16 protein-coding genes and 1 pseudogene are annotated in these 50,459 nt (G+C 71.0%); 16 read left to right on the forward strand and 1 reads right to left on the reverse strand.

Going from position 1 to position 50,459, the window contains the following annotated elements; genetic code table 11:
* From D7V80_RS15025 to D7V80_RS15100, 16 genes and pseudogenes are all read left to right on the forward strand, one after another.
* Positions 1-194, forward strand: a pseudogene (locus tag D7V80_RS15025) (hypothetical protein); the annotation flags it as partial.
* Between the two features lie 35 nt (positions 195-229).
* Positions 230-1,372: an acyl-CoA dehydrogenase gene (locus D7V80_RS15030; RefSeq protein ID WP_120588816.1), complete on the forward strand. Its 1,143-nt coding sequence runs from the start codon at positions 230-232 to the stop codon at positions 1,370-1,372.
* Between the two features lie 10 nt (positions 1,373-1,382).
* Positions 1,383-1,859 (forward strand): AgmX/PglI C-terminal domain-containing protein, encoded by a 477-nt coding sequence (locus tag D7V80_RS15035; RefSeq protein ID WP_120588817.1) that lies wholly within the window; start codon positions 1,383-1,385, stop codon positions 1,857-1,859.
* Between the two features lie 16 nt (positions 1,860-1,875).
* Positions 1,876-3,021 carry an acyl-CoA dehydrogenase family protein gene (locus tag D7V80_RS15040; protein ID WP_120588818.1) on the forward strand — a complete coding sequence of 382 codons (1,146 nt, stop codon included), beginning with the start codon at positions 1,876-1,878 and terminating at the stop codon, positions 3,019-3,021.
* 271 nt (positions 3,022-3,292) lie between these two features.
* A complete protein-coding gene (locus D7V80_RS15045; protein WP_120588828.1) occupies positions 3,293-4,999 on the forward strand; it encodes a 30S ribosomal protein S1 in 1,707 nt (568 codons plus the stop codon).
* 146 nt (positions 5,000-5,145) lie between these two features.
* Positions 5,146-6,327: an acetyl-CoA C-acetyltransferase gene (locus tag D7V80_RS15050; protein WP_120588819.1), complete on the forward strand. Its 1,182-nt coding sequence runs from the start codon at positions 5,146-5,148 to the stop codon at positions 6,325-6,327.
* A gap of 14 nt (positions 6,328-6,341) precedes the next feature.
* On the forward strand, positions 6,342-7,043 hold the full coding sequence (locus tag D7V80_RS15055; protein ID WP_120588820.1) for a CoA transferase subunit A: 702 nt from the start codon (positions 6,342-6,344) through the stop codon (positions 7,041-7,043).
* A 3-nt stretch (positions 7,044-7,046) separates the two neighbouring features.
* A complete protein-coding gene (locus D7V80_RS15060) occupies positions 7,047-7,709 on the forward strand; it encodes a CoA transferase subunit B (protein ID WP_120588821.1) in 663 nt (220 codons plus the stop codon).
* Between the two features lie 75 nt (positions 7,710-7,784).
* Entirely contained in the window at positions 7,785-8,177 is a 393-nt protein-coding gene (locus D7V80_RS15065; RefSeq protein WP_120563245.1) for a TIGR02266 family protein, read from the forward strand.
* 39 nt (positions 8,178-8,216) lie between these two features.
* On the forward strand, positions 8,217-9,512 hold the full coding sequence (locus D7V80_RS15070) for a class I SAM-dependent RNA methyltransferase (protein ID WP_120588822.1): 1,296 nt from the start codon (positions 8,217-8,219) through the stop codon (positions 9,510-9,512).
* A 6-nt stretch (positions 9,513-9,518) separates the two neighbouring features.
* Positions 9,519-10,916, forward strand: a complete 1,398-nt coding sequence (locus D7V80_RS15075; protein ID WP_120588823.1) for a VWA domain-containing protein — start codon at positions 9,519-9,521, stop codon at positions 10,914-10,916.
* 29 nt (positions 10,917-10,945) lie between these two features.
* Positions 10,946-11,461: a hypothetical protein gene (locus D7V80_RS15080; protein ID WP_120588824.1), complete on the forward strand. Its 516-nt coding sequence runs from the start codon at positions 10,946-10,948 to the stop codon at positions 11,459-11,461.
* 73 nt (positions 11,462-11,534) lie between these two features.
* Entirely contained in the window at positions 11,535-12,920 is a 1,386-nt protein-coding gene (gene miaB / locus D7V80_RS15085) for a tRNA (N6-isopentenyl adenosine(37)-C2)-methylthiotransferase MiaB (RefSeq protein WP_120588825.1), read from the forward strand.
* A 36-nt stretch (positions 12,921-12,956) separates the two neighbouring features.
* Positions 12,957-13,472, forward strand: a complete 516-nt coding sequence (locus D7V80_RS15090) for a gamma carbonic anhydrase family protein (RefSeq protein WP_014397011.1) — start codon at positions 12,957-12,959, stop codon at positions 13,470-13,472.
* A 32-nt stretch (positions 13,473-13,504) separates the two neighbouring features.
* Entirely contained in the window at positions 13,505-13,975 is a 471-nt protein-coding gene (locus tag D7V80_RS15095; protein WP_120588826.1) for a cyclic nucleotide-binding domain-containing protein, read from the forward strand.
* Positions 13,976-14,281: 306 nt separating this feature from the next.
* Complete coding sequence (locus D7V80_RS15100) at positions 14,282-15,076, forward strand: DedA family protein (protein ID WP_120588827.1); 795 nt, start codon at positions 14,282-14,284, stop codon at positions 15,074-15,076.
* A 66-nt stretch (positions 15,077-15,142) separates the two neighbouring features.
* Here the strand turns inward: D7V80_RS15100 and D7V80_RS15105 are convergent.
* The coding region (locus D7V80_RS15105) for a non-ribosomal peptide synthase/polyketide synthase (RefSeq protein WP_120588829.1) at positions 15,143-50,459 on the reverse strand (35,317 nt) is incomplete at its 5' end.

Raw genomic sequence — 50,459 nt, forward strand, 5'->3', positions numbered from 1 at the left:
GGGTGGGGCTCACCTACGATTTGATTGAAAGACACCGGGACACCCAACCCTGGACGGTGTCGGTGGTGGTGCGCAGGACGTGGACGGACGCGGGGGCTCGCACGGACGTGTCCTTCGACGTGACGGTGCCGCTGGCGATGTTCTTTGGGACCCGGATTCCTGCTCCCAGGGTGGGAGGGGCGTCTTCGGAGTAGCCCCCGGGCGGACCCCGTACTATGGGAGGTCCACCATGAACTTCGAGCTGACCGACATCCAGCGCGAGATCCAGCGGCTGTGCCGCGAGTTCGCCGCCAAGGAGCTCATCCCCAACGCCCGCAAGTGGGACGAACAGCACGCGTGGCCCACGGACGCGGTGAAGAAGCTGGCGGAGCTGTCCCTGCTGGGCATCGCGGTGCCGGAGGAGTGGGGCGGCGCGGGCCTGGACAACGTCTGCTACGCCATCGCCATGGAGGAGATTTCGCGCGGCTGCGCCTCCACCGGCGTGATCATGAGCGTGAACAACTCGCTCTACTGCGACCCGGTGTCCAAGTTCGGCACCCCCGAGCAGAAGGAGCAGTTCCTCAAGCCCTTCGCCAGCGGCCAGAAGATCGGCTGCTTCGGCCTGACGGAGCCGGAGGCCGGCAGCGACGCCGCCGCCCAGAAGACCATCGCCGTGAAGCGCGGCGACGAGTACGTCATCAACGGCTCCAAGAACTGGATCACCAACGGCCCCAAGGCCGACGCCATCGTCCTCATCACGATGACGAACAAGGAAGCGGGCAACAAGGGCATCACCGCCTTCCTCGTGCCCACCGACACGCCGGGATTCACCCGCGCGGAGCCGGACAAGAAGATGGGCATCAGCGCCGCCTGGTCCTGCTCCATGTTCTTCGAGGACATGCGCGTCCCGGAGAAGTACCGCCTGGGCAAGGAGGGCGAGGGCTTCAAGGTCGCCATGTCCACGCTGGACGGCGGCCGCATCGGCATCGCGTCCCAGGCGCTGGGCATCGCGCGCGCGGCCTTCGAGGAGGCCGTCCGCTACTCCGGTGAGCGCAAGACGTTCGGCAAGCCCATCCGCGACCACCAGGCCATCCAGTTCATGATCGCGGACATGGCCATGGAGATCGACGCGGCCCGCCTGCTCGTGTGGCGCGCGGCGCTGATGAAGGACAAGGGCGTGCGCCACAGCCCGGAGAGCGCCATGGCCAAGCTCTACGCCAGCGAGATGGCCAGCCGCGTGGCCAACAAGGCCCTGCAGATCCACGGCGGCATGGGCTACAGCAAGGAGATGGACGCCGAGCGCCACGTGCGCGACGCGCGCATCACCGAAATCTACGAGGGGACGAGCGAGATCCAGCGCATCGTCATCTCCGCCAACCTGCTGAAGGAGTAGTCACCCGGCCATGAAGCGCGCGCTCCTCCCCGTGCTGTTCCTGTCCCTGGGCCTGGCGTCTCCGCTGGCGCTCGCCCAGGGCACGTCGAAGAAGAAGGCCGCGGCCACGTCCGCCCCCAAGGCTCCGGAGTCGGCCACGACGCCCGCGCCCAAGAAGGACGACGGGCTGGACGTCAGCAGGCTGCCCTTCACCCCGGACTCCATCCGCCAGGTGATCGCCCACCACATGCCTCGGATTCAGGAGTGCTACGAGGACCACATGGTGGAGAAGGACAAGAAGGTGGAGGGCCTCCTGCGCACCACCTTCACCATCACCGCCGAAGGCACCGTGCGCAGCGCGAAGATCGACAAGCACGGCAGCACGCTGAAGGACGCGGGCCTCAACGACTGCGTGGTGGCGGTGCTGTCGTCCATGGACTTCCCCAAGCCCCCGGACGGCCGCGACCACCCCATCGAGTACCCGTTCAACCTCAAGGCCATCGAGTAGCAGGACACCCGCGCCCGTGAACTTCGACCTCAGCGAGACCCAGACGCTCATCCGTGACACCGCTCGCAAGTTCGCCCGCGAGCGCGTGGCCCCGCACGCCCGCGCCGCGGACCGCGAAGAGCGCTTCGACCCGGAAGTCTTCAAGGCCCTGGCCGAAGTGGGCCTCCTGGGCGTGAACCTGCCGGGCAAGTACGGCGGCGCGGAGGCCGGCGTGGTGTCCTACGCGCTGGCCATGATGGAGATGGCCGCCGCGGACGCCTCCGTGTCCGTGGCCATGGCCGTCACCAACATGTGCGCGGAGCTCATCCACGCGGTGGGCACCGACGCGCAGCGGGAGAAGTACGTCACGCGCATCACCTCCGGTGAGGCCATCGTCGGCGCGTTCGCCCTGAGCGAGCCGCACGCGGGCTCCGACCCGGGCGCCATGCGCACCACCGCCGTGAAGCGCGGCGACACGTACGTGCTCAACGGCAGCAAGCAGTGGATCACCTCCGGCGCCTACGCGGGCGTCATCGTCGTGTGGGCCCGCACGGGCCAGGCCGGCAACAAGGGCCTGTCCTGCTTCATCGTGGAGGGCGGCGCCAAGGGCCTCCACGTGGGCAAGCACGAGGACAAGATGGGCCTGCGCGCGTCCAACACCGTGGGGCTCACCTTCGAGGACTGCGAAGTGCCGGCGGAGAACCTCCTGGGCAAGGAGGGCGACGGGTTCCGCCTGGCCATGATGGCGCTGGACGGCGGGCGCATTGGCATCGCGGCGCAGGCGTGCGGCACCGGCCGCGCGGCGCTGGAAGCGGCCGTGTCCTACACCAAGGACCGCAAGGCCTTTGGCCAGGCCGTGGCGGACCTCCAGGGCCCGCGCTTCATGATGGCGGACATGCGCACCCAGCTGGACGCCGCCGAGCTGCTCACCCTGCGCGCCGCCGCCCTCAAGGAGGCCGGCCAGCCGTTCACCCGCGAGGCCTCCATGGCGAAGCTCTTCGCCAGCGAGATGAGCAACAAGGTCGCGGACAAGGCCGTGCAACTGCACGGTGGCTACGGCTACATCGACGAGTTCCCGGTCGAGCGTTACTTCCGGGACGCACGCGTGCAGACCATCTACGAGGGCACCAGCGAGGTGCAGCGGATGGTCATCGCCCGGGAAACATTCCGGCGCGAGGGGTAGCGCTCCGTTTGTCCCACATGGGGCGAGCGGGCAGGGGGCACCGGCCGGGTAGGACAGATGCGGACCCGGCCGGGCGTTCATAGAACACGGATCACCACTTGGCGCCGTGCCCCGCTTGACTCCTGGAAACCCAGGTGTCTAGGGTGCGCGGCTTCCAACCAGCCTTGCGTTCCCATCCAGGGGACACCCGCGGTTTCCCGTCGCTCCCCGCAGGCGGCCGCGCACCCATTCAAACAGGGGGCAGTTGTACCGTTCCAAGGACTTCCCATTCATGCAGCAGAACGTGAACCAGCAGATCGACGGCGGTGACGAAGACTTCGCGGCGATGTTCGAGGCCTCGCTCAAGGAGCGTGGCGGCGACGGAATCCTGAAGGAAGGCGAGATCGTCAAGGGCACGGTCGTGCAGGTGACGAAGGATTTCGCGATCGTGGACATCGGCTACAAGTCCGAGGGACAGGTCCCGATCTCCGAGTTCACCAATCCCCGCGGGGAAGTCACCGTGAAGTCCGGTGACCCCGTCGAGGTCCTCCTGGAGAGCCGCGAGAACGACACCGGCATGGTCGTCCTCTCCAAGGAGAAGGCCGACAAGATGCGCATCTGGGACGAGATCTCCGCCGCTTGCGAGCGTGATGAGATCGTCAAGGGCACCATCGTCGGTCGCGTGAAGGGTGGCCTCTCCGTCGACATCGGCGTGAAGGCGTTCCTGCCCGGCTCCCAGGTCGACATCCGCCCTGTGCGCAACCTTGACCAGTACATCTCGAAGGAATTCGAGTTCAAGGTCATCAAGTTCAACAAGAAGCGCGGCAACATCGTCCTCTCTCGCCGCGTGCTGCTGGAGAAGCAGCGCGAGGAGATGAAGAAGGAGACCCTCAAGAACCTCAAGGAGGGTGCGGTCCTCAAGGGCGTGGTCAAGAACCTCACCGACTACGGCGCCTTCATCGACCTCGGCGGCATCGACGGCCTGCTGCACATCACCGACATGTCCTGGGGCCGCATCGGTCACCCCAGCGAGATGTTCAACGTCGGTGACGAAGTGCGCGTCGTCGTCCTCAAGTTCGACCCCGCGCAGGAGCGCGTCAGCCTGGGCCTCAAGCAGATCCAGGAGGACCCGTGGCACCGCGCCGACGAGAAGTACCCCGTCGGGACCCGCGTCGCCGGCAAGGTCGTGTCCATCACGGACTACGGCGCGTTCATCGAGATCGAGCAGGGCGTGGAGGGCCTGGTGCACGTGTCCGAGATGTCCTGGACCAAGCGCCTCAAGCACCCGTCCAAGATCCTGGAGGTCGGCCAGACGGTGGAGGCCGTCGTCCTCGACATTGATCCGAAGGCCAAGCGCATCGCGCTGAGCATGAAGCAGATCGAGCAGAACCCCTGGACGCTGCTCGAGGACAAGTACCCGATCGGCTCCGTCATCAAGGGCCAGATCCGCAACGTCACCGACTTCGGCGTGTTCGTCGGCGTCGAGGAGGGCGTGGACGGCCTGGTGCACGTGTCCGACATCTCCTGGACCCAGCGCATCAAGCACCCGGGCGAGATGTTCAAGAAGGGCGACGAGGTCGAGGCGGTGGTCCTCAACATCGACGTCGAGAACGAGCGCTTCAGCCTGGGCATCAAGCAGCTCCAGCCGGACCCCTGGGAGACGCTGTCCGAGCGCCTGCCGGTGGGCAGCCGCGTGAAGGGCAAGGTCACCAAGGTCACCGACTTCGGCGCGTTCGTGGAGATCGAGCCGGGCATCGAGGGCCTCGTCCACGTCTCCGAGCTGAAGGAAGAGCGCGTGGAGAACCCCCGCGACGTGGTGCAGGAGGGCCAGGAGGTCGAGGTCAAGCTCATCGACATCAACACCCCGGACCGCAAGGTGGCGCTGTCCATCAAGGCGCTCATCGGCGAGGGCGAGGACTACCGCGAGTACCTGCGCAAGCAGGCCGAGGGTTCCAAGGCCCGTCTGGGCGACGTGATGGCGAGCAAGCTGAAGAAGTAATCAGCCCCACGTCTTGAAGTGGATGGCGGCCGGGTTCCCCAGGGGGAGCCCGGCCGTTTCCATTTGATTCGCCCGAAACCGCCCGTGATAAGTCGCATCCAATCTTTCCCTGCGGTTCCCGGTTCCCCTCTCAAGGAGACAGTTCCATGGCTCGTGAAGTCGTCATCGTGGGCGCGGCCCGTACCCCCATCGGCTCCTTCCAGGGAGCGCTGTCCAAGCTCACCGCCCCGCAGCTGGGCGCCATCGCCATCAAGGCGGCGCTGGAGCGCGCGGGCGTGAAGCCGGAGGCCGTGCAGGAAGTCATCATGGGCAACGTCCTCCAGGCCGGCGTGGGCCAGGCGCCTGCCCGTCAGGCGGCCATCTTCGCGGGCATCCCGGAGTCCGTGCCGGCCGTCACCCTCAACAAGGTCTGTGGCTCCGGCCTCAAGACGGTCATCGCCGCGGCGCAGTCCATCGCGCTGGGTGACGCGGACGTCGTCGTCGCGGGCGGCATGGAGTCCATGTCCAACGCGCCCTACCTCAGCCACACCATGCGCGGCGGCTCGCGCATGGGGAACGTGGAGTTCAAGGACGCGATGATCCACGACGGCCTCTGGGACGTGTACGACAACGTCCACATGGGCATCTGCGCGGAGGCCTGTGCCACCTCGCAGGGCATCAGCCGCGCGCAGCAGGACGAGTTCGCGCTGGAGTCCACGCGCCGCGCCATCCAGGCCCAGAAGGAAGGCCTGTTCACCGCGGAGATCGTCCCCGTGCAGATCCCCGGCAAGAAGCCGGATGAGTTCACCACCGTCTCCGAGGACGAGGGCCCCAAGAACGCCAAGCCGGACAAGATCCCGGGCCTGAAGCCGGTGTTCAAGAAGGACGGCACCGTCACGGCCGCCAACGCGTCCTCCATCAACGACGGCGCCGCGGCGCTGGTGCTGATGAGCGAGGAGAAGGCGAAGGCCGAAGGCCGCACCATCCTGGGCCGCATCAAGGGCTACGCGCAGGCCGCCCGCAAGCCGGTGGAGTTCACCATCGCGCCGGCGGACGCCATCAACACGCTGCTCAAGAAGCAGAACGTGACGGCCAAGGACGTGGACCTCTGGGAGATCAACGAGGCCTTCTCCGTGGTGTCCATCGCCAACAACAAGATCCTCGGCCTGGAGCCGTCCAAGGTGAACGTGCGCGGCGGCGCGGTGGTGCTGGGCCACCCGATTGGCGCGTCCGGTGCTCGCGTGCTCGTCACGTTGCTCCAGACGATGAAGGACCAGGACAAGAAGCGCGGCGTGGCGTCGCTCTGCATCGGCGGCGGCGAAGGCATCGCGCTGATGGTCGAGCGCTAAAGGACACCGCCCGCATGAACAAGGTCTACGCGAGCGCGGATGAGGCGGTCGCCGACATCCCGGACAACATCACTCTCATGAGTGGTGGGTTCGGGCTGTGCGGCAACCCCGAGAACCTCATCACGGCCCTGCACAAGAAGAACGTGAAGGGCCTCACCATCATCTCCAACAACTGCGGCACCACGGAGCTGGGGCTGGGCATCCTCCTGCAGAACAAGCAGGTGAAGAAGATGGTCGCCAGCTACGTGGGGGAGAACAAGGAGTTCGAGCGGCAGTTCCTCTCCGGTGAGCTGGAGGTGGAGCTCAACCCGCAGGGCACGCTCGCGGAGCGCATCCGCGCCGGGGGCTGCGGCATTGGCGGGTTCTTCACGCCGACGGGCGCGGGCACCCAGGTGGCGGAGGGCAAGGAGACGCGCATGATCGACGGGCGCCTCCACGTCCTGGAGACGCCGCTGAAGGCCGACTTCGCCATCGTCCACGCCTACAAGGCGGACACCTGGGGCAACCTGGTGTTCCACAAGACGGCGCGGAACTTCACCCCCATGATGTGCATGGCCGCCAAGGTCACCATCGTGGAGGCGGAGCACATCGTGCAGCCGGGGGAGCTGGACCCGGATCAGGTGCACATCCCGAGCATCTTCGTGCACCGCATCGTGCAGGCGCAGAACCTCCAGAAGTGGATCGAGCGGCGGACCGTCCGCAAGAAGGCGTCCTGAGCCATGCCCCTGACTCGTGAACAGATCGCGCAGCGCATCGCCCAGGAGCTGAAGGACGGCTTCTACGTGAACCTGGGCATCGGCATCCCCACGCTCGTGCCCAACTACATCCCGCCCGGGGTGGAGGTGGTGCTCCAGTCGGAGAACGGCCTGCTCGGCATCGGGCCGTATCCGGAGGAGGGGAGCGAGGATCCGGATCTCATCAACGCGGGCAAGGAGACGGTGACGGTGGTGAAGGGCTCCGCCTTCTTCGACTCCGCGCTGTCCTTCGGGATGATCCGCGGCGGCCACATCGACCTGGCCGTGCTGGGCGCCATGGAGGTCAGCGAAGAGGGTGACCTGGCCAACTGGATGATCCCCGGCAAGATGGTGAAGGGCATGGGCGGCGCCATGGACCTGGCCGTGGGTGCCAAGCGCATCTACGTGGCCATGGAGCACGCCAACAAGGACGGGCAGCCCAAGATCCTGAAGAAGTGCTCGCTGCCGCTGACGGGCCTCAAGTGCGTGCACCACATCGTCACGGACCACGCCTTCATCGACGTGACGCCGGAGGGCCTGATCCTCCGCGAGCTGGCACCCGGACTGACGGTGGAACGGGTGCAGCAGCTCACCGAGCCGAAGCTGAAGATCGCGCCCGACCTGCGCGAGATGAAGTTCCAGGCCTGAAGTAGGGTGCTAGGGTGCGCTTCCGTTTCCCAGTGTGGGACGGAAGCCACCTTTCCCCGGGGAACGGAGCACCGCATGGCTGACACCTCGGAGAAGCCTGTTCCCGCGCCTCGCGCGCACCGCATCGACCATGAGCTGCCCGTGGCGTACCGCACGGTGGCGGGCTTCGTGACGGACTGGGCGGTGAACCTGTCGCGCGGCGGGCTCTACATCAACACGCCGCAGCCGTTGCCGGTGGGCACGGTGGTGCGCCTGTTGGTGTCGCTGCCGGGCGCCAGCTTCCCGGTGGACCTGTCCGGGAAGGTGACCCGCACCAACCCCCAGGGGACGCCGGGTTCCGAGGTGCCGGGGATGGCGGTGGAGTTCCTGGACGTTGACGACGAGAAGCGGTCGCGCATTGAAGCGTTCGTGGAGCGCCTGCGGGAAGCCCTGCCGGCGGACGAGCGTGGCAGCGCGACCCGGAAGTAGGGCGGCCCCACCCAGGCGGCCCCCTCGAGTGCGCCTGCGATGACGACGCTGCCCGAATCCCCCATTGAACTGACGATTGAACGGCTGGGCCAGCTGGGCGAAGGCGTGGCCCAGTGGGAGGGCCGCACCGTCTTCGTGCCCGGCGCCTTCCCCGGCGACACCGTGCGCGTGCGCCTGGAGTCCCAGGGCAAGGTCCTGCGCGGCCTGCTGGGCCAGGTGCTGACGGATGGGGCGGAGCGCGTGCCGTCGCGCTGCGTGTACTCCGACGCGTGCGGCGGCTGTGACTGGCTGGAGCTGTCCGTCCCGGCGCAGCGGTCCGCGAAGCAGGAGATCGTCCTCTCCACGCTGGAGCACCTGGGCCGCTTGAAGCGCTCGGCCTTCACCGTGCGGCCGTTGATGGTGGCGCCCAGGGACTGGGGCTACCGCCGCCGCGCGGTGCTGCACGGGGCGGGGAAGGGGGCGCTCGGCTACTTCGGCCGGCGCACGCACGAGCGCATCCCCGTGGACGTCTGCCCCGCGCTCACGCCCGTGCTCACGGCGCTGCCCGGGAAGCTGGCCCCGCTGCTCAAGCCGCTGGCCAAGGACACCGAGGAGGTGCTGCTCCTCGCCGAGGGTGACAAGGCCGCGTTCGCGGTGAACATGAGCGGCCCGGTGACGGCGCGGCACCTGGAGGCGGCGGAGGCGGCGGTCCGGGCCCTGCGGTTGGAGGGCGCGGTGCTGGTGCCGAAGGAAGGCTCGGCGCGGCTCATCGGCCGGCCGGTGCTGCGCTCGCTGTCCCCGCTGCGTCCCGAGGTGCCGGTGTACCTGCGGCCGGATGCGTTCGCGCAGGCGCACGCGGAGGCCAACGTGGGGCTCGTCACGGCGGCCCTGTGCGAGCTGGGCGCGAAGGAGACGGACTCCGTGCTGGAGCTGTACTCCGGCAACGGCAACTTCACGTTCCCCCTGGCAGGCACGGCCGGGTCGGTGCTGGGCGTGGAGTCGTCCCCGGTGGGCGTGGAGCTGGCGCAGCGGAGTGCTCGCGAGGGTGGGGTGGCCAACGTGCGCTTCGTCCAGGGCGACGCGCGCAAGGTGTGCGACGGGCTGGTGGCGGAGGGGCGTTCGTTCGACCTGTGCCTCGCGGATCCGCCTCGCGCCGGGGCTCCGGGCCTGGCGAAGTGGATGCGTGCGCTGAACGTGCGCAGGGTCGTCTACGTGGCGTGCGACCCGGCCTCGCTGGCGCGCGACGCGGCGGGGTTGGTGGACGCCGGTTACAAGCCCGTGGCGCTCCAGGTGGTGGACATGTTCCCGCAGACGCACCACGTGGAAGCGGTGATGTCCTTCGAACGGGGAGCCTGACGCGCCATGGACGCCCGCATCGTCGAGTTCGCCGAAGTGCTCCGCCAGAACGGCGTGCGCGTCAGCACGTCCGAGGTGCAGGACGCCCTGCGCGCCACCGCGGAGGTGGGCGTCCAGGACCGGGCGCTGTTCCGCTCCGTGCTGCGCACCACGCTGGTGAAGCGCGAGCTGGACGTGGAGACGTTCCGCCGCGCGTTCGACTTCTTCTTCTCCGGCGCGGCCAGCACGTTCGAGGCCATCGACAAGTCGCTGGCCAAGCAGCTGGAGGAAGAGGGCTACCTGGAAGGCGACCTGCTGAAGATGGTCATCTACCAGATGAACCTGCTGGCGCCGGAGATGTCCCCGCTCGCGCAGGCCATCCTCGCGGGCGACCGCGCTCGGCTGGCGCAGATCTTCCGTCAGGCGTCGCTCCAGCTGGACCTGGGGCAGCTGGAGAGCCCGCTGCAGACGGGGTTCTTCACGCGGCGGATGCTCGCGGGCGCGGGCATGGAGCGGGCGAGGTCCGACCTCAAGTCGATGGAGGACGAGCTGAAGGCTCGCGGGCTCCATGCCGAGGGCGTGGAGATCGTCTCGCGCCACGTGGCCGCGGCGATGCGCAAGATTGAAGACGCCGCTCGCGCGGAGGTGAAGCGTCAGTCCGAGGCTCGCATCCGCCGCCGCACGGACACCGTCACGGAGAAGCCGCTGCACCTGCTCACGCAGGAGGAGGTGGACCAGATGGAGGCCGCCGTCCGCACGCTGGCGGAGAAGCTCAAGAGCCGGATGATCCGCAAGCAGCGCTCGCACCGGCGCGGGTCGCTCCACGCCCAGCGCACGCTGCGCCGGAACATGCCCTGGGACGGCATCCCCATGGTGCCCGTGTTCCGCACCCGCCGGCCGGAGCGCCCGGAGCTGGTGGTGCTCTGCGACGTGTCCGACTCCGTGCGCAACGCGTCCCGGATGATGCTGCTGTTCATGCACACGCTACAGTCCCTGTTCGTGCGCGTGCGCTCGTACGTCTTCGTGTCCGACGTGGGCGAGGTGACGCAGTTCTTCAAGGACCTGGACGTGAGCGAGGCCATCGACGCGGCGACCGCCGGGCGCACCGTGTCCATGAGCTCCAACTCCAACTACGGCCGTGCGCTGGCGGACTTCACGCGCGACCACCTGGGCAGCATCACGCGCCGCACCACCGTGATGATCATTGGCGACGGCCGCAACAACTACAACGCGAGCAACGCCTGGGCCCTCAAGGACCTGAAGCGCAAGGCGAAGCGCGTGCTGTGGATCTGCCCCGAGGACCGGGGCAACTGGGGCATCGGCGACAGCGAGATGCTCACCTACGAGAAGCACTGCACCCAGGCCGTGGTCGTCACCTCCGTGTCGGACCTGGCCCGCATCGCGGAACAGCTCGTCCCCGTCTGAAAACCCCTTAGCCCCCGAGGAGCGCCCCCATGGCCCCGTCCTTCTTCGACGACTACCAGGACGTCCCCAACGTGGAGACCGGTCCGGCCTTCGACGCCGCCGACGACCGCACGCTGCGCATGGCGTCCCGGCCGGTGGACAAGGCGCTGCTCGACCAGCTGGTCCGCTACCAGGAGACCTTCCTGTCGCACGTGGAGGCGGACACCAGCCCGGAGGCCATGGCCGGCGCGGCGAAGGCGGCGCTGGAGACGAGCGGCCTGGACGTGAAGGCCGCGGAGTGGGGGAGCGCCGTCCTCCGGGCCTTTGGCGGCCGGCGGTGGACCGTGCAGCGGCTGCGCTCGAAGCTGACGGAGCTGGAGTCCCGCTCCGGGCCGGAGGTGGACGAGGTGAAGAAGCGCGTCCAGGACGAGCTGGTGAAGCAGGAGCGGGAGACGGACGCCCTGGGCCGGCGGTACGGCGTGGAGACGGTGGCCCTGCTCCGGGAGCGCGAGGCGGAGCTGGTGGCCCTGCACACCCGGCTCACGAAGGTGCTCAGCCGGGGATGACCCCGCGTGCCCGCCCGGTTGCATTCCGCGTCCGGGCGTTCCATAACGGCCCGTTTTCCTTCAAGGCCTACCCATGAAGCGCTACTTCATCCACACCTTCGGCTGCCAGATGAACGTCAACGACTCGCTCCGCATGAGCGAGGCGTTGTCGAAGATGTCCTACGTCCCCACGCCCGAGGCGGACAACGCGGACCTCATCATCCTCAACACCTGCTCCATCCGGGAGAAGGCCGAGGACAAGATGCTGTCCGCGCTGGGGCGCTACCGCGCCGTGAAGGCCAGCCGGGGCGCCATCCTGGGCGTGGGCGGCTGCGTCGCCCAGCAGGAGAAGGACAAGCTGCTCAAGAAGGTCCCGTACCTGGACTTCGTCTTCGGCCCGGACAACATCGCGAAGCTGCCGGAAGTCATCGCCCGCGTGCAGGACGCCCGCGAGCGCGTGGTGGAGACGGCCTTCGTGGACTCCGAGGAGTACGTCTTCCCGCGCGCCGACGCGGAGACGTCCCGAGGCAAGGTGACCGAGTTCGTCACCGTGATGAAGGGCTGCGACAACGTCTGCTCGTTCTGCATCGTCCCGCACACCCGTGGCCGCGAGGTGAGCCGCAACTTCCCGGACGTGCTCACCGAGGTCGCGGACCTGGCGGGCGTGGGCCTGCGTGAGGTCACGCTCATTGGCCAGAACGTCAACTCGTACCAGGGCGGCATCAGCTTCGCGCAGCTGCTCCTGCGCACGGCGGAGGTGCCGGGCATCGAGCGCGTGCGCTTCACCACGAGCCACCCGCACGACCTGTCGGACGAGCTGATCGAAGCCTTCCGCGTGCAGCCCAAGATCGCCCCGCACTTCCACCTGCCCGTGCAGTGCGGCAGCGACCGCATCCTGAAGATGATGCGCCGCGACTACACCGTCGAGCAGTACATGGAGCGGCTGGAGAAGCTGCGCGCCGCGCGCCCTGGCATCGCCATCACCACGGACATCATCGTGGGCTTCCCCGGTGAGACCGAGGAAGAGTTCGAGATGACGATGCAGCTCACCGAACGGGTGAAGTACGACAACCAGTTCTCCTTCGTGTACAGCCCGCGCCCCAAGACGGGCGCCGCGCTGCGCGAGAAGGACTGGGGCCCCATCCCGCACGAGGTGAAGGTGGCTCGGCTGGAGCGGCTGCAGAAGCTGCAACGGCGCATCAGCGGCGAGTACACCCAGGCGCAGGTAGGCCTGGACGTGGAGGTGCTGGTGGAAGGGCGCTCGCGCTACGACGCCACCAAGCGCTTCGGCCGCACGCCGGAGAACCGCACGGTGAACTTCGAGGGCGACGCTCCCGCGGGCTCCATCGTGAAGGTGCACGTGGAGCGCGCCACGCCCAACCAGCTCGCGGGCAAGCAGGTGGCGGTGCTCCAGGCCCCCACCGTGGCGCCGCCGGCGGTGGAGCTGCCCGTGCCGTTGCATGTCCCGGCGGAGGCCTGACGCTTCCGCCGCAGTCACGCCGTCGGAGGTGCCACCATGCCGTTGAAGCCGTTTCGCGGGGTGTCCCCCCGCGTCCATCCGAGCTGCTTCATCGAGGACTCCGCCCAGGTGGTGGGCGATGTGGAGCTGGGCGAGGACTCGTCCATCTGGTTCAACTCCGTGCTGCGCGGGGACGTGAACTCCATCCGCATCGGCAAGCGCACCAACATCCAGGACCTCACCATGATCCACGTCACCAGCCAGGGTGACTCGACGACGGTGGGGGACGACTGCACGGTGGGCCACCGGGTCATCCTCCACGGGTGCGTCGTGGGCAACCGGGTGCTGGTGGGCATGGGCGCCATCCTGATGGACGGCGTGGAGGTGGGGGACGACTGCATCATCGGCGCGGGCACGCTGCTGACGCCCGGGACGAAGATTCCCCCGGGGTCGCTGGTGGTGGGCTCGCCCGGCAAGGTGAAGCGCCCCATCCACGACGGCGAACGCGAGTTCCTGGTGCAGTCCGCCCTCCACTACGTGCACACCGCCGCCGAACACCGCGCCAGCCGCTGACGCGGCCGCGTTGTGCGTGTTAGGAACACCCCATGGCGCTCGCCCCCGAGACGACCCTGAAGGCCTGTCCGCTCTTCAAGGGCTTCACCGACACCGGCATCTCCATCTTCGCGGCGGCGGCCGTGTCGCGCGCCTACCCGAAGGGGACGGCCCTGTTCACCGAGGGCAAGGCGGGGGACTCGCTGCTGATTGTCGGCGAAGGCACGGTGCGGCTGAGCGCCCGGAGCCCCTCGGGCGAGGACGTGCCCCTGGGCGAGGTGACCGTCGGTGAGCCCCTGGGCGAACTGGCGCTCGTGCAGAAGGGCGAGCGGCTGTGCTCGGCCACGGCGCAGACGGACGTGTTGGCGCTGGAGATTCGCGCGGCGGATTTCCAGAAGCTGCTGGCGCAGAAGCCGCAGGCCTGCATCAAGCTGTTGATGGGCATCGTCAGCCACTTCGGCGCCAAGGCCCGGGACAACCGGGACATGCTGCGCACGCTGGTGGCGCGGGCCCCGGGAAGCTGACCGGCTGTCGGACAGGTGGCGCCGGGCTCCTGCCGGGAGGCCGGAAAGACGAACGGTCCTGCCACCCGCACCCGGGGTGGTTACTGTGCTTGCCTGGAGTCCCCCCGGGCTCCCAGGCTGTCGCACACCGTAGGTGGGGGTAGACATACGGCCGCGGGCTTTCGTGATGTGGCGCGGGCGCTTGAGGTGGGAAGCTGAGCGGCCGGAGTTTTCAACTGCCGCACCCGGTTGATGGCTGGGTGATGGACGGGCCGGCCCGGGTGGTTGCCGAGCGGCCCTTCGGGAAGTGATTGGACGGAACGACGCGTGGAAGAACTGCTTACCAACCTGCTCGGTAGCTCCCAGGGCCTCTTCGCCTACCTCTCCGTGTTCGCCATCCTGGTGGCATGCGGGCTGGGCGTGCCTCTGCCGGAGGACATCTCGCTCATCCTTGGTGGGTTCCTGGCGCACAAGGGCGCGGCCAACCTCCCGGTGATGATGGCAGTGGGCTTCTTCGGCATCCTGGTGGGTGACAGCCTCATCTACCTGGCGGGGCGCCGGCTGGGCACGAAGCTGGGGCGCGACCCGGGGGCGAAGGGTGGGGGGTTCTTCTCCAAGATCGTCACGCCGGAGAAGCGGGCGAAGGTGGAGTCGCTCTTCGTCACGCACGGTCAGAAGATCGTGATGATCGCCCGCTTCATGCCGGGCGTGCGCGCGGTGACGTACTTCACCGCGGGCTCCGTGCACATGTCGTACTGGCGCTTCATCTTCTGGGACGGCCTGGCGGCGCTCTTGTCCGCGCCGGTGTTCGTGTGGCTCGGGTTCCACTTCGGTGGCGAGCTGGACATGGTCATCCGCAAGCTGAAGGACGGCCAGGTCGTGGTGCTGGGGTCGCTGGCGGTGCTGGCGGTGGGCTACTTCCTGTACCGCCGCCGCAAGAACGCGAAGCTCAAGGCCGAGGCCGCCGCCCAGGCGCAGGTGACGCCGGTGGCCCTGCCGCCCGTGCCGGAGACGCTGGAGAACAGCATGTCGCCGACGCGCGCGGCCAGCCCCAGCGCCTTCTTCGACGTGCCCGCCGACAAGGCGCCCGCGTCCGAGCCGGACCTGAACGCGCACAAGTAGTCACCGTGCAGCGGTGACGTGGTTCACGGACCCCGCCCCCTCGACGAGAGGGAGCGGGGTTCTTCGTTACTCCTTGCTGGCGTCGCGGAGTGCCTTCGTCAGCAGCTCCGCCACGGCCTGCACCGTCGGCTCGCGCAGCAGCGTGTGGTGGGTGCCCGGCAGCTCGTGCGATTCGAGCTGCTCGCCCACCAGTGCCGCCCAGCCGCCGTCGGGCGTGCGCGTCTCGTCCCGCTCCTCCGCGTGGATGCGCAGCACGTGCTGATCCATCGCGGGCGGGTGGTAGCGCCGGGCCGCTTCGAGGTTCGCCTCGAAGACCTGGAAGAGGGCCGTGGCGTCCACTCCGGACGGCAGGGCTCCGGCCTGGGCCGCGGCTTCCAGCACCTTCGTGAGCACCGCTTCGGGCTCCAGCTCCGCCGTGTCCACGTCCAGGTCCGCCAGCGACACGCCCATCAGGTCCTGCGCGAACAGGCCCACCGCCAGCGCGCGGTCCAGGTTCGGCTCCGAGTCCGGCACCGTCTCCGGGACGTACGAGTCGATCATCGCCACCAGCTCCACCGCTTCACCTGCCTCGCGCAGCTGGTACGCCATCTCGTAGGCGATGACGCCGCCCAGCGACCAGCCGCCCAGGCGGTACGGGCCGTGGGGCTGGACCTTCCGCACCTCGCGCACGTAGCTGGCGGCCAGGGACTCCACGGTGTCCAGTGGCTGATCCGTGCCGTCCAAGCCTCGGGCCTGGAGGCCGTAGAAGGGCTGATCCGGTCCCAGCCTCCGCGCGAGCTCCGCGTAGGCCAGCACGTTGCCTCCCACCGGGTGCACGCAGAAGAAGGGCGTGCCGGTGCCCTGGTTCGTGAAGGGCACCAGGGCCGTGAAGGGCTTCGGCCCCTCCGGCTCGGCCTCACTCAGCAGGACCGCGAACCGCTCCACGCTGGGGGCCTGGAAGAGCGCCGACAGCGGGAGCTTCCGGCCCGTCTCCCGGTGCACCGCCGCCATCAGCCGCACCGCCAGCAGTGAGTGCCCGCCCAGTTCGAAGAAGCTGGTGCGCACGTCCACCGCGGCCACGCCCAGGGCTTCGGCCCAGAGCCGCTCGAGCATCGCTTCCTGTTCGTCCCTGGGGCCGACCCTGGCTTCGGGGTTCGTGGCTTCGTCCACCGGCGCGGGCAGCGCCGCGCGGTCCACCTTGCCGTTGGGCGTCAGCGGCAGGACGGGCAGGGCGACGTAGGCGGCCGGGACCATGTAGTCCGGCAGCGAGCGCTGGAGGTGGCTCCGGAGCGGAGCGGTGTCCACCTCCGGCGCCACGTACGCCACCAGTCGCTGCACTCCCGGCACGTCCTCGCGCACGAGCACCATCGCGTCGCGGATGCCCGGGTGCGTGCGCAGCGCGGCCTCGATTTCGCCCGGCTCGATGCGGTAGCCGCGCAGCTTCACCTGGAAGTCCACGCGTCCCATGAAGTCCAGCGTGCCGTCCTGCTTCCAGCGGACCCGGTCGCCCGTGCGGTACAGGCGGGCTCCGCGCTCCGTGCTGAACGGGTGGGGGATGAAGCGCTCCGCCGTGAGGTCCGGCCGGTTCCGGTAGCCACGCGCCAGGCCTTCGCCCGCGATGAACAGCTCGCCCGGCACACCCACGGACACGGGGTTCAGGTTCGCGTCCAGCACGTACACGCCCACGTTGAGCATGGGCCGGCCGATGACGGGCGTGGGCTGCGCCGTGCTCTGGATGCACTCGGTGGTGGACGCCACGGTGCCCTCGGTGGGGCCGTAGGCGTTGTAGGCCCTCGTGCGGTGCGTGGCCGCGAGCGTGCGCCACGTCACCTCGTCCATCGCCTCACCGCCGATGAAGCAGATGGACGGCACGTGGGCCTGCTCCAGGAAGCCCGCCTCCAGCAGCAGCTTGAACAGCGAAGGCGTGCAGTCCAGCGCGTCGATGCGGCGCTGCTCCAGCCACGCGAGCATCGCCTCCGGATCCTGCCGCACGGCCTCCGGGACGATGCACAGGCAGTGGCCGTCCGCCATCAACAGCAGCTGCGTCACGGACGCGTCGAAGTAGAGCGGCCCGTTGAGGCTCACCCGCATCACCTTGGGTGCCTGCGTGTAGCAGGCCTCCGTCAGCGAACGATGCAGGTGCGCCAGCGAGCGGTGCTGGATCATCACGCCCTTGGGCATGCCCGTGGAGCCGGACGTGTAGATGACGTACGCCAGGTGCTCCGACCGCGTGGCCACTCGCGGGTTGGCCGGCGAGGACGCTTCGATGCGCCGCGCGTCCGCGTCCAGCCGCACCACGTGCCGCACCGCCGGCTGCCACGCTTCCATCTGCGCCTGGGTGGTCAGCAGCACGGCCGCGCCGCTGTTCTCCAGGATGAAGGCCCGTCGCGCTTCAGGGGCCGCCGGGTCGAGCGGCACGTACGCGCCCCCCGCCTTGAGGATGCCCAGCAGCGCGACGATGGCCTCCGGCGAGCGCTCCAGGCAGAAGGCCACCGGTACATCCGGGCCCACGCCCAGCGTGCGCAGGAAATGCGCCAGCTGGTTCGCGCGCACGTTGAGCTGGTGGAACGACACCGTCGTATCGCCCATCACCACGGCGGGTGCCTTCGGCGTGCGCGTCACCTGTTGCTCGAAGCGTGCGTGGAAGGGCAGGTCGGCGTCGAAGAGGGCCGTCTCGCCGCTCCACTCCTCCAGCACCCACTGACGCTCCTCCGCCGTCAGCAGGGGCAGGCTGTCCAGCGCGGCGTCGGGCTTCGCGGTGGCGCCTTCCAGCAGCTGGACCAGGTGCTCGGACAGCCTGCGGGCCGTGGCGGGCTCGAAGAGGTCCGTGGCGTAGGAGAGGTCGCCCTCGAAGCCCCGCTCGGTGCGGCTCAGCGTCAGGTCCAGGTCGAACTTCGTCGTGGGCAGGTCCACCTCCACCGGGCGCAGTGTCAGCTCCGGCAGGCGCACCTCCGCGTCCGGCACGTTCTGGAGCGCGAAGAGGGCCTGGATGAGCGGCGTGCGCGACAGGTCGCGCGTGGGCTGCACGGCCTCCACCAGCCGCTCGAAGGGGATGTCCTGGTGCTCGTACGCGCCCAGCGTGGTGGTGCGCACCTGCGAGAGCAGCTTCCGGAACGATGGACGACCGTCGAACCTCGCGCGCAGCACCAGCGTGTTCACGAAGAAGCCGATGAGGCCCTCCGTCTCCGCGTGACGCCGGCCCGCGATGGACGTGCCCACCAGCAGGTCTTCCTGCCCTGAGTACCGGTGCAGCAGCGTCTGGAAGGCCGCGAGCAGCACCATGAAGGGCGTGGCGCCTTCCGCCTGGGCCAGCGCCTCCACGGCTTCGCTCAACGACTGCGACAGACGCACCGGGAACGTCGCGCCCCTGGCGGAGCGCTGGGGCGGACGCGGCTTGTCCGTGGGCAGGGCCAGCGCCTGCGGGGCTCCGGCCAACTGCTGCGTCCACCACCCAAGCTGCGCGTCCAGCACTTCGCCCTGGAGCCAGCCGCGCTGCCACACGGCGAAGTCCGGGTACTGCACCGCCAACGGGGCCAGCGGCGAGGCCTGGCCCTGCCGGAAGGCCTCATAGAGCGCGGTGACTTCGCGCACCAGGATGCCCATGGACCAGCCATCGCCGATGGCGTGATGCAGGCACAGGAGCAACACGTGTTCCTGCTCGCCCAGCTTCAGCAGCGTGAGGCGCGCGAGCGGACCCGTGGCGAGGTCGAAGGGCGTCAGCGCGTCCTCGCTCGCGAGCCGCACGGCCTCCGCTTCCTTCGCGTCGTCGGGCAGGCCCGTCAGGTCCACCACCGACAGGACTCCGGTGGGGGCAGGGTGCACGTGCTGACGGGGTTCGCCGTCGTGCGACTCGAACGTGGTGCGCAGCGCTTCGTGGCGTTCCACCAGTGCGTCGAAGGCCTGCTGGAGCGCGGGCACGTCCACCGCGCCGGAGAGGCGCAGCGCCGTGGGCATGTTGTAGAGCGCGCTGCCCGGGTCCAGCTGATCGATGAACCACAGCCGCTGCTGCGCGAACGACAGCGGATGCGGACCGGGGCTCGTCGCGGGACGCAGCGGTGGCAGGGCGTTGGCCTCCGGCGCGTCCGGCAGCCGCTGGGCGAGCGCCGCCACGGTGGGGGACTCGAACAGCGCCCGGACGCCCACGTCCACGCCGAAGCGGGCACGGATGCGGGACACCAGCTGCGTGGCCAACAGCGAGTGGCCGCCCAGTTCGAAGAAGTGGTCGTTGCGGCCCACGACGGGCACGTTCAACAGCTCCTCCCACAGCGAGGCCAGGGCCACCTCCGCGGGCGTCGCCGGGGCTTCGTACGAGCGTGCCGCGCGCCACTGCGCCTCCGGCGAGGGCAGTGCCTTGCGGTCCACCTTGCCGTTGGGCGTCAACGGCAGGGAGGGCAGGGTGACGAAGGCCGACGGCACCATGTACTCCGGCAGGTGGCGGCGCAGGTGTTCGCGCAGCACCTCCGTGTCGCCGTCCGTCACCACGTAGGCCACGAGCCGCGCATCGCCCGGCGTGTCCTCCCGGACCAGTGCCACTGCATCCCGGACTCCGGCGTGCGTGCGCAGCGTGGCTTCGATTTCACCCAGCTCGATGCGGTAGCCGCGCAGCTTCACCTGGAAGTCCAGGCGGCCCATGAACTCCAACGTCCCGTCCGGCCGCCAGCGGCCCTTGTCGCCCGTACGGTAGAGGCGGGCTCCGGGCTCCGCGCTGAAGGGGTCTGGCACGAAGCGCTCGGCCGTCAGGTCCGGCCGGCCCAGGTAGCCACGCGTGACGCTTTCACCGGAGAAGCACAGCTCGCCCGGCATGCCGAAGGGCACCAGCCGCTGCCTCGCGTCCAGCACGTACGCGTTCAGGTTCGCCAGCGGCCGCCCGATGACGGGCTCCGTCCGGGGGCTGCCCTGGATGGGGGCTCCCGTCGTGCCGACCGTGCACTCCGTGGGGCCGTAGCCGTTGAAGGCGCGCGTGCGGTCCGTCGCCGCGAGCCGCCGCCACGTCTCCACGTCAAGCGCGTCGCCGCCCGTCAGGATGACCGGCGGCACCCAGGCCCGCTCCAGCAGGCCGGCCGCCAGGAGCGGCTTGAGCTGCGCGGGCGTGCAGTCCAGCGCGTCGATGCGGTGCTGCTCCAGCCACGCGAGCATCGCCTCCGGATCCAGGCGCAGCGCGTCCGGGACGACGTGGAGGCAGTGCCCGTCGATGAGGTGGACCAAGCGCTCAATCACCGCGTCGAAGTACAGCGGCGCGTTGACGCTGATGCGCTGTCCACGCGGCTGGCCCGCGTAGAAGGCGCGGCCCATGGCCCGGTGCATGTTGAGCACGGAGCGGTGCTGCACCATCACGCCCTTGGGCTTGCCCGTGGAGCCGGACGTGTACAGCACGTACGCCAGGTGCTCCGGGCCCGTCAGGGCGGGCAGGGGTTCATGCGAGAGGGCGCCCAGGCCGGCCTGCTCCACGTCCAGCCACACTTCCTGGACGCCATAGGGGCTCCATTCCCCGCACGCGGTCTCCGTCGTGACGAGCACCGCCGCGGCGCTGTCCTTCAGCACGAAGTCCCTGCGCGCTGGCGGGGCTCCGGGGTCCAGCGGGACGAAGGCCCCGCCCGCCTTGAGCACCGCGAGGACCGCGACGATGGACTCCACCGAGCGCTCCAGGCACAGCGCCACCCGCACCTCCGGGCCCACCCCCATGGAGCGCAGCCGCCACGCGAGCTGGTTCGCCCGCGTGTCGAGCTGCCGGTACGTCAGCGCCGACTCCCCGAACACCACGGCCGGCGTATCCGGCGAGCGCGCCACCTGCCGCTCGATGAGGCCGTGCAGCGTGGCGTCGCGCTCGAAGTCGAGCAGCTCGCCGCCGCCCATGCGCACCAGCCGCACCAGCTCCTCCGGCGAGACGAGCGACACGTCCGCCAACGGCAGGTCCGGCGCGTCGCAGACGGCTTCCAGCAGGCGGCGCAGGTGCGCGGCGAACCGCTCGATGGTGCCCGCGTCGAACCACTCCGCGGCGTAGTGGAAGCGGCCCTCGTAGCCGTCTCGGGTCCTGTTCAGGTCCAGCGCCAGCTCGAACTGCGTCGGGCTGCCGCCGTCGAAGGAGGCCGGACCCACCGTCAGGCCGGGCACCGCCAGCTCCGTCACGGGCGCGTTCTGGAGCGCGAACATCGCCTGGAAGAGCGGCGTGCGGCCCAGGTCGCGCTCGGGCTGGAGCGCTTCCACCAGGTGTTCGAACGGGATGTCCTGGTGCTCGTATGCGCCCAGCGTGGTGGCGCGCACCTGGGCCAACAGCTCGCGGAAGGTCGTCTTCGCGCTGAAGCGCCCACGCAGCACCAGCATGTTCACGAAGAAGCCGATGAGCCCCTCCGTCTCCGCGTGCCGGCGGTTCGCGATGGGCGAGCCCACCAGCACGTCATCCTGCCCGGACACGCGCGACAGCACGGCCTGGAACGCCGCCAGCAGCGCCATGAAGGGCGTGGCGCCTTCGGCCTGGGCCAGCGCGTCCACGCGCTCGCTCAGGACGCGCGGCAGTGTCAGCCGGACCAGTCCGCCTCGCTGCGTGGAGGTGGCGGTCCTTGGCCGGTCCGTGGGCACGTCCAGCACGAAGGGCGCCCCGGACAACTGGTTCTTCCACCACTCGACCTGCGCCTGGAGCACGCCGCCCTGGAGCCAGCCGCGCTGCCAGACCGAGTAGTCCGCGTACTGCACCGGCAGCTCCGGCAGGGCGGCGGAACGGCCCGCACGCCGGGCCTCGTAGAGGGCCGTGAGCTCCCGCACGAGGATGCCCAGCGACCAGCCGTCGGACACGATGTGGTGCAGGTGCAGCACCAGCACGTGCTCCTGAGCATCCAGCTTCATGAGCAGCGCGCGGATCACCGGCCCACGTGTCAGGTCGAACGGGCGCAGCGTCTCCGCGTGGCCCAGGCGCTGGGCTTCGGCCTGCTTCGCGGCGCGGCTGCCCAGGCCTGTCAGGTCCACCAGCTCCAGGGGGACGTGGCCCTCCGGGTGGATGTCCTGCACGGGCTTGCCCGCCTCCATGCGGAAGGTGGTCCGCAGGGATTCATGCCGCGCCATCAGCGCGTCCAGGCTTGCGCGCAGCGCATCCACGTCCAGGTCGCCGGTGAGGCTCAGCGCCAGCGGCATGTTGTAGAGCGGGCTGCCCGGCTCCAACTGGTCGACGAACCACAACCGCTGCTGCGCGAAGGACAGCGGCGGCGCGGACGTCCTCTCGGCGCGGACCAGCGGCGGCGCCTGGGTGCGGCGCGCGTTTACCAGCCGCTCCGCCAGCGTTGCCACCGTGGGCGCGCGGAACAGCTCGCCCAGCGGCAGCTCCACGCCCAGGGTCGACCGGATGCGCGACACCACCTGCGTGGCCAACAGCGAGTGCCCACCCAGCTCGAAGAAGTCGCCGTGGATGTCCACGGTGTCCAGGTGCAGCACCTCCGCCCAGATGCCCGCGAGCGCCTTCTCCAGCTCGCTCCGAGGCGCGGAGGTGGCGCTGTCCGTGGCACGGGCCTGGGGCGCGGGCAGGGCCTTGCGGTCCACCTTGCCATTGGGGCTCAGCGGCAGCTTGGGCAGCACCACGATGGCGGACGGCACCATGTAGTCCGGCAGCTGCTTCTGCACGGCCGCTCGCAGCGCAGCCGTGTCCAGGCCTTCGCTCACGACGTAGGCCACCAGGCGCCTGTCGCCCGCATCCTCGCGCACCACGACCACCGCCTCCTGGACTTCCGGCGACTGGCGCAGCACGGCTTCGATTTCGCCCGGCTCCACGCGGAAGCCGCGCAGCTTCACCTGGAAGTCGCCGCGGCCCAGGAACTCCAACGTCCCGTCCCTCAGCCAGCGCACGCGGTCGCCCGTGTCGTAGAGACGCGCTCCGGGTTCAGTGGCGAAGGGGTGGGGGATGAAGCGTTCGGCCGTGAGGTCCGGGCGCTGGAGGTAGCCCCAGGCCAGACCGTCTCCGCCCACGTACAGCGTGCCCGGCACTCCCGGCGGCACGGGCTGGAGCGCCGCGTCCAGCACCCACACCGTGGAGTTCGACAGCGGCCTACCGATGGGCACCGAGCGGCCCACGGTGTCTCCAGCGCGCAGCGTGTGCGTGGCGGAGAACGTGGTGTTCTCCGTGGGGCCGTAGCCGTTGACCAGCACCGCGCCTGGAGGCAGCCGCTTCAGGTGTTCACGCACGCGCTCCACGGGCAGCACGTCGCCACCCGCCAGCACCTGCTTCACCCGGGCCAGCGCGTCGCCCTGGTGGAGCACCATCTGCTCGAAGAGGGCGGCGGTGAGCCACAGCGTGGTGATGCCTTCGCGACGCAGCAGCGCTCCCGTCTCCTCCAGTGACAAGGCCTTGGGCGGCGCCAGCACCAGCGTCGCGCCGTTCAGCAGCGCGCCCCAGACCTCCAGCGTGGACGCGTCGAACGCGATGGGCGCCAGCTGGAGGAAGACCTCTTCGGGCCCGAAGTGGATGAAGTCCGCGCCGCGCACCAGACGCGTGATGCCCCGGTGCGGGACGCTGACACCCTTGGGCCGGCCGGTGCTGCCCGACGTGAACATCACGTAGGCCAGCGCGTCGGCGTGCACGTTCAGGTCCAGTGGCGTCTCAGGCTGACGCGCGATCTGGGCTTCATCCGCGTCCAGCAGGACCTGGAGGTCCGTCACCTGCGGCAGCTCATCCGCCAGGGCCTCCTGCGTGACGAGCACGCTCACGCTGGCCGCCTGGAGCATCCAGGTGATGCGCTCCGCGGGAGTCTTCGCGTCCACCGGCACGTAGGCCGCGCCCGCCTTGAGGATGCCCAGCAGACCGGTGACGAGGTCGAACGACCGCTCCAGGCACAGGCCGACCCGGTGGCCGGGCCGCACACCCTGACGCCGCAGGTGGTGCGCGAGCTGGTTCGACGCACGCTCCAGCGCCGCGTACGTGAACGTCTCCCCGCCGGACTTCAGCGCGATGGCGTCCGGCGTGCGCGAGGCCTGTTCCGCGAAGAGGGCGCCCACGGACGCGTCGCGCGGGTAGTCCCGGGCGGTGTCGTTCCACCCGATGAGCAGCCGCTGGCGCTCGGCCTCCGTGAGCCAGGGCAGCTGCCCCAGCCGCGTGTCCGGCGCCCGGACGGCGGCCTCCAGCAGCACGCGGAGGTGCTCCGCCATGCCGGCCGCGGTGGCCGGTTCGAAGAGGTCCTGGTTGAAGACGAGCCCGCCGTCGAATCCGTCCGGCGTGCGCATCATCAGCCACTGGAGGTCGAAGAGGATGACCTCCGGAGTGGACTCCAGCGGGCGCAGCGTCAGCCCCGGCAGGGACAGCTCCGGCAGGGGTGCGTTCTGGAGCGTGAAGGTCACCTGGAACAGCGGCGTGCGGCCCAGGTCTCGCTCCGGGTGGAGCACCTCCACCAGCTTCTCGAACGGCAGGTCCTGGTGCTCGTACGCACCCAGCGTCGTGGCGCGCACCTGCTCCAGCAGCTCACGGAAGCGGAGTGTGTCGCGGACCCGCGTGCGCAGCACCACCGTGTTCGCGAAGTAGCCGATGAGGTCCTCGGACTCCGCGTGACGCCGGCCCGCGATGGGCGACCCCACGAGCACGTCCTCCTGGCCCGCGTACCGGTGCAGCAGCAGCTGGAAGGCCGCGAGCAACACCATGAAGGGCGTGGTGGAGGTCTGCTTCGCCAGTGACTCCAGCGCCTCGCTCAGCTCGCGCGGCAGGGTCATGGGCTGCACGCCGGCCCGGAAGGACTGGCGCGCCGGACGCGGGTGGTCCGTGGGCAGCTCCAGGTAGGGCGCGGCGCCTTCCAGCTGCCCGCGCCAGTACGCCACCTGCGACTCCAGCACGTCGCCCTGGAGCCAGTCGCGCTGCCAGAGGGCATGGTCGGCGGCCTGCACCGGCAGCTCCGGCAGCGGCGAGGGCTCCTCCGCGGAGAACGCCGTGTAGAGCGCGCCCATCTCCCGCACCAGCACGCCTGTGGACCAGCCGTCGGAGATGATGTGGTGCGTGTTGAGCAGCAGCCGGTGCTTCGTGGGCCCCAGCTTCATCAGGAGCCCCCGGAACAGCGGGCCCTGCTCCAGGTCGAACGGGGTGCGGGCCTCCTCCAGCGCCAGCCGCGACGCCTCCGCGTCGCGCGCTTCCGCCGAGGGCAGCGCGGACAGATCCACGTTCCTCAGGGGCATGGGGAAGGGCGGATGGATGACCTGCGACGGCGTGCCTTCGTCCGAACGGAAGGTCGTGCGCAGCGCTTCATGGCGGCGCACCAGCTCGTCGAACGCGGCCAGCATCACGATGATGTCCAGCGTGCCATCCAGCTCCAGCATGCTCGGGAGGCTGTAGGCGTTGCCTACCGTGCCCAGCTGCTCGAGGAACCAGAGCCGCTGCTGCGCGAACGACAGGGGCAGCACGTCCGGCCGCTCCGTGCGGACCAGCGAGGGCAGGGCGGACGCGGGGGCTTCCTGGGACTCGGACGCGGGCCGCTGGAGGGCGTCAATGCGCTCGGCCAGTGCCGCGACCGTGGGTCCTTCCAGCAGGGCGCGCAGGGGCAACTCCACGCCGAAGTGCTTGCGCACGCGCGACACCAGCTGCGTGGCCAGCAATGAGTGGCCACCCAGCTCGAAGAAGCCGTCGTGGCGTCCCACGGCGGGGACGCGCAGCACCTCGCTCCACAGCGGGATCAGCGCCGCCTCCGTGGGCGTCGCGGGCGGTTCGATGACGCGCTCCGTGGCGGGCGCGGCTTCCGGTGCCGGCAGCGCCTTGCGGTCCACCTTGCCGTTGGGCGTCAGCGGCAGGACGTCCAGCGTGATGAACACCGCGGGCACCATGTACTCCGGCAGGTGACGGAGCAGGTGCTCGCGCAGGGGCGACGTGTCCACCGGGGGGGCGACGTAGGCCACCAGCCGGTCGTCGTGCACCTGCGCCACCGCGTCCCGGATGCCCGGGTGCGCGCGCAGCGTGGCTTCGATTTCGCCCAGCTCAATGCGGTTGCCGCGCAGCTTCACCTGGAAGTCCAGGCGGCCCATGAAGTCGAGCGTGCCGTCCTCGCGCCAGCGGGCCTTGTCGCCCGTGCGGTACATGCGCGCGCCGGGCTCCGTGCTGAACGGATCCGGCAGGAAGCGCTCGGCCGTGAGCGCGGGCTGGCCCAGGTAGCCTCGCGTGACGCCTTCACCGGAGAGGCACAGCTCGCCCGGCGTCCCGATGGGTGCCAGACGCAGGTTCGCGTCGAGCACGTAGGCGCGCAGGTTGGTGATCGGCCGGCCGATGACGGGCAACGGCTGGGTCGCGCCCTGGACGGCGATGGTCGTCGCGTCCACGGTGACCTCCGTGGGGCCGTAGCCGTTGTAGGCGCGTGCGTGCTTCGCCGCAGCGAGCTGCCGCCACGTCACCTCGTCCATCGCCTCGCCGCCGATGGAGAACCGGACGGGGCCATGGGCGCGCTCCAGCATTCCCGCGGACAGCAGGAGCTTGATCTGCGACGGCGTGCCGTCCAGCAGGTGGATGCGCTGACGCTCCATCCAGTCGAGCATGGCCTCCGGATCCAGGCGCACGTCCTCCGGGACGATGACCAGACAGTGGCCGTCCAGCAGCTGGATCACCTGTTCGATGGACGCGTCGAAGTACAGCGGCGCGTTCACGGTGATGCGCTGTGCGGGCGCCAGCTCCTCGTAGATGCTCCGCGTCATCGCCAGGTGCAGGTGGATCACCGAGCGGTGCTGCACCATCACGCCCTTGGGCGTGCCCGTGGAGCCGGACGTGTAGATGACGTAGGCGAGGTTCGCCGGCCCCGCCGCTGGCGGCAGGTTGTCCGAAAACCTGTCCGACAGTCCGACAGGTTCTGCGTCCAGCCGCACCAGGTGGGGCACCTCCGGGTTCCATGCTTCTTGCAGCGCCCGCGTCGTCACCAGCACGCTCGCGCCACTGTCCTTGAGGACGAACGACTTGCGCGCGGCCGGAGCCTTGGGGTCCAGCGGCACGAAGGCGCCGCCTGCCTTGAGCACCGCCAGCAGCGCGACGACGGCCTCCACCGACCGCTCCAGGCACAGGCCCACCGTGACTTCGGGGCCCACACCCAGCGACCGCAGGTGCCAGGCGAGCCGGTTGGCTCGCGCGTTGAGCTGCCGGAAGGACAGCGTCGTTTCCTCGAACACCAGGGCGTCCGCGTCCGGCGTCGCGGCGGCCTGCCGTTCGAAGCGCGCGTGCACGGTGGCGTCGCGCTCGAAGTCCACGACGTCGCCGGTGCCGGTGCGCAGCAGCCAGGCGCGGTCCTCGGCCGGGAGGAGGGACACGTCCGTCAGCCGGGCCCCAGGTTGGATGAGGGACTCCAGCGCCTGACTCCACTGGCCCAGCACGCGCTGCATGGCGTCCGCGTCGAAGCGGTTCTCGTCGTAGGCCAGGTGCAGTTGGAGCTCACGGCCCGGGTACACCGTGGCCGACAGCGGGTAGTTCGTGCTCTCGCCGATGACGAAGTCGCGCAGATCCAGCGCGGTGGAGCGGCGCAGCACCGATTCATCGAGGGGGACGTTCTCGAAGACGAGCAGCGACTGGAAGAGCGGCAGGCCTCGGGGGATGTCGCTCCAGCCGTGCGCGGCGACCAGCGGCGTGTGCTGGTGCTGCTGGATGTCCAACAGCTTCGCCTGGAGGGACTGGAGCCACGACAGCACGGGCGCGTCCTCGTCGGGGATCGCGACGCGGACCGGCAGCGTGCTGATGAGCAGGCCCAGCATCTCCTCCGAGCCCGCGAGTTCCGGCGGCCGGCCCGCGAACGTGGTGCCGAAGAGCACATCGCGCGTGTCCGCATGGCGTGCGAGCACCAGGGCCCAGGCCGCTTGCGTCAGCGTGTTGACCGTGAGCCGGTGCTGCCGGGCGAAGCCCTCCAGCGCCGTGGTGCGTTCCTCCGGAAGCGTCAGCACCCGGTTGGGCTGATTCACCGTGCCATCGGGGTGCGCGGACGGAGGACGCATGGCCGGCAGGGGCGTGGGCGATGACAGGCCTCCCAGCTGGCCGCGCCAGAAGCGTTCGTCCTCCGCGACGTCGCGCTGGCCCAGCCACGCGATGTAGTCGCGGAACGGCGGACGCCCGGCGGCGGGCAGCGGTGTCCCGGCGGTCAGCGCGTCGTAGATGGCGAAGACCTCCTGGAAGAACAGGCCCAGGCTCCAGCCGTCGAACAGCAGGTGATGGTGGCTCCAGACGAAGCGCCACCGCGCGTCTCCCAGCCGCACCGCCGTCATGCGCGACAGGGGCGCACGCGACACGTCGAAGCCGCGCGCGCGGTCCTCCGCGATCAGCCGCTCCAGTCCGGCCTGCTGCTCCGGCTCCGACAGGTGGCGCCAGTCATGCGCTTCGAACGGCAGCACCGCGTGTGAATGCACCACCTGCAGCGGCGCCTCCAGGTCCTTCCACACGAAGGCCGTGCGCAGGATGGGGTTGCGGTCCACCGCCGCCTGCCACGTCCGCTGGAACAGCGCGAGGTCCACATCCGAGTGGACCGACCACGCGGTCTGCTCGAAGTAGAAGCCCGCCTCCGGATCATTCAGCGCGTGGAAGAGCATGCCCTCCTGGAGCGCGGAGAGCGGGAACAGGTCCTCCACCGTGGGGCCCTGCGCCGCGAGCACTGCGTCCAGCGAGGTCTGGGACAGACGCGCCAGCGGGAAGTCGCTCGGCGTCCGCCTGCGCGCGTCCTCCGAGTGTCGCTGGGCGATGAGCTCGCGCAGCGCGCGCGTGAAGCCTTGGGCCAGGGCTTCGATGGTGGCGGCGTGATGCCACTCATGGCTGAAGCCGAAGTCCATCCGCAGCTGTCCGTCCACGACGTAGCCGCTGACGGACAGCGCGTGCGCGTGAAGGGCCTCGGGCGACACCGTCATGCCGGTGGGCTCGGTGCCCGGGGCGAAGAGGGTGCTGGCGCCGAGGGAACCGTCCCGCTGGCTCAGGCCATTGAAGACCACCTGCGCGGACGGCAGGGTCGCGAGCCGCTGCCGGAGCTCCGCGGGCCCCATGAACCTCAGGAGGCCGTAGCCGATGCCGCGGTCGGGCCAGGTGGACAGCGAATCGCGCACCGCGCGCAGGCAGTCTCCGGCCGAGCCACCCTCCGGCAACTGGAGCAGGGCCGGCGTCAGCGACGTGAACCACCCCACGGTGCGGGACACGTCCGCGTCCGCGAAGAGCGCCTCGCGACCATGGCCCTCCAGGTCGATGAGCAGGCGCGACTGGCCCGTCCATTCGCGCAGGGCCAGGGCCAGGGCCGTCAGCAGGATGTCGTTGATCCGCGCCCGCCAGGCCTCCGGCGTCTCTTCGAGCAGCAGCCGGGTCTGCTCCGCTTCCAGCCGCACGGACATGGTGCGGTGCGAACCCTCGGTGCCGGGCCCGGAGCCATCGGTGGGCAACGGGGCCACGTTCCTGCGGGCCTCGTCGAGCCAGAGGGCCGTCTGCGCATGCAGGGCGTCGGACAGGGCGTGGGCTTCCAGCCTGCGGGCCCAGGCCAGGAAGGAGGTCGTCTTCGCGGGAAGCGCGGGGGACTGGCCCGTGCGCAGCCTCAGGTAGGTGGTCTCCAGGTCCTCGACGAGCACACGCAAGGACACGCCGTCCACCACCAGGTGGTGGAGGACCAGCAACAGGCGCTGTTCCTGGCCGGCGCCGAAGTGGAAGAGCGCGGCGCGCAGCAGGGGCGGCCGGGACAGGTCGAACGAGGCCTGGAGGCGCTCGGCCTCCTCCTCCAGCCGTGCCGAGCGCATGTCCTCGGGCAGTTCGGACAGGTCAATCTGGAGCAGGGAGACCCGGGCCTCGTCGGGCGCGGCGTTCTGCTGGCGCCAGGCGCCGCCGTCCTCGCGCACGAAGCGCATGCGCAGGGCGTCGTGGTGGACCACCAGGGTCTGGAGCGCCTCTTCCACCCATGCCGCCTTCAACGGCTGGCGCACCTGGAGCAGCAGCACCTGGTTGAAGTGATGGGCGTGAGTGGGGTCGCGCTCCAGCAGTTGGCGCTGGATGGGCGTGAGCGGCACCTCGCCCACCACCGGTCCCTGTTCCGCGAGGCGGCCACCGCTGACGCGAGCCACGGAGGCCAGGGCCGCCAGCGTCGGGTGTTGGAACAGATCGCGGACGGACAGCTGGATGCCGGCCTGCCGGGCCCTGGCGACGGCCTGGAGGCTGATGATGGAGTCGCCGCCCAGCTCGAAGAAGTTGTCATCGAGCCCCACGCGTTCGACGCGCAGCACCTGGGCCAGGACCTCTGAAAGCGTCCGCTCCGTTGCCGTGCGGGGCGCGGCGTACTCCCGCGTCGCGGCGCGCTGGACCTCCGGCGTGGGCAGGGCCTTGCGATCCACCTTGCCGCTGGACGTCAGCGGCAGCGCCGGCAACGGGATGAAGATCGCGGGCACCATGTACTCCGGCAGCCGCCGCGACAAGAGGGTCCGCAGCGAGGCCAGCTCCAGGTCCGCGCCCGAGACGACATAGGCGACCAGGCGCCGCACACCGGGCGCGTCCTCGCGCACCACGGCCACGGCCTCCCGGACGTCCGGATGGGTGAGCAGCGCGGCTTCGATGTCGCCCAACTCGATGCGGAAGCCTCGCAGCTTCACCTGGAAGTCGGCGCGGCCCAGGTACTCCAGCGTGCCGTCCGTGCGCCACCGGGCGATGTCGCCCGTGCGGTACAGGCGCGCACCGGGCGTGTCGCTGAAGGCGTCGGGGATGAAGCGCTCGGCGGTGAGGGCAGGGCGGCGCCAGTAGCCCCGGCCCACCTGCACGCCACCGATGAACAGCTCGCCCGGGATGCCTACGGGCACCGGTTGGCCGTGGGCATCCAGCACGTGCATGCGCGTGTTGGCCACGGGCCTGCCGATGGGCACGACTCGCAGGGGTTCGTCGCGCGGGCACTCCCAGGACGTCACGTCCACGGCGGCCTCGGTGGGGCCGTAGAGGTTGTGCAGCGTGGTGTGCGGCAGGCGCGCCTGGGCACGGAGCACCAGGTCCGCGGGCAGGGCTTCGCCGCTGCACATCAGCTGGCGCAGGCGCGGCAGGGGCTCCAGGCCGGGCTCCTCCACGAAGGCGCGCAGCATGGACGGCACGAAGTGCGTGGTCGTCACGCCCTCGCGCGCCATGAGTGCGACCAGATAGTCCGGCTCCTGATGTCCGCCGGGCCGCGCGAGCACCAGCCTCGCGCCCGTCATCAGGGGCCAGAAGAACTCCCAGACGGACACGTCGAAGCTGAACGGCGTCTTCTGAAGCACCGTGTCCGACGGCGTCAGGCCGTAGCGGCCCTGCATCCAGCGCAGGCGGTTGACGACGCCCGCGTGCGCGTTCATCGCGCCCTTGGGACGGCCCGTGCTGCCCGACGTGAAGATGACGTAGGCGAGCGAGTCCTCACCGGCAAGCGGCGAAGGCCGGACGGTAGGCTCGCGCGCGATGGCCTCCCACTGGGTGTCGAGCGCGATGACATGCGCAGTCCGGGGAGGCAGCGCGGCGCGGAAGCGCTCCTGCACGAGGAGCACGGGCGCGGCGGTGTCCTCCAACATCCCGGCGAGCCGTTCCGCGGGCGTGGCCGGATCCAACGGGACGTAAGCCGCGCCGGACTTCAGGACGCCCAGCAGGGCGACCACCATCTCCAGCGAGCGCTCCATGCAGACGCCCACCAGGGTCTCCGGACCCGCGCCGTGCGCACGCAGGTCATGCGCGAGCTGGTTGGCCCGGGCTTCGAGCTGCGCGTACGTGAGGCGCTGGTCCTCGAACTGGATCGCGAAGGCGTCCGGCGTGCGGTCGGCCTGGGACTCGAAGAGGTGCTGGAGCGTGGCACCAGCGGGGAAGTCCACGTGCGTGTCGTTCCATCCTCGCAGCACCTGCTCACGCGCGGACGGAGTGAGCAGCGACAGCTTCGCGAGCGGGGCTTCCGGCGCCGCGATGATCTCCCTCGCGAGCACCACCAGGTGCTCCGCCATGCGCTCGACGGTGGCCGCGTCGAAGAGGGCGGTGGCGTACTCCAGATGGCAGGCGATGCCCGTGCGGCTCTCCAGCACCTCCAGGGACAGGTCGAACTTGGCCGTGTCGGTGGGGACCTCCACCTGACTCAGCGCCAGCGACGGCAGCTGGCCCTTTGCCTCCGGCGTGTTGATCACGTTGAGGACGGCCTGGAAGACCGGCGTGCGGCTCAGGTCACGGGGGAGCTCGAGTGTCTCCAGGACCCGCTCGAACGGAGCATCCTGGCGCGCGTAGGCCTCCAGGGCCTGGGTGCGCACGCGGCCCAGCAGCTCCACGAAGGACGGCTGGCCGGACAGCTTCGAACGGAAGGGCAGGGTGTTGATGAAGCAGCCCAGCAGCCATTCGACCTCCGGGCGCGTGCGGCCCGCGATGGGCGTGCCGACCACGAAGTCGTCCTGCCCCGAGTAGCGCGACAGCAGCGTCTGGAAGAGCGCCATCATCACCATGAACGACGTGGCGCCGTTGCGGCGGCCCAGCGCCAGCAGCGGCGCGGACACCTCGGCGGGGAACGCGAAGCGGTACCGCGCGCCCTCGAAGGACTGGAGGGCGGGACGCGGCCGGTCCGTGGGCAGCTCCAGCACGGGCGCCCCGGTCAGCTGCTGCTTCCACCAGCCGAGCTGCGCCTCCATCACGCCGCCGTCCAGCCAGGCGCGCTGCCACACGGCGTAGTCCGCGTACTGCACCGGCAGCTCCGTCAGGGGCGACAGCTGGCCCGAGTGGAACGCGGCGTAGTTCGCCGTCAGCTCGTGCGCGACGACCATGTTGCACCACGCGTCGGACACGGCGTGGTGGAAGACGATCGCCAGCACGTGCACCTGAGGCTCCAGGCGCAGCAGCGTCGCGCGCAGCACGGACTGCTCCAGGTCGAAGGGCAACAGCGCGTAGGCCCTGCAGAAGCGCTGCATCTCCGCTTCGCGGGCCTCCGGCGTGTCGCCCTCCACGTCGCGGCGCGGGAGCGGCAGGCCGCGCGGCGGGTGGATGACCTGCACCGCGCGGTCGCCCTCCAGCGCGTACGTGGTGCGCAGCACTTCATGCCGCGCCACCAGCGCATCCAGCGCGGCCTGGAGCGCGTCCACGTCCAGCTCCCCGACGAGGCGGAAGAGCGACGGGTTGTTGTACGCGCCGCTGCCGGGCTCCAGCTGCTGGAGGTACCAGAGGCGCTGCTGCGCGAAGGACAGGGGCAGCGGCCGGTCGCGGCCCACGCGCGGAATGGGCGGCGGGCCCTCGTTCACGACCGGAGCGGCGGGGCGCGCGGCGACGGGCGCCACGGCGGGACGCGGCGCTTCCACGGCGGCGGGACGCGCCACGGGCGGAGGGGGGAGGCGGGACGGTGACGCCACGGGCTCCACGCGGCCATCCGCGCGCAACCGGGCATGGCGGCCGGTGCGGTACAGCCGCGCCGCGGCCTCTCGGGGGTGCGGCACCAGGCGGCGGTCGTCGTCGCTCGCACGCCACAGCGCGGAGGGGAGCCCCGCGCCCGCGAGGGCCAGCTCACCCACCACACCCGCGGGCACGGGCTGACCGGCCGCGTCCAGCACCCAGGCCTGGAGGTTCGCGGGGATGCGTTCTCCCAGTGTGCGCGGCAGCAGCGCGCCTTCCTGGGCGTCACCGGACAGCCACACCTCCACGCCCGCGGCCCGGTGCAGCGCCGCGCCCAGCTCCACCGACGCGCCTTCCAACACCAGCGCGCCCACGCGGGACAGCGACTCACGCGCTCCGGGCAGCTCGCTTAGCGAACGCGCCAGCCGCGCCGACGTGTGCAGCAGCACCGCGCCGGACTGGCGTGCCAGCTCCAGCAGGCCCTCCACGCCCGCCTCGGCCTCCACCAGCACCTGCTCCTGGCGGGCGGTGGCCTCCGCGTCCATGCGCTCGCGCACCACGGCCAGCCGGCGCAGGCCCTCCAGCACCACCGGCGTATCCAGGCCGAAGTCGATGAGCGCCGCCACCTCGTCCACGTCCGCCGCGCGCACGTCGCGCAGCCGCTTCACCGCGCCGTCCACCGTGCCCACGAGGCCCGTCGTCTTGGCGTGGTTCTCGAAGGTGTGCTCCAGCAGCGCGTCGATGTCCTCCGGGGACAGCTTCTGGATGTCGCCCTGGTAGCCCTGGGTGAGCAGCAGCGACGTGAGGATGTCCACCGAGCTGCGGAAGTACGCGAGCAGCGGCTTGCGCACGAGGCGCAGCACTTCCTGGTCCTCGTCGCCCAGGTACGTGTGCAGCATGCAGGTGATATGGCCCCGGCCGGGGTGGCCGTTGCGGCGCCACGCCTCGCGGTACAGGGCCACCTTCGGCTTCAGCTCCTCCAGCGAGTGCGACAGCAGGCCCGTGAGCACGCCCGCGCCCAGCTCACCCGCCATGCGGAAGGTCTCCGGGTTGGACGTGGCGGTGAGCCACACCGGCAGCTCCTTCTGCACGGGCTTCGGGCGCAGCGCTCCTTCCACCATGGTGCCCGCGCCGCCGGGGCGCTTGAAGCGCTCGCCGCGCCACAGGGCGCGCAGCGTGGCCAGCTTCTCCAGGAGGATGTCGCGGCGCTTCTCGAAGTTCGCCGGTGCGAAGGTGAAGTCCTGCGTGTGCCAGCCCGTGGCCACGGACAGACCCACTCGGCCTTGCGAGACGTTGTCCACCACGGACCACTGCTCCGCGATGATGAGCGGATCATGCAGCGGCAGCACCACGCTGCCGGAGCGCACGTGCAGGTGCTTCGTGACAGCCGCGACCGCGGCGGAGATCACCGCGGGCTGCGGGTACAGGCCGCCGAACGAATGGAAGTGCCGCTCAGGCGTCCACACCGCGGAGAACCCGTTCGCGTCCGCGAACTTCGCGCCCTCCATCAACAGCTCGTACTTGGGCCCCTGGAGCGAGTCCTCATCGTTGGCGAAGTAGATGAGGCTCAGGTCCATCGCCTTCGCGCGAGGCCCGCCGCCGCCCAGGCTCACCAGACGCGCGGTGATGCGCTCCGGCGGGTACACCACGCGCAGTCCTCGCGTGAGCGCCCACAGGGCCTCCAGCTCCGGACGGTCCGCGGAGGCCTCGCTCGCGGACAGCCATGCGCCGCCATCCGGCGGGGACAGCCGCGCGTCCAGGCCGGTGAAGAACTCCGACAGCTCGCGGTGGCCCAGCGCCCAGGCAGGCTGACCGGAGCCCGTGGGCAGCAGCCACGCCAGCGCGTGCGCGTCCACGCCTGCACGGAGGGGAGCACCCGACGCGTCCACGTCCTCCACGTACACGACGCGCGAAGCCTCCACGCGCACGGACGCCACCAGCGCGCGCGTGGTGACCAGCACCGGCACGCGGGCGCCTTCCGGCGCGTAGACGGGCAACTGCGTCAGGTCCGCCGGGCCCAGCGCGATGCCCGCGCCACCGGCGGCCAGCACGCCCCACAGCGCGGCCAGCTTCTCCGGCGACGAGCGCAGGCACACGGCCACCGGAGTCCCGGCCGTCACGCCCAGGGACTTCAGCCTCGCGGCCAGGGCATCCGCCCGGGCGCCCAGCTCGGCCCAGGTCCAGTGCGCATCCCCGCGCGAGACGGCGATGGCGTCCGCGTGGCGTGCACGCCGCTCCGCCAGCAGGGCCGGCACGGAGGTGAAGCCCGGCGAGGCATGGGGCGCGGGCCAGGCGCGGCGCTCGGCCTCCGTGATCAGCGGCAGCTGGGAGACAGGCGTCTCAGGCCGGGCGAGCGCAGCGCCGAGCAACACCTGGAAGTGCTCCATCAGCCGCTCCACGGTGGCGGCGTCGAACAGCTCCGTCGCGTACTCCAGGACGCCGTGGACTCGGCCGGGGGCTTCGGAGAGCAGGAGCGTGAGGTCCGCCAGCGTGGCGCCCCACTGCACGGGCGTGCCCGGCACCTCCACCAGCGAACCACGCAGGCCCGTCAGGTTCAGCGTCCCCGCGCCCGCGGCCGCACCCGTGTGGTAGACGAACACGGAGTCCGTCAGTCGGCCGCGGCCGATGTCATGGCCCGGGATGAGCGCTTCCACCAGGTACTCGAAGGGCACGTCCGGACGCGTCTGCGCGTCGGCGACCTCGTCACGCACCTGGGCCAGCAGCTCGCGGAACGTGAGGCCTTCGGTGAAGCGCGTCCGGAACGCCGCCGAGTGCGCCACGTAGCCGATGAGCGGCAGCAGCTCCGGCCGCGTGCGGTTCGCGATGGGCGTTCCAACGACGACGTCCGTCTGGCCGCTGTAGCGGTGCAGCAGCGTCTGCCACGCGGCGAGCACCGTCATGTAGCCGGTGAAGCCCTCGCGGCGCGCGAAGGCCACCAGCTCGTGGGCGAGCGTGGGCGGGAACTCGACCGTCATGCGCTCGGAGGTGAGCGGGCTTGCGGTGGGGCGCGGGCGGTCGGTGGGCAGGTCCAGCTTGCGCGGCATGCCGGCCAGCCGCTGCCGCCAGCCCTGGTCCTGTTCGGGCAGGTGGCCGCCCGCGATGCTGTTGCGCTGCCACGCGCCGAAGTCCGCGTACTGCACGGGCAGCGGGGGCAGGGGGGACGGACGCCCCTGGAGGAAGGCGTCGTAGAGCTGGCCCAGCTCATGGACGAACAGCGTGATGGACAGCGTGTCGCTGACGATGTGGTGGATGCCGCACAGGAGCAGGTGCAGCCGCGTGTCCACGCGCACGAGCGTGGTGCGCAACACGGGACCGTGGACCAGGTCGTACGGCTTCGCGGCGTCCTCGCGGGCGAGCCGCAGGGCCTCGGGTTCGCGCGTCTCCAGCGGGCCGCTCAGCTCCACGCGGGTGAGCGGGACGCGCATGTGCGCGTGGAAGCGCTGCACGGGGCGGCCGTCCACGGCGTCGTAGGTCGTGCGCAGCGCTTCGTGGCGCTGGACGATCTCCTGGATGCCGCGCTCCATCACGTCCGCGTTCAGGTCGCCTTCGAGCCGCAGGACGAACGGGATGTTGTACGCGGACTGACCGGGCAGGTGCTGCTCCAGGCGCCAGACGCGCTCCTGCACGAAGGACAGCGGCAGCTCGCCGGTGCGTGCGAGCGGCACCAGCGGGAGTTCCGCGGAGACGACGGCCTGCGGCGCCTGACGCAGCAGGGGCACCAGGCGCTCCGCGATGCCCGCGACGGTGGGGGCTTCGAAGAGGGCCGCGAGCGGCAGGTTCACGCCGAACGCATCGCGCACCTGGTTGAGCAGCTGCGCGGCCGTCAGTGAGTTGCCGCCAATCTCCAGGAAGTCGTCATGGCGGCCCACGAACTCCAGGCCCAGGCGCGCGCGCCACAGCGCGGCCACGCGTTCCTCCACCTCGCCACGCGGGGCATCGTCACGCGCGGGCTGAGCGGGCGCGGAAGGAGCCTCGGGGGATGCTTCGAGGATGGCCGATTCCGCGACCGGCGCCGAACGCGCGATTTCGTTCGCGGTCGAAGCGGGGAGGGCAGCGGCCTCCACGGCCTTCACGGTGACGCGGCCTTGCGCCTTCTGCTCCACCCAGACGGTCTTCTCCTGGAAGACGTACGTGGGCAGGTGCAGCCGCAGGCGCTGCTCGTGCGCGTAGAACGCGCTCCAGTCCACGGGGACGCCCGCGGTCCACAGCTCGCCCACGGTCTGGAGCCAACCCATCTGATCCGTCGTCTTCCCGCCCGACCGCAGCGACGGCAGGCCTCGGACGCGAGGCGCGCCGCTCTCCACCCCCATCAGGTTCGCGCGCACCAGCGGCGTCACGTCCTGACCGGGGCCCACCTCCAACAGCACCGCGCAGCCTTCCTCCTGCAGCGTCTCCACCGCGCGGGTGAAGTGCACGGGCTTGCGCATCTGCTCGGTCCAGTAGCGCGGGTCCGCCAGCTGCCCGGGCTGCGCCACCGTCCCCGTGAGGCTGGACACGTAGCGCACCGCCGGCTCTGACCGGCGCAGCGTGCCCACCACGCGCGCCAACTCCGGCATCAACGGCTCCACGTCCACCGAGTGGAACGCGTGCGGCGCGGGCATGCGCACCGCTCCGGCCTTCTGGGCCTTCAGCTGGGCCTCCAGCCGCTCCACTTCCTCCACCGGGCCGGACACCACGCAGCGGTCCGGCGTGTTCATCGCCGCCAGCTCCAGCCGGCCCGACAGCAGCGGCTGGACCCGAGCCACGGGCAGCGCCACCGCGAGCATCGCGCCCGGCGGCATGCGGTGCATCAGCTCACCGCGCGCCACCGTGAGGCGCATCGCGTCCTCCAGGGACAGCACGCCCGCGACACACGCCGCCGCGTACTCACCGAAGCTGTGCCCCAGCACCGCGTACGGCGTCACGCCCAGGTCCTGCCACAGCCGCGCCAGCGACACCTGCACGCTGAACAACGCAGGCAGCGCCACGCGCGTGTCCGCCAAAGCCGCCGTGGCCTCCGCCTCCGAACCGGCCTCGGGCGACAGCAGCCGCGACACGCGCTCCCGCAGCGGCGCCTCCAACAACGCGAGGCACTCGTCCAGGTGCGCGCGGAGCCGGGGCGACGCCTCCGCCAGCTCGCGTCCCATCGCGACCCGCTGCGCTCCCTGGCCGGAGAACACGAACGCCACCCGGGGCGCGCGCTTCTCGGTCTTCACCGCGGCCACTGGCTTGCGCAGCTGCCACACCAGGTCCGCCGCGTCCTTCACCACCAGCGCGTGGCGGTACTCGAACGCCTTGCGGCCTACGGCGTGCGTGAACGCCAGGTCCGCCAGCGCCTGCGCATCCACGTCCTCCGCCATGTGCGCATCGAGCTGCCGCGCCGCCGCCTGCAACGCCTCCGGCGAACGCGCGGACAGCAGGACGAGCTGATGGGACCGCGAGGTGGCACCACTCCGCCGCAGGGGGGCCTCCTCGAGGACCGCGTGCGCGTTGGTACCGCCAATGCCGAAGGAGCTGACCGCGGCGAAGCGGGGCGTCTCACCCCGAGGCCACGGCCTCAGGGTGGTGTTGACGAAGAACGGCCCCGCGTCGAAGTCGATCTGCGGGTTGGGCTTCTCGAAGTGGAGGCTGGGGGGAATCTCTCCATGGTGCAGCGACAGCGCGGCCTTCATCAGGCCCGCCAGGCCCGCGACCGTGTCCAGGTGGCCCACGTTCGTCTTCAGCGACGCCAGCGCGATGCTTCCCCGGTGCTCCGCGCCCAGGCCGTACGCGCGCGTGAGGGCCGCCACTTCAATCGGGTCGCCCAGCGGCGTCGCGGTGCCGTGGGTCTCCACGTAGCCCACGGCCTCCGGTGCCACGCCCGCGTTGGCCAGGGCCTGGGACACCACCGCCGCCTGTCCCTGCACGCTGGGCGCGGTGAAGCCGGACTTGTTCCGGCCGTCGTTGTTCAGCGCCGAGCCCCGGATGACGGCGTAGATGGCGTCCCCATCCCGCACCGCGTCCTCAAGGCGCTTGAGCACCACCGAGCCCACGCCGTTGCCGGACAGCGTGCCCCCCGCCTTCGCGTCGAACGCGCGGCAGTGGCCGTCCGGGGAGAAGATGAGCCCCTCCTCGTGCACGTAGCCCGTGCGCTGCGGCAGCGACAGCCGCATCGCGCCCGCGAGCGCCACGTCGGACTGGCCCGTCCGCAGGCTCTGGCTGGCCAGGTGCACGGCCACCAGACCCGTGGAGCACGCGGTGTAGAGCAGCACGCTTTCGCCCGTGAGCCCCAGCTTGAAGGACGCCTTCGTCGCCAGGCTCTCGTGCGTGGCGGTGCCGTGCAGCTCCATGTACGACGCCGCGTCCAGCGGCATCGCCTGCCGGACCGCGTCCGTGTACCCGGAGCCCGTGGCGCCCGCGTACAGCGAGATGGCGCCGGGGAAGCGCTCCGGGTCGATGCCCGCGTCCTCCAGCGCGGCCCACGCTGTCTGGAGGAAGAGCCGCTGCTGCGGATCCGTGAACTGCGCCTCACGCAGCGACATGTCGAAGAACGCGTGGTCGAACCGGTCCGCGCCGTCGATGACGCCCGCGGCCGGGACGAAGGCCGGCTGGTGCCAAAGCTCCAGCCCCTCCGGCAGGAGGGACAGGTGCTCCAGCTCCTCCGGTGAGAAGCGCGTGATGGACTCCACGCCTCCGCGCAGGTTGCGCCAGAACTCCGCCACCGTCATCGCGCCGGGGAAGCGGCCCGCCATGCCGATGATGGCGATGGAGCCGGACGCGCCGGCCTTCGGTGCCTCGCGCGGACGGTGACCGGGCGCTTGAGACACGGGCGTCGGTGCGGTGCCCGGCCCCTGCGACTCACGCTCCAGCCGCTGGACGAACCCTTCGAGCGTGGGGTGCTCGAACAGCCACACCACGGGCACCTCGCGCTGGAGCTCCTCGCGCAGGCGCGCGGCCAGCCGCACCACGGTCAGCGACGTGGCGCCCAGGTCCTCGAAGAAGTGGTCCTGCGCGCTCACGCGGTCCGTGCCCAGCTCGCGAGCGAAGACGGGCGCCAGGCGCTGCTCCAGCGGGTGCGTGGGCTCCACGAAGCGGCCCTGACGTCCGGTGGACGCGGCGTCCGGCGCGGGCAGCGCCTTGCGGTCCACCTTGCCGCTGGGGTTCAGGGGCAGGGTGTCCAGCATCACGAACACCGACGGCACCATGTACTCCGGCAGCCGCTGCCGCAGCGCCGCGCGCAGCGCCGAGGCCTCCAGCACGTGCCCCGGTCCAGGCATCGCGTAGGCCACGAGCCGCTTGTCCCCGGGCACGTCCTCGCGCACCACCACCGCGGCGTCCTGCACCGCGGTCAGGTCGCGCAGGGCGGCCTCCACCTCCGCCAACTCGATGCGGAAGCCACGCACCTTCACCTGCGTGTCGATGCGGCCCAGGAACTCCAGCGTGCCGTCCGCGCGCCAGCGGCCCATGTCTCCCGTGCGGTACAGCCGCGCGCCCGGCGTCGTGCCGTAGGCATCCGGGACGAAGCGCTCCGCCGTGAGGTCCGGCCGCGACACGTAGCCCCGGCCCACGCCGTCACCGCCGAGGAACAGCTCGCCCGGCACGCCCACGGGCACCGGGTTCAGCTTCGCGTCCAGCACGTACACGGACGTGTTGGCGAGCGGCGCGCCGATGGACACCGACGTACCCACCTGGTCCGGCCGCTCCACCGTGAAGGCGGTGGCGACAATGGAGCATTCAGAGGGGCCGTAGCCGTTGGTGAAGGGGATGCCCAGCGACTCCACCGCGCGGCGCACGTGCGGCGCGGAGACGATGTCGCCGCCCGTGTGCAGTTCGCGCAGCCGCCCGAGGATGTCCGGCCGGTGCTCCATCAACTGCGAGAAGAGACCGGAGGGCTGGTGGATGAAGGTGACGCCGTGGCGCTCCACCACTCGGGCCAGCGTGTCCATGTCACCCGCGGGCACGTGGCCCGGGAAGATGACGAGCCGGCTGCCATGCACCAGCGGCATCCACAGCTCCAACACGGAGCCGTCGAAGGACACGGGCGCGAAGAGCAGCACCGTGTCGCGCGCCCCGTAGTGCAGGTATGGCGCCGCATGCAGCACTCGCAGCAGGCCGCGATGCTCGACGCCCACGCCCTTGGGGCGGCCGCCGCTGCCAGAGGTGAAGATGACGTAGGCCAGGTTGCGCGGCCCCACACCGGTCTCCGGCGCGGTGACGGGCTCGCCGGCCAGTGACAGCTCCTCCAGGAACAGGCACGGCAGGGACGCGTCGGGCAGGTGCAGCCGGCCGCGCAGCTCGCGCGTAGTGACGAGCAGGTGCGGCCGCGCATCCTCCAGCATGAAGCTCAGCCGCTGCGCGGGATACGACGCGTCCAGCGGCACGTACGCGCCGCCAGCCTTGACGATGCCGAGCACCGTGACGACGAAGCCCACGGAGCGCTCCAGGCACAGCGCCACCCGCACGTCCGGCCCCACGCCCCGGGCCCGCAGGACATGCGCGAGCTGGTTGGCCCGCGCATCCAGCTGCGCGTACGTCAGCCGTTCATCCCCGTCCTCCACCGCGATGGCGTCCGGACGCAGCGAGGCCTGCCGCGCGAAGCGCTCCGCGAGCGTGCTATCGGAGGGATAGGGAAGGGCGGTGTCGTTCCACGCGACGAGCACCTGCTGGCGCTCCTCCGGCGTGAGCCACGGCAGCCGTGAGAGGGGCACGTCCGGCCCGGCGACAGCAGCCTCCAGCATCACGAGCAGGTGGCCGGCGATCCGGGCCACGGTGTCGCGTTCGAAGAGGTCGGTGCTGTACTCGATGGAGCCGCGCAGTCCGTCCGGCGTCTCCGTGAGCAGCAGGCTCAGGTCGAAGTGCGCCGTGCCCGCGTCCACCTCCAGCGGCTCCATCCTCAGCCCCGGCGCATCGAACGCCTCGGCCGGAGCGTTCTGGAGCGCGAAGACCGCCTGCACCAGCGGCGTGCGGCCCAGGTCGCGCGGCACCTGGAGCTCCTCCACCAGCTTCTCGAACGGAAGGTCCTGGTGCTCATAGGCCGCGAGCGTCGTGTCCCGCACCTGTCCCAGCAGCGTGCGGAAGGACGCCTCCGGATGGATGCGCGCGCGCAGCACCAGCGTGTTGACGAAGAAGCCGACCAGCCCCTCCACGTCGCCATGGGTGCGGCCCGCGATGGGAGCGCCGACGAGCAGGTCCTCCTGCCGGCTGTAGCGGGACAGCAGCACCTGCCACACGGTCAGCAGGGCCATGAACGGCGTGGCGCCCTCGCGCCGGGCGAGCCCCGCCAACCGGTCCGCCAGGTCGCGAGGCACGTGCACGGGCATCAGCGCGCCGTGCGGGGAGCGCGTCGTGGGCCGAGGCTTGTCGGTGGGCAGCTCCAGGACCCGGGGCGCACCGGCGAGCTGCTCCTTCCACCACGCCACTTCGTCCGCGAGCACTTCGCCCTGGAGCCAGCCGCGCTGCCAGGCCGCGAAGTCTGCGTACTGCACGGGCAGCTCCGGCAGCACCGGGGCCTTGCCGGAAGCGAAGGCCGCGTAGGCCGTGGCCACCTCGCGCACCATCACGCCCAGGGACCAGCCGTCGGAGACGACGTGGTGCATGCCCAGGAGCAGCACGTGCTGCGTGGACGTCAGCCGCAGCAGGCGCGTACGCAGCAGCGGCCCCGTGCCCAGGTCGAAGGGCCGGCCTGCCTCCTCGCGTGCCAGTCGCTGGACCGCGGATTCAGGGTCCGGCAGGTCGCCCAGGTCCGTCACGGGCAGCGCCCAGACCGGCGTGGGGTGGATGTCCTGGACAGGGTCGCGGCCCTTCAGCGCGAGCGTGGTGCGAAGCGCTTCGTGGCGCTCGACGAGGAACTCCAGCGCGCGGCGCAGGGACTCCACGTCCAGTGCGCCTTCCAGTCGCACGGCCCCAAGCAGGACGTAGGGCGTGGCGCCGGGTTGCAGCTGTTCCATCACCCACAGCCGCTGCTGCGCGAAGGACAGGACCTGTCCACCGTCGCGAGGCACCTTGCGGATCGCGGGCACGCGCGGAAGGTCCTTGCGCGAGAGGAGCTGGGCCTCCACCTGCTCGGTGACCTCCGCGACGGTGGCTCCGTCGAAGATGCCCCGCAGGGGCAGCTCCACCTGGAACGTGGAGCGCACGCGGGACAGCAGCCGCGTGGCCAGCAGCGAGTGTCCACCCAGGGCGAAGAAGTCATCGTGCACGCCCACCTTCGGCACCCGCAGCACGTCGCGGAACAGGTCCGCGATCCGCTGCTGGAAGGGCGTCATCCGCTGGGGCTTCGAAGGCGCCACGGCGACCGGATGCACGTCCGGAACAGGCAGGGCCTTGCGGTCCACCTTCCCGTTGGGGGACAGCGGCAGCGCGCCCAGCACCACGAAGGCGGAGGGCACCATGTACTCCGGCAGCTTCGCCTTCAGCGCTTCGCGCAAGGCCTCGGCCGTCACGCCCTGGCCCACCACGTAGGCCACCAGGCGCTGGTCGCCGGGCGCGCCCTCGCGCACCACCACCACGGTGTCGCGCACGCCTTCGCACTGGCGCAGCGCCGACTCCACTTCGCCCAATTCGATGCGGAAGCCGCGCAGCTTCACCTGGAAGTCCAGGCGGCCCAGGTACTCGATGGTGCCGTCGGCGAGGACTCGGGCCCGGTCTCCCGTGCGGTAGAGCCTCGCGCCCGGCGGGCCGTACGGATCCGGGATGAACCGCTCCGCCGTCAGCGCGGGCCGGCCCAGGTACCCCCGGCCCACCTGCACGCCGCCGATGTGGAGCTCTCCCGCGATGCCCACCGGCACCGGCTGCAACGCCGCATCCAGGACGTGGATGCGCGTGTTCGCCACCGGCCTGCCAATGGGCACCGAGCGCCGTCCGTCATGGCGCTCGCAGGTCCAGGCCGTCACTTCCACCGCGGCCTCCGTGGGGCCGTAGAGGTTGTGGAGGAGGACGCCCAGCCGCTCCAGGCAGCGGTCCTTCAGCTCCAGCGGCAGCGCTTCACCGCTGCACACGACGCGGCGAAGCGCCGTGCAGCGCTCCAGCCCCGGCTCCTCCAGGAACACCTGGAGCATGGACGGCACGAAGTGCACCGTCGTGATGCCTTCGCGCGCCATCACGTCCACCAGGTATGCGGCGTCCTGATGCCCGCCTGGCCTCGCGACCACCAGCCGCGCTCCCGTCATCAGCGGCCAGAAGAACTCCCAGACGGAGACATCGAAGCTGAACGGCGTCTTCTGCAACACGACGTCGCGAGGCCCCAACCCGTAGGCGTCCTGCACCCAGAGCAGCCGGTTGCGGATGCCCGCGTGGGTGTTCATCGCGCCCTTCGGACGCCCCGTGCTGCCCGACGTGTAGATGACGTAGGCCAGGTGCTCGGCGCCCACGCCCGACTCCACGGGCTCCGGCGACAGGCTCGCCACCTGGGGCCAGTCCGAATCCAGGCAGAGCACCGGCGTGCTCCCGACCGACAGCAACGGCCGCAGGTGCTGCTGCGTCAGCACCACCGCGACCGCCGAGTCCTCCACCTGGTACGTCCGCCGCTCCGCTGGCGCGGAGGGGTCGATGGGCACGTACGCGCCGCCCGCCTTGAGCACGCCCAGCAGCGCGATCACCAGCTCCAGGGACCGCTCCGCGCAGATGCCCACGCGCACTTCCGGTCCCACGCCGCGCGCCCGCAGCGCACGGGCGAGCTGATTGGCCCGGCCGTCCAGCTCGCGGTACGTCAGCCGCGCGCCCTCGAAGTCCACCGCGATGGCATCTGGAGTCCGCGCCACCTGCGCTTCCACCAGCCCGTGCAGCGTGCCCTCCCGCGGGTAGTCGCGCCCGGTGGCATTCCAAGCCGCCAGCAGCCGCTGCTCCGCGTCTCCCATCAGCGGCAGCAGGTGCACGGGCGTCGCCGCATCGCGGGCCACGGCCTCCAGCAGCACCTGGAAGTGGGTGGCGAAGCGCGCCGCCGCGGCCTCGGAGAAGAGGTCCCGGCTGTATTCGAGCGTTCCCTCCAGGCCGCCGTCGCTCGCGGTGAGCGAGAGATGAAGGTCGAAGCGCGCGGTCTCCGTCGAGGTGTGCAGCCGCTCCACTCGGACACCGGGCAGGACCGGCGTGGACAGCGGCGCGTTCTGCAGCACGAACATCACCTGGAACAGTGAAGTGCGCTCACCGCCGCGCGCCTGGGCCACGGCCTCCACGAGCCGCTCGTAGGGCACGTCCTGGTGCGCGTACGCGGCCAGGGAGGACTCGCGCACGCGGTCCAGGAGCTCGGAGAAGCGGGGCGCCCCGTCCAGGCGGGCGCGCAGGACCAGCGTGTTGAGGAACACGCCGATGAGGGGCTCCAGCTCCGGCCGGGTGCGGTGGGCCACCGGCGTGCCCACCGCGAAGTCATCCTGCCCGGAGTAGCGCGACAGCACGGCCTGGTACCCGGCCATCAGGACCATGAACAGCGTGGCGTCCCGGTCGCGGCCCACCTGCTCCAGCGACCGCACCAGGGACTCGGGCAGCGTGAAGACATGGCTGCCCCCACGCGTCGACCGGGTCCCGGACTGTCCCTGCTCGGAGGGCAGGGTGAGCACGGGCACGTCCTTCAGGGACTCCTTGAGCGCGTCCATCCGGGCGCGGGCCGTCTCGGAGTCCTCCTGCTCGCGCTGCCATGCGGCGAAGTCCGCGGCCTGCACCTCCAGCGCCGGGAGCGGCGACGGACGTCCCGCCGCGAGCGCCGGGTAGAGGCTGCCCACCTCGTGCACGAGCACGCCCAGGGACCAGCCGTCCGTGACGATGTGGTGCATGCACAGCAGCAGCACGTGTTCGTCCGGGGACAGCCGGAGCAGCCTCGTGCGCAGCAACGGACCGGTGGCCAGATCGAACGGCCGGGTCGCGTCCTCCCGCATGCGCTGTTGCAGGATGGCGTCTCGCCCGGCGCCTTCGGGCAGGGACTCCACCGGCAGGGACCAGTCCGACGGCGGCGCGTGGATGCGCTGGAGCGGCTGGCCCTCGTGCTCCTCGAAGGTGGTGCGCAGGGGTTCGTGCCGGCGGACGAGCTCCGCGAACGTGCGGCGCAGCACGTCCACGTCCAGGAAACCGGAGAGCCGCAGGGCCAGGGGGATGTTGTAGAGGGCCTGACCGGGCTCCAGCTGGTTCAGGAACCACATGCGCTGCTGCGCGAACGACAGCGGCAGCGCCTCGTCTCGGGACACCTTGGGGATGGGGGCGGCGGGGTATCGGGACGGAAGCGCTTCGATGCGCTCCGCGAGCCGTGCCACGGTGGGTGCGTCGAAGACCGCTCGCACGGGCAGGTCCACGCCGAACCGGGCGCTCACGCGGGTGACGAGCTGGGTGGCCAGCAGCGAATGCCCACCGAGCGAGAAGAAGTCATCGTGCGCGCCCACGCGCTCCACGTGCAGCACGTCCTGGAACAGCGCGGCCAGCTGCTCCTGGAGCGGCGTCAGCGGGACCGTGTCCTCGGATGCGGCAGGCACCGCGGGGGCGGGCAGGGCGCCGCGGTCCACCTTGCCGTTGGGCGTGAGGGGCAGTGCGTCCAGGCCGACGAAGGCCGAGGGCACCATGTACTCCGGGAGGCGGGAGCGCAGGTGTTCACGCAGGGCGCCGGCATCCACGGTGGCCGGGACGACGTAGGCCACGAGGCGCTGGTCGCGCACGTCGACCACGGCCTCGCGGACCTCGGGGTGCGTGCGGAGCGCGGCTTCGATGTCGCCCGGCTCGATGCGGAAGCCGCGCAGCTTCACCTGGTGATCGATGCGGCCCAGGAACTCCAACGTCCCGTCCGCGCTCCAGCGCACCCGGTCGCCCGTGCGGTACATCCGCGTGCCCGGCGCTTCGAGGAACGCGTCCGGCACGAAGCGCTCGGCCGTCAGGTCCGGCCGGCCCAGGTAGCCGCGCACCACGCCTTCACCGCCGATGAACAGCTCACCGGGGACACCGACCGGCACCGGCCTCAGCCGGTCATCCAGGACGTGCAGCCCCGTGTTCGCCAGCGGCCGTCCCAGCGACACCGTGCCGGCCGTGTCCGTCTCCACGCGATGCATGGACGACCACACCGTCGTCTCGGTGGGACCGTACATGTTGAGCAGGGCAGGGACGTGCTCCCTCAGCTTCGAGGCCAGGCCCGCCGGAAGCGCTTCGCCGCCCACGAGCAGCTGCCGCAGCCCGCCCAGCGCCTGCAACGCCCGGGGTTCCTCCACGAGCGCACGCGCGTACGACGGAGTGCACTGGAAGTGGGTGACGGCGTGGCGCTCCAGCAGGTCCGCGAACGCCGCGGGCTCCAGGCCCGTGGGCGCGAGCACCACCTGGAAGCCGCGCGTCCAGGCCCAGAGCAGCTCCAGCACGGAGATGTCGAAGGAGATGCTCGTCATCGCCAGCCACGTGCCCGGGCACGGCGAGACGTGCGCATCCATCGCGCGGAAGAAGTTCATCACCGTCCGGTGCGGCACGCCTACGCCCTTGGGCCGGCCCGTCGAACCCGACGTGTAGAGGACATAGGCCAGCGTCCGCGCGTCACTCGCGGACCGCACGAAGTCCGCGCCCACCGAAGGGTCCACGTCATCGAGGAAGAGCCGGCGCTCGGCCGGCACCGCGAGCACGTCCTCCAGGCGACGAGGCCCCACGAGGACCTTCGCCCCCGAGTCCTCCCACATCGCCGCGAGCCGCTGCGCCGGGTACGCCGGATCCAACGGCAGGTAGGCCGCCCCCGCCTCCAGGATGCCGAGCATCCCCACCGCCAGCTCCACCGAGCGGTCCACGCACAGCCCCACCACCGAATCCGGCCCCACGCCACGCTGCCGCAGCGTGTGCGCCACGGCCCGGGCCCGAGCGCGCAGCTCCCGGTACGTCAGCCGGCCATCCCCGGCGACGAGCGCCACGGCATCGGGCGTGCGGGCCACCTGCGCCGCGAAGCGCGAGGAGACGGTGGTGTCCGAGGGGAACTCGATGTCGGGGCCGCAAGACAGCGCGAGGAGGTGTTCCGACTCGTCGGCGCTGAGCCACGGCAGCGCATCCACCTGACGCGAGGGGTCCGCGACGGCGGCCTCCAGCAGCACGCGCAGGTGACCCGCGATGCGAGCCACGGTGTCCGCGTCGAAGAGGTCGGTGGCGTACTCCAGCCAGCCCTCGAAGCCCCGCGCGGATTCGGAGAGCGAGAGCGTCAGGTCGAACATCGCCGTGCCGGTGTGCACGTCCAGCAAGCGCGACTGGAGGCCCGGCAGCACGGGGGCGCCCACCTGCGCGCCCTGGAGGATGAACATCACCTGGAAGAGGGGCGTGTGCCCGCGCTCGCGCGGGGGCTGGAGCGCTTCCACCAGCTTCTCGAAGGGCACGTCCTGGTGCGCGTACGCGTCCATGGCCGTCGCGCGCACGCGGCCCAGCAGCTCACGGAAGGTGGGCGCGCCGGACAGCCGCGTGCGCATCACCAGCGTGTTGACGAAGAAGCCCACCAGTCCCTGCAGCTCCGCGCGGTCGCGGCCCGCGATGGCCGTGCCCACGCTGACGTCGTCCTGTCCCGAGCGGCGCGCGAGCACCGCCTGGAAGGCCGCGAGCAGGACCATGAAGGGGGTGGCGCCCTCGTGAACCGCCAGCTTGCGCACCGCTTCGGCGAGCCGCGAGTCGAGCACCACCGGCACGCGGGCGCCCTGCGTTCCACGCTCGGCGGGACGCGGTCGGTCGGTCGCAAGCTCCAGCAGGCGGGGCGCGCCCGCGAGCTGCTGGCGCCAGTAGTCCAGGTGTGAAGCCAGCGCGGCTCCGTCCAGCCACTCCCGCTGCCACTCCGCGTAGTCGGCGTAAGTCACCTTCAGCGCGCGCAGCGGCGATGGGCCGCCTTCGCGCAGCGCCGCGTAGACAGTGGACAGCTCACGCACCAGCACGGCCATGGACGTGCCGTCCGACACGGCGTGGTGCATGACGAGCACCAGCACGTGCGTGCGTGCGTCCAGCGTCAGCAGCGTGGCGCGCACGAGCGGCCCCTGCGTCAGGGCGAACGGGCGGCGGGCCTCTTCGTGGGCCAGGCGGGAGGCTTCGGCCTCGCGGGTGTCGGCGGGCAGGGACTCCAAGGACACGCGAGCCAGCGGCAGGGAGGCGACGCTCGCGATGACCTGTAGAGGCCTTCCGTCCTGTTCCCGGAAGGAGGTCCTCAGCGCGTCATGGCGCGCGGCGAGCACCAGGAGGCTGTTCTCCAGCGCGGCCACGTCCAGCTCGCCTTCCAGCCGCACGGCGGCGGGAAGGTTGTAGGTCACGTCGCCGGGTGCGTACCGGTCCAGGAACCACAGCCGCGCCTGTGCGAAGGACGTCGCCCGGTCGCCCTTCACGTCCCGGCGGCGCAGCGTGCTCGCTGCGGGGGCGGACGCCGCCGTCCGGGCCGAGATCAGCTGCCGTGCAAGAGACGTGATGCTCGGTCCCTGGAGCAACCACTCCATGGGCACCGTCAGGGTCGTCGTGCCGGTACTGATTTCGTGGGCCAGTTCCACCGCGCCCAACGAGTCCAGTCCGTAGCGCGTCACCGGAGCATCGACGTCGATCTCCTCACGGCGCATGCGCACGTGCCGGGCCACGACGTCGCGCAGCCATGCAATCAGCGCTGCTTCGTTCGCATTCGCGGGCAGGCCCTCGGAGACGTGCGCCGCTTCGCGTGCTCCAGCGCCCAGGCTGATGGCTCCGCCCTCATGACTCGCTGCCGGCTCGGACGAAGCCTCGGATGCTTCGAAGCCCGGCGCCGTGTTTGACCCGGGCCTACCGGAGCCCGAGACGTCTGAAACCGAGGCTCCGGAACCGGAGGCCCCAGTCGAAGCCAACGGCCCGGATGCGCCGAAGCCCGACGCGGAGATGGGCCCGACCCCGGCCGCGCCCGAGGCAGCTGAAGCGGTGGCGCCAGAACCAGAGAACCCAGTGCCCGGCATGGATGCGGATGAAGCGGGGAGGGGTGCTTCGGGCGACGAACCCGCGCCACCCGGTGGCTCCGCCTGCCACGCCGTCACCTCCTGCAACGTCCCCGCGAGGAAAGCCGCACGGCACGCGTGCCGCTGCACCTTGCCGCTGGACGTCTTCGGCAGGCTGCCCGGCTCAATGAGCACCACCGCGTGCGCCTGCACCTCGTGCGACTCCGCCAGCCGCTGACGGATGGTGCCCACCGCCGCGTCCGCCGCCGCCAGCTGCTCACGCAGCCCACCCAACCGCCGCACGTCGATTTCCTGCACCACAACCGCGCGCTCCTCGCCCCCCACCTCC

This window comes from Corallococcus sp. CA054B, assembly GCF_003611625.1.
Lineage (GTDB): Bacteria > Myxococcota > Myxococcia > Myxococcales > Myxococcaceae > Corallococcus > Corallococcus coralloides.

Coding starts and splice junctions, on each gene's coding strand:
- D7V80_RS15030 (WP_120588816.1), top strand. CDS start 230: ATGAACTTCGAGCTGACCGACATCCAGCGCGAGATCCAGCGGCTGTGC.
- D7V80_RS15035 (WP_120588817.1), top strand. CDS start 1,383: ATGAAGCGCGCGCTCCTCCCCGTGCTGTTCCTGTCCCTGGGCCTGGCG.
- D7V80_RS15045 (WP_120588828.1), top strand. CDS start 3,293: ATGCAGCAGAACGTGAACCAGCAGATCGACGGCGGTGACGAAGACTTC.
- D7V80_RS15050 (WP_120588819.1), top strand. CDS start 5,146: ATGGCTCGTGAAGTCGTCATCGTGGGCGCGGCCCGTACCCCCATCGGC.
- D7V80_RS15055 (WP_120588820.1), top strand. CDS start 6,342: ATGAACAAGGTCTACGCGAGCGCGGATGAGGCGGTCGCCGACATCCCG.
- D7V80_RS15060 (WP_120588821.1), top strand. CDS start 7,047: ATGCCCCTGACTCGTGAACAGATCGCGCAGCGCATCGCCCAGGAGCTG.
- D7V80_RS15065 (WP_120563245.1), top strand. CDS start 7,785: ATGGCTGACACCTCGGAGAAGCCTGTTCCCGCGCCTCGCGCGCACCGC.
- D7V80_RS15070 (WP_120588822.1), top strand. CDS start 8,217: ATGACGACGCTGCCCGAATCCCCCATTGAACTGACGATTGAACGGCTG.
- D7V80_RS15075 (WP_120588823.1), top strand. CDS start 9,519: ATGGACGCCCGCATCGTCGAGTTCGCCGAAGTGCTCCGCCAGAACGGC.
- D7V80_RS15080 (WP_120588824.1), top strand. CDS start 10,946: ATGGCCCCGTCCTTCTTCGACGACTACCAGGACGTCCCCAACGTGGAG.
- miaB (WP_120588825.1), top strand. CDS start 11,535: ATGAAGCGCTACTTCATCCACACCTTCGGCTGCCAGATGAACGTCAAC.
- D7V80_RS15090 (WP_014397011.1), top strand. CDS start 12,957: ATGCCGTTGAAGCCGTTTCGCGGGGTGTCCCCCCGCGTCCATCCGAGC.
- D7V80_RS15095 (WP_120588826.1), top strand. CDS start 13,505: ATGGCGCTCGCCCCCGAGACGACCCTGAAGGCCTGTCCGCTCTTCAAG.